This is a genomic window from Sphingosinicella humi (assembly GCF_003129465.1).
Classification (GTDB): Bacteria; Pseudomonadota; Alphaproteobacteria; order Sphingomonadales; family Sphingomonadaceae; genus Allosphingosinicella; species Allosphingosinicella humi.
Genome location: NZ_QFFF01000001.1, coordinates 1368028 through 1421570, shown reverse-complemented (window position 1 = coordinate 1421570; position 53543 = coordinate 1368028). Strand labels below are relative to the sequence as shown.

General features: G+C 65.9%; 61 protein-coding genes, 1 other RNA gene and 1 pseudogene (2 of these 63 only partly in view). 27 read left to right on the top strand and 36 right to left on the bottom strand.

Annotation, left to right across the window (positions count from 1 at the left end; all coding sequences use genetic code 11):
• The 5 genes from infB to pnp form a co-directional block, all read left to right on the top strand.
• Window positions 1-2178, top strand: partial view of a translation initiation factor IF-2 gene (gene infB / locus DF286_RS07025; RefSeq protein WP_109270783.1) — the 3' portion only. Its footprint begins 339 nt before the window's first position; only the last 2178 of its 2517 coding nucleotides appear in the window; its start codon lies off the left edge, out of view; the stop codon is at window positions 2176-2178.
• Between the two features lie 102 nt (window positions 2179-2280).
• Window positions 2281-2682 (top strand): 30S ribosome-binding factor RbfA, encoded by a 402-nt coding sequence (gene rbfA / locus DF286_RS07020; protein WP_109270782.1) that lies wholly within the window; start codon window positions 2281-2283, stop codon window positions 2680-2682.
• A gap of 43 nt (window positions 2683-2725) precedes the next feature.
• Window positions 2726-3733, top strand: a complete 1008-nt coding sequence (truB, locus tag DF286_RS07015) for a tRNA pseudouridine(55) synthase TruB (RefSeq protein ID WP_109270781.1) — start codon at window positions 2726-2728, stop codon at window positions 3731-3733.
• Window positions 3734-3751: 18 nt separating this feature from the next.
• Window positions 3752-4021 (top strand): 30S ribosomal protein S15, encoded by a 270-nt coding sequence (rpsO, locus tag DF286_RS07010; RefSeq protein ID WP_109270780.1) that lies wholly within the window; start codon window positions 3752-3754, stop codon window positions 4019-4021.
• A 149-nt stretch (window positions 4022-4170) separates the two neighbouring features.
• On the top strand, window positions 4171-6492 hold the full coding sequence (gene pnp / locus DF286_RS07005) for a polyribonucleotide nucleotidyltransferase (protein ID WP_109270779.1): 2322 nt from the start codon (window positions 4171-4173) through the stop codon (window positions 6490-6492).
• A 335-nt stretch (window positions 6493-6827) separates the two neighbouring features.
• Here the strand turns inward: pnp and DF286_RS07000 are convergent, their stop codons facing one another.
• From DF286_RS07000 to ssrA, 6 genes are all read right to left on the bottom strand, one after another.
• Window positions 6828-7727 carry an OmpA family protein gene (locus DF286_RS07000; RefSeq protein WP_109270778.1) on the bottom strand — a complete coding sequence of 300 codons (900 nt, stop codon included), beginning with the start codon at window positions 7725-7727 and terminating at the stop codon, window positions 6828-6830.
• A 572-nt stretch (window positions 7728-8299) separates the two neighbouring features.
• Window positions 8300-8509 (bottom strand): hypothetical protein, encoded by a 210-nt coding sequence (locus tag DF286_RS06995; protein ID WP_109270777.1) that lies wholly within the window; start codon window positions 8507-8509, stop codon window positions 8300-8302.
• Between the two features lie 59 nt (window positions 8510-8568).
• Window positions 8569-8712 (bottom strand): hypothetical protein, encoded by a 144-nt coding sequence (locus DF286_RS15115; RefSeq protein ID WP_158274638.1) that lies wholly within the window; start codon window positions 8710-8712, stop codon window positions 8569-8571.
• Between the two features lie 65 nt (window positions 8713-8777).
• A complete protein-coding gene (gene infA / locus DF286_RS06990; protein WP_109270776.1) occupies window positions 8778-9041 on the bottom strand; it encodes a translation initiation factor IF-1 in 264 nt (87 codons plus the stop codon).
• A 334-nt stretch (window positions 9042-9375) separates the two neighbouring features.
• Window positions 9376-9654 (bottom strand): hypothetical protein, encoded by a 279-nt coding sequence (locus DF286_RS06985; protein ID WP_109270775.1) that lies wholly within the window; start codon window positions 9652-9654, stop codon window positions 9376-9378.
• Between the two features lie 172 nt (window positions 9655-9826).
• Window positions 9827-10203, bottom strand: a transfer-messenger RNA (tmRNA) gene (ssrA, locus tag DF286_RS06980).
• Between the two features lie 160 nt (window positions 10204-10363).
• Between ssrA and DF286_RS06975 the strand changes: the two genes are divergently transcribed.
• Window positions 10364-11038: a cistern family PEP-CTERM protein gene (locus DF286_RS06975; RefSeq protein WP_109270774.1), complete on the top strand. Its 675-nt coding sequence runs from the start codon at window positions 10364-10366 to the stop codon at window positions 11036-11038.
• On the opposite strand, the gene mscL is transcribed toward DF286_RS06975, so the two are convergent.
• Window positions 11035-11493, bottom strand: coding sequence for a large conductance mechanosensitive channel protein MscL (gene mscL / locus DF286_RS06970; RefSeq protein WP_109270773.1), 459 nt, complete (start codon window positions 11491-11493; stop codon window positions 11035-11037). The genes DF286_RS06975 and mscL overlap by 4 nt on opposite strands.
• A gap of 73 nt (window positions 11494-11566) precedes the next feature.
• Here mscL and DF286_RS06965 point away from each other — a divergent pair, with 73 nt between their 5' ends.
• The 4 genes from DF286_RS06965 to DF286_RS06950 all read left to right on the top strand — a co-directional run bounded on the left by DF286_RS06965 (window position 11567) and on the right by DF286_RS06950 (window position 14309).
• Window positions 11567-12172, top strand: coding sequence for a LemA family protein (locus tag DF286_RS06965; protein WP_109270772.1), 606 nt, complete (start codon window positions 11567-11569; stop codon window positions 12170-12172).
• 100 nt (window positions 12173-12272) lie between these two features.
• Window positions 12273-13037: a TPM domain-containing protein gene (locus tag DF286_RS06960; protein ID WP_243444753.1), complete on the top strand. Its 765-nt coding sequence runs from the start codon at window positions 12273-12275 to the stop codon at window positions 13035-13037.
• Window positions 13031-13711, top strand: a complete 681-nt coding sequence (locus DF286_RS06955) for a TPM domain-containing protein (RefSeq protein ID WP_109270770.1) — start codon at window positions 13031-13033, stop codon at window positions 13709-13711. Before DF286_RS06960 ends, DF286_RS06955 begins: the two co-directional genes overlap by 7 nt.
• 82 nt (window positions 13712-13793) lie before the next feature.
• Entirely contained in the window at window positions 13794-14309 is a 516-nt protein-coding gene (locus DF286_RS06950; protein ID WP_109270769.1) for an NUDIX hydrolase, read from the top strand.
• 204 nt (window positions 14310-14513) lie between these two features.
• Here DF286_RS06950 and DF286_RS06945 read toward each other — a convergent pair whose 3' ends face one another.
• The 4 genes from DF286_RS06945 to DF286_RS06930 form a co-directional block, all read right to left on the bottom strand.
• A complete protein-coding gene (locus tag DF286_RS06945; protein WP_109270768.1) occupies window positions 14514-14885 on the bottom strand; it encodes a hypothetical protein in 372 nt (123 codons plus the stop codon).
• Window positions 14886-14951: 66 nt separating this feature from the next.
• Window positions 14952-15230 (bottom strand): ETC complex I subunit, encoded by a 279-nt coding sequence (locus DF286_RS06940; RefSeq protein ID WP_109270767.1) that lies wholly within the window; start codon window positions 15228-15230, stop codon window positions 14952-14954.
• Between the two features lie 155 nt (window positions 15231-15385).
• A complete protein-coding gene (locus tag DF286_RS06935) occupies window positions 15386-16039 on the bottom strand; it encodes a glutathione S-transferase family protein (protein ID WP_109270766.1) in 654 nt (217 codons plus the stop codon).
• Window positions 16036-16686, bottom strand: a complete 651-nt coding sequence (locus DF286_RS06930; protein ID WP_109270765.1) for a dihydrofolate reductase family protein — start codon at window positions 16684-16686, stop codon at window positions 16036-16038. The genes DF286_RS06935 and DF286_RS06930 overlap by 4 nt, the downstream gene beginning before the upstream one ends.
• A 90-nt stretch (window positions 16687-16776) precedes the next feature.
• On the opposite strand from DF286_RS06930, the gene DF286_RS06925 reads away from it, so the two are divergent.
• The 7 genes from DF286_RS06925 (at window position 16777) to DF286_RS06895 (ending at window position 23541) form a co-directional block, all read left to right on the top strand.
• Complete coding sequence (locus tag DF286_RS06925) at window positions 16777-17274, top strand: winged helix-turn-helix transcriptional regulator (RefSeq protein ID WP_243444752.1); 498 nt, start codon at window positions 16777-16779, stop codon at window positions 17272-17274.
• A 292-nt stretch (window positions 17275-17566) separates the two neighbouring features.
• A complete protein-coding gene (locus DF286_RS06920) occupies window positions 17567-19474 on the top strand; it encodes a ribonucleoside-diphosphate reductase subunit alpha (RefSeq protein ID WP_109270764.1) in 1908 nt (635 codons plus the stop codon).
• Between the two features lie 59 nt (window positions 19475-19533).
• Window positions 19534-19923, top strand: coding sequence for a hypothetical protein (locus DF286_RS06915; RefSeq protein WP_243444751.1), 390 nt, complete (start codon window positions 19534-19536; stop codon window positions 19921-19923).
• Between the two features lie 98 nt (window positions 19924-20021).
• A complete protein-coding gene (locus DF286_RS06910) occupies window positions 20022-21074 on the top strand; it encodes a ribonucleotide-diphosphate reductase subunit beta (RefSeq protein ID WP_109270763.1) in 1053 nt (350 codons plus the stop codon).
• A gap of 125 nt (window positions 21075-21199) precedes the next feature.
• Complete coding sequence (locus DF286_RS06905) at window positions 21200-21616, top strand: Panacea domain-containing protein (protein ID WP_109270762.1); 417 nt, start codon at window positions 21200-21202, stop codon at window positions 21614-21616.
• A complete protein-coding gene (locus DF286_RS06900; RefSeq protein WP_109270761.1) occupies window positions 21613-22395 on the top strand; it encodes a hypothetical protein in 783 nt (260 codons plus the stop codon). Before DF286_RS06905 ends, DF286_RS06900 begins: the two co-directional genes overlap by 4 nt.
• An 18-nt stretch (window positions 22396-22413) precedes the next feature.
• A complete protein-coding gene (locus DF286_RS06895) occupies window positions 22414-23541 on the top strand; it encodes a DUF4917 family protein (protein ID WP_207790008.1) in 1128 nt (375 codons plus the stop codon).
• 127 nt (window positions 23542-23668) lie between these two features.
• Here DF286_RS06895 and DF286_RS06890 read toward each other — a convergent pair whose 3' ends face one another.
• Window positions 23669-24211 carry a hypothetical protein gene (locus tag DF286_RS06890; protein WP_109270760.1) on the bottom strand — a complete coding sequence of 181 codons (543 nt, stop codon included), beginning with the start codon at window positions 24209-24211 and terminating at the stop codon, window positions 23669-23671.
• Window positions 24212-24477: 266 nt separating this feature from the next.
• Between DF286_RS06890 and DF286_RS06885 the strand changes: the two genes are divergently transcribed.
• Entirely contained in the window at window positions 24478-25248 is a 771-nt protein-coding gene (locus DF286_RS06885; RefSeq protein ID WP_146193579.1) for a hypothetical protein, read from the top strand.
• A 64-nt stretch (window positions 25249-25312) separates the two neighbouring features.
• Here the strand turns inward: DF286_RS06885 and DF286_RS06880 are convergent, their stop codons facing one another.
• A complete protein-coding gene (locus DF286_RS06880; protein ID WP_170303943.1) occupies window positions 25313-25834 on the bottom strand; it encodes a thermonuclease family protein in 522 nt (173 codons plus the stop codon).
• Window positions 25835-26172: 338 nt separating this feature from the next.
• Here DF286_RS06880 and DF286_RS06875 point away from each other — a divergent pair, with 338 nt between their 5' ends.
• Window positions 26173-26460 carry a hypothetical protein gene (locus DF286_RS06875; protein ID WP_109270758.1) on the top strand — a complete coding sequence of 96 codons (288 nt, stop codon included), beginning with the start codon at window positions 26173-26175 and terminating at the stop codon, window positions 26458-26460.
• A gap of 63 nt (window positions 26461-26523) precedes the next feature.
• Here the strand turns inward: DF286_RS06875 and DF286_RS06870 are convergent, their stop codons facing one another.
• Window positions 26524-26850 carry a DUF167 domain-containing protein gene (locus tag DF286_RS06870; RefSeq protein ID WP_243444750.1) on the bottom strand — a complete coding sequence of 109 codons (327 nt, stop codon included), beginning with the start codon at window positions 26848-26850 and terminating at the stop codon, window positions 26524-26526.
• 58 nt (window positions 26851-26908) lie between these two features.
• On the opposite strand from DF286_RS06870, the gene DF286_RS06865 reads away from it, so the two are divergent.
• Together DF286_RS06865 and DF286_RS06860 are read left to right on the top strand one after the other, a co-directional pair.
• Window positions 26909-27280 (top strand): glycine zipper 2TM domain-containing protein, encoded by a 372-nt coding sequence (locus tag DF286_RS06865; protein WP_109270756.1) that lies wholly within the window; start codon window positions 26909-26911, stop codon window positions 27278-27280.
• Between the two features lie 68 nt (window positions 27281-27348).
• Window positions 27349-27618 carry a KTSC domain-containing protein gene (locus DF286_RS06860; protein WP_146193578.1) on the top strand — a complete coding sequence of 90 codons (270 nt, stop codon included), beginning with the start codon at window positions 27349-27351 and terminating at the stop codon, window positions 27616-27618.
• 14 nt (window positions 27619-27632) lie between these two features.
• Here DF286_RS06860 and DF286_RS06855 read toward each other — a convergent pair whose 3' ends face one another.
• From DF286_RS06855 to DF286_RS06835, 5 genes are all read right to left on the bottom strand, one after another.
• Window positions 27633-27866, bottom strand: coding sequence for a hypothetical protein (locus DF286_RS06855; RefSeq protein WP_109270755.1), 234 nt, complete (start codon window positions 27864-27866; stop codon window positions 27633-27635).
• Window positions 27867-28030: 164 nt separating this feature from the next.
• Window positions 28031-28405: an STAS/SEC14 domain-containing protein gene (locus tag DF286_RS06850; protein ID WP_109270754.1), complete on the bottom strand. Its 375-nt coding sequence runs from the start codon at window positions 28403-28405 to the stop codon at window positions 28031-28033.
• 71 nt (window positions 28406-28476) lie between these two features.
• Window positions 28477-28683, bottom strand: a complete 207-nt coding sequence (locus tag DF286_RS06845) for a hypervirulence associated TUDOR domain-containing protein (protein ID WP_109270753.1) — start codon at window positions 28681-28683, stop codon at window positions 28477-28479.
• A gap of 11 nt (window positions 28684-28694) precedes the next feature.
• Window positions 28695-29048 carry a DUF3140 domain-containing protein gene (locus DF286_RS06840; protein WP_109270752.1) on the bottom strand — a complete coding sequence of 118 codons (354 nt, stop codon included), beginning with the start codon at window positions 29046-29048 and terminating at the stop codon, window positions 28695-28697.
• Window positions 29049-29072: 24 nt separating this feature from the next.
• Complete coding sequence (locus DF286_RS06835; RefSeq protein ID WP_109270751.1) at window positions 29073-29600, bottom strand: pyridoxamine 5'-phosphate oxidase family protein; 528 nt, start codon at window positions 29598-29600, stop codon at window positions 29073-29075.
• A gap of 257 nt (window positions 29601-29857) precedes the next feature.
• Here DF286_RS06835 and DF286_RS06830 point away from each other — a divergent pair, with 257 nt between their 5' ends.
• A complete protein-coding gene (locus tag DF286_RS06830; RefSeq protein WP_109270750.1) occupies window positions 29858-30844 on the top strand; it encodes a hypothetical protein in 987 nt (328 codons plus the stop codon).
• Window positions 30845-31119: 275 nt separating this feature from the next.
• Here DF286_RS06830 and DF286_RS06825 read toward each other — a convergent pair whose 3' ends face one another.
• Together DF286_RS06825 and lepA are read right to left on the bottom strand one after the other, a co-directional pair.
• Window positions 31120-31401, bottom strand: a complete 282-nt coding sequence (locus DF286_RS06825) for a hypothetical protein (RefSeq protein WP_109270749.1) — start codon at window positions 31399-31401, stop codon at window positions 31120-31122.
• A 267-nt stretch (window positions 31402-31668) separates the two neighbouring features.
• Entirely contained in the window at window positions 31669-33486 is a 1818-nt protein-coding gene (lepA, locus tag DF286_RS06820) for a translation elongation factor 4 (RefSeq protein ID WP_109270748.1), read from the bottom strand.
• Window positions 33487-33709: 223 nt separating this feature from the next.
• Here lepA and DF286_RS06815 point away from each other — a divergent pair, with 223 nt between their 5' ends.
• Entirely contained in the window at window positions 33710-35146 is a 1437-nt protein-coding gene (locus tag DF286_RS06815) for a PAS domain S-box protein (protein ID WP_207790007.1), read from the top strand.
• A gap of 22 nt (window positions 35147-35168) precedes the next feature.
• Here DF286_RS06815 and DF286_RS06810 read toward each other — a convergent pair whose 3' ends face one another.
• Entirely contained in the window at window positions 35169-35795 is a 627-nt protein-coding gene (locus DF286_RS06810) for a D-Ala-D-Ala carboxypeptidase family metallohydrolase (protein WP_158274637.1), read from the bottom strand.
• A gap of 192 nt (window positions 35796-35987) precedes the next feature.
• On the opposite strand from DF286_RS06810, the gene DF286_RS06805 reads away from it, so the two are divergent.
• Window positions 35988-36971, top strand: a complete 984-nt coding sequence (locus tag DF286_RS06805; RefSeq protein ID WP_109270746.1) for a YncE family protein — start codon at window positions 35988-35990, stop codon at window positions 36969-36971.
• Here the strand turns inward: DF286_RS06805 and DF286_RS06800 are convergent.
• Window positions 36968-37870 carry a hypothetical protein gene (locus DF286_RS06800; protein WP_109270745.1) on the bottom strand — a complete coding sequence of 301 codons (903 nt, stop codon included), beginning with the start codon at window positions 37868-37870 and terminating at the stop codon, window positions 36968-36970. The two genes, DF286_RS06805 and DF286_RS06800, sit on opposite strands and share 4 nt — an antisense overlap.
• Before the next feature lie 67 nt (window positions 37871-37937).
• A complete protein-coding gene (locus DF286_RS06795) occupies window positions 37938-38837 on the bottom strand; it encodes a hypothetical protein (RefSeq protein WP_109270744.1) in 900 nt (299 codons plus the stop codon).
• Between the two features lie 209 nt (window positions 38838-39046).
• On the opposite strand from DF286_RS06795, the gene DF286_RS06790 reads away from it, so the two are divergent.
• On the top strand, window positions 39047-39607 hold the full coding sequence (locus tag DF286_RS06790) for a glycine zipper 2TM domain-containing protein (RefSeq protein ID WP_109270743.1): 561 nt from the start codon (window positions 39047-39049) through the stop codon (window positions 39605-39607).
• 39 nt (window positions 39608-39646) lie between these two features.
• Here DF286_RS06790 and DF286_RS06785 read toward each other — a convergent pair whose 3' ends face one another.
• From DF286_RS06785 to hslV, 7 genes are all read right to left on the bottom strand, one after another.
• Window positions 39647-40024 (bottom strand): hypothetical protein, encoded by a 378-nt coding sequence (locus DF286_RS06785; protein WP_146193577.1) that lies wholly within the window; start codon window positions 40022-40024, stop codon window positions 39647-39649.
• A 61-nt stretch (window positions 40025-40085) separates the two neighbouring features.
• Window positions 40086-40478, bottom strand: a complete 393-nt coding sequence (locus DF286_RS06780; RefSeq protein ID WP_109270741.1) for a hypothetical protein — start codon at window positions 40476-40478, stop codon at window positions 40086-40088.
• A 60-nt stretch (window positions 40479-40538) separates the two neighbouring features.
• Window positions 40539-41114 (bottom strand): hypothetical protein, encoded by a 576-nt coding sequence (locus tag DF286_RS06775; protein WP_109270740.1) that lies wholly within the window; start codon window positions 41112-41114, stop codon window positions 40539-40541.
• Window positions 41115-41336: 222 nt separating this feature from the next.
• Window positions 41337-41816, bottom strand: coding sequence for a hypothetical protein (locus DF286_RS06770; protein WP_109270739.1), 480 nt, complete (start codon window positions 41814-41816; stop codon window positions 41337-41339).
• 121 nt (window positions 41817-41937) lie between these two features.
• Complete coding sequence (gene hslU / locus DF286_RS06765) at window positions 41938-43239, bottom strand: ATP-dependent protease ATPase subunit HslU (protein ID WP_109270738.1); 1302 nt, start codon at window positions 43237-43239, stop codon at window positions 41938-41940.
• A 182-nt stretch (window positions 43240-43421) separates the two neighbouring features.
• The gene (locus DF286_RS06760; protein WP_109270737.1) at window positions 43422-44528 is read right to left on the bottom strand and encodes an FAD-dependent oxidoreductase; all 1107 of its coding nucleotides are present in this window, start codon (window positions 44526-44528) and stop codon (window positions 43422-43424) included.
• A 144-nt stretch (window positions 44529-44672) separates the two neighbouring features.
• A complete protein-coding gene (gene hslV / locus DF286_RS06755; RefSeq protein WP_109270736.1) occupies window positions 44673-45215 on the bottom strand; it encodes an ATP-dependent protease subunit HslV in 543 nt (180 codons plus the stop codon).
• Window positions 45216-45335: 120 nt separating this feature from the next.
• Here hslV and DF286_RS06750 point away from each other — a divergent pair, with 120 nt between their 5' ends.
• Both DF286_RS06750 and DF286_RS06745 read left to right on the top strand, forming a co-directional pair.
• Window positions 45336-46529: a Yip1 family protein gene (locus DF286_RS06750; protein ID WP_109270735.1), complete on the top strand. Its 1194-nt coding sequence runs from the start codon at window positions 45336-45338 to the stop codon at window positions 46527-46529.
• A gap of 94 nt (window positions 46530-46623) precedes the next feature.
• Entirely contained in the window at window positions 46624-48477 is a 1854-nt protein-coding gene (locus DF286_RS06745) for an autotransporter domain-containing protein (RefSeq protein ID WP_109270734.1), read from the top strand.
• Window positions 48478-48578: 101 nt separating this feature from the next.
• Here DF286_RS06745 and DF286_RS06740 read toward each other — a convergent pair whose 3' ends face one another.
• The 5 genes and pseudogenes from DF286_RS06740 to metH form a co-directional block, all read right to left on the bottom strand.
• The gene (locus tag DF286_RS06740) at window positions 48579-48992 is read right to left on the bottom strand and encodes a holin family protein (RefSeq protein WP_109270733.1); all 414 of its coding nucleotides are present in this window, start codon (window positions 48990-48992) and stop codon (window positions 48579-48581) included.
• A gap of 48 nt (window positions 48993-49040) precedes the next feature.
• Window positions 49041-49580 (bottom strand): glycoside hydrolase family 108 protein, encoded by a 540-nt coding sequence (locus DF286_RS06735; RefSeq protein ID WP_109270732.1) that lies wholly within the window; start codon window positions 49578-49580, stop codon window positions 49041-49043.
• Between the two features lie 69 nt (window positions 49581-49649).
• Window positions 49650-50900: an RNA polymerase sigma factor gene (locus tag DF286_RS06730; protein WP_207790006.1), complete on the bottom strand. Its 1251-nt coding sequence runs from the start codon at window positions 50898-50900 to the stop codon at window positions 49650-49652.
• Between the two features lie 184 nt (window positions 50901-51084).
• Window positions 51085-51435: pseudogene (locus tag DF286_RS06725) on the bottom strand (YciI family protein); the annotation flags it as partial.
• 207 nt (window positions 51436-51642) lie between these two features.
• Window positions 51643-53543: the 3' portion of a methionine synthase gene (metH, locus tag DF286_RS06720; protein WP_109270730.1), read on the bottom strand. The gene runs 709 nt beyond the window's last position; 1901 of the gene's 2610 nt are visible here — the last part of the coding sequence; its start codon lies beyond the right edge, outside the window; the stop codon is at window positions 51643-51645.

The window sequence follows — 53543 nt, the reverse complement described above, 5'->3', positions numbered from 1 at the left end:
CGCCGGCGCGAGGACCGCCAGGCCCAGGAAGCGTCCGAGGAAGAGAAGCGCCGCGCCGAGGAGAATCGCCGCGCCGAAGAGGAACGGCAAAAGGCCGAGGAAGAGGCTCGCATGGCCGCCGAGAAGGCCGCCACGGTGAAGCCGCGCGCCGAGCCCGACTTGTCCGCGCCCGAGGCGCCGGCGAGCGAGGAGGAGGAGCGTCGGAGCGTCCACGGCCGCGCCAAGCATCCGCCCGCCGCCAAGAAGCCCGAGCCGGCCCGCCCGAGCCGTGGCGGCCGCGATGATCGCCGCCAGTCCGGCAAGCTCACCGTCACCCGCGCGCTCACCGATGGCGACGGCGGCGCTCGCGCCCGCTCGCTGGCGGCGCTGAAGCGCGCCCGCGAGAAGGAAAAGCGGCATCATCAGCAGTCCGGACCGCGCGAAAAGCAGATCCGCGACGTCGTGGTGCCCGAGGCGATCACGGTCCAGGAACTCGCCAACCGCATGGCGGAGCGCGGCGCCGACCTGGTGAAGGCGCTGTTCAAGATGGGCATGATGGTCACCGTCAACCAGACGATCGACCAGGACACGGCCGAGCTGCTCGTCACCGAGTTCGGGCACAACATCAAGCGCGTCAGCGAAGCCGACGTCGAGATCGGCATCGGCGGCGAGGAGGATGCGCCCGAGACATTGCGGCTGCGTCCGCCCGTGGTCACCATCATGGGCCATGTCGATCACGGCAAGACGTCGCTGCTCGACGCCATCCGCGGTGCCGAAGTCGTGGCGGGCGAAGCCGGCGGCATCACCCAGCATATCGGCGCCTATCAGGTCGGCCTGCCCGACAAGTCGAAGATCACCTTCCTCGACACGCCGGGCCACGAGGCCTTCACCGAGATGCGCGCGCGCGGCGCCAACGTCACCGACATCGTCGTGCTGGTGGTCGCGGCCGATGATGGCCTGAAGCCGCAGACGGTCGAGGCGATCAACCACACCAAGGCCGCCGGCGTGCCGATGATCGTGGCGATCAACAAGATCGACAAGCACGAGGCCAATCCGCAGAAGGTCCGCGAGGAACTGCTGCAGCACGAGATCGTGGTCGAGGACATGGGCGGCGACGTCCAGGACGTCGAGGTTTCGGCGCTCAAGAAGACCAACCTCGACAAGCTGCTCGAGGCGATCCAGCTCCAGGCCGAAATCCTCGAGCTCAAGGCCAACCCCGACCGTCCGGCGGAAGCCACGGTCGTCGAAGCCAAGCTCGACAAGGGCCGCGGACCGCTGGCGACCGTGCTCGTCCAGCGCGGCACGCTTCGCGTCGGCGACATCTTCGTCGTCGGTGCGGCGAGCGGCAAGGTCCGCGCGATGATCGACGACAAGGGCCGCCAGGTGAAGGAAGCCGGGCCGTCGGTGCCGGTCGAGGTGCTCGGCCTGTCGGCGGTGCCGTCGGCGGGCGATCCCTTCTCGGTGGTCGAGAATGAGGCGCGCGCCCGCGAGGTCGCCGCCTACCGCCAGAGCGTGCTCGATCGGAAGCGCACCACCAGCGCCCCGGTCAGCCTCGAGAACATGTTCGCCTCGAAGGCGAGCACGATCATGGAGTTCCCGCTGGTCATCAAGGCCGACGTGCAGGGCTCGGCCGAGGCGATCGTCAACGCCGTCAACCGCATCTCGACCGACGAGATCAAGGTGCGCGTGCTCCATTCGGGCGTCGGCGCGATCACCGAGAGCGACGTGACCCTGGCCGGCGCGTCCGGCGCGCCGATCATCGGCTTCAACGTCCGTCCCAACGCCAAGGCGCGCGAAGTCGCCGAGCGCACGGGCGTCGAGTTCCGCTACTATGATGTCATCTACCACCTCACCGATTGGGTGAAGTCGGCGATGGCGGGCGAGCTCGGGCCGGAGATGGTCGAGACGGTGCTTGGTCGTGCCGAGGTCAAGGAGGTCTTCCCGGCCGGCAAGAAGGACAAGGCGGCCGGCCTGCTGGTCCTCGAAGGCGTCATCCGCAAGGGCCTCCATGCGCGGCTCACTCGCGAGGACGTCATCGTGTCCAAGACCACGATCTCGTCGCTGCGTCGTTTCAAGGACGACGTCGCCGAAGTCCGGGCGGGCCTCGAGTGCGGCGTGCTCCTGGCCGACACCAACGACATCAAGCCGGGCGATCACCTCGAAGTCTTCGAGGTCGAGGAACGCGAGCGGACTTTGTAGGCAAAGGCGTCACCCCGGCGACAGGCCGGGGTCTCGTCGTGAAGGGTCGCGACCTTTCCCAACGAGAATCCGGCATGCGCCGGAATGACGGTGAGGAAAGCGATGCGCCACAACGAAACTCCTGAAGGCCGCTCGGTGCGCCTGCTCCGCGTCGGCGAGCAGGTGCGCCATGCGCTGTCCGAGATCCTGATGCGCGGCGACGTGCATGACGAGGTGCTGGCGAGCCATCCGGTCTCCGTCACCGAGGTGCGCATGTCGCCGGACCTCCGGCACGCCACCGTGTTCGTGAAGCCGCTGCTGGGCGCCGACGAGGCGGAGGTGATCGCCGCCTTGAAGCGCAACGTCCGCTACCTGCGCGGCGAAGTGTCGCGGCGGGTGAACACCAAATATGCCGCGATGCTGAAGTTCCTCCCCGACGAGAGCTTCGACGAGGGCAGCCACATCGACCGGCTGCTACGCGACCCGAAGGTCGCCCGCGACCTCAGCGGAGACGAGGAGGAGTGACGCTGGGGGCGGCCCGCGCCGTGGGCGCGGCACGTTCGGACGAATGGCCATCCACGGCTGGCTGATCATCGACAAGCCGGTCGGGCCGGGGTCGACGCCGATCGTCTCGGCGGTGAAGCGGGCGCTGCGCGAGGGCGACTATCCCAAGGTGAAGGTCGGCCATGGCGGCACGCTCGACCCGCTGGCGAGCGGCGTCCTGCCGGTGGCCCTGGGCGAGGCGACGAAGCTCGCCGGGCGGATGCTCGACAGCGACAAGGTTTATGAGTTCGCGATCGGCTTCGGCACGGAGACCAGCACGCTCGATGCCGAAGGGGAGGCGGTGGCGACCTCCGACGTCCGGCCGACACTGGAGCAGGTGGAGGCCGTGCTGCCGCGCTTCACAGGGGAAATCGAGCAGGTGCCGCCGGCTTATTCCGCGCTGATGGTAGAGGGCAAGCGGGCCTATGATCGCGCTAGGGCCGGCGAACACGTCGAGATGAAGACGCGGCGGGTGACCGTGCATTCCCTTCAAATCCTCCCCGGAACGGGGAGGGGAACCGCGGCGCGAAGCGACGTGGTGGAGGGGTCGCGAGCGCCAGCGAGCCTGGAGAGGCCCCGCCCCCTCCACCATGCTGCGCATGGTCCCCCTCCCCGTTCCGGGGAGGAACTGGACGCCGTCACCCTCGTCGCCCATGTCTCCAAGGGCACCTATATCCGCTCGCTGGCGCGGGACATCGCCCGGGCGCTTGGCACCGTCGGCTCGGTCACCCTGCTGCGGCGGAGCAAGGCGGGGCCGTTCACCCTCGAACAGGCGATTTCGCTGGACAAATTGGGCGAACTCGCTAAGGCCCGCGACCTTGAACAGGCACTCTTGCCGTTGACGGCGGGGCTGGACGACATCCCGGCTCTCTCCGTCACCCCCGATCAGGCAAGGCTGCTCCGCCAGGGGCAGAAAGCGATCGGGATCGCCGCACAGCCAGGGCTCTACCTAGCGACCGACCAGTCTGTTCCGGTTGCGCTGGTGGAGCTTTCCGAGGGGCAGCTTCGGGTGGTGCGCGGCTTCAACCTCTAGTTTTCGAAAGGATGGACGATGTCGGTTACGGCTGAACGCAAGCAGGAAATCATCAAGGACAACGCCCGGGGCGGCACCGATACGGGTTCCCCGGAAGTCCAGGTCGCGATCCTCACGGAGCGCATCGCCAACCTCACCGAGCATTTCAAGACGCACGCCAAGGACAATCACTCCCGCCGCGGCCTTCTGATGCTCGTCAACAAGCGCCGCTCGCTTCTGGATTATCTCCGCAAGAAGGACGAGCAGCGTTATCTCGATCTCATCACGAAGCTCGGTCTTCGTAAGTAAAGCCGGAGCGGCCCTGCGGGGCCGCTTCGCATATCTGGCGACCGCAATCCGGCGGCGCCGGACTGGGCCATTTGGGTCCAACTCACCGGGCAGAGGCCCGGTTCATAGGCCGCCCGCCGCATAGGGCTGCGGGCGAGAAGGAAAAACAGATGTTCAACATGAAGAAAGTGGAAATCGAGTGGGGCGGAAAGACCCTGATACTCGAAACGGGCCGCGTTGCCCGTCAGGCCGACGGCGCGGTGCTCGCGACCCTCGGCGAAACCGTCGTCCTGTGCGCCGTCACCGCGGCGAAGAATGTGAAGCCGGGGCAGGATTTCTTCCCGCTGACCGTCCACTATCAGGAAAAATTCTCGGCCGCCGGGCGCATCCCGGGCGGCTTCTTCAAGCGCGAGCGCGGCGCCACCGAAAAGGAAACGCTGACCAGCCGCCTCATCGACCGTCCCATTCGCCCGCTCTTCCCGGAAGGCTTCTACAACGAAGTCCTCGTGATCGCGCAGGTGCTCTCCTATGACGGCGAGAACGAGCCGGACATCGTCGCGATGATCGCGGCGTCGGCGGCGCTGACCCTGTCGGGCATCCCGTTCATGGGCCCGATCTCGGCCGCCCGCGTCGGCTACAAGGACGGCGGATATATCCTCAACCCGACCCAGGAGCAGGTGAAGGACGGCGAGCTCGATCTCGTCGCCGCCGGCACCTACGACGCCGTGCTGATGGTGGAATCGGAAGCCAAGGAGCTGTCCGAGGACGTCATGCTGGGCGCCGTCATGTTCGCCCACAAGGAAGGCCAGAAGGTCATCGAGGCGATCATCAAGCTCGCCGAGCAGGCCGCCAAGGAGCCTTGGGAGCTCGCGCAGGCCGACAACATGGCGGACGTCAGGCAGAAGCTCACGGACCTCGTCGGCAACGACATCGCCGAGGCCTATCGCACGACCAGCAAGTCGGAGCGTTCGGCCCTGCTCAACGCCGCCCGCGACAAGGCGAAGGAAGCCTTCGCCGAGGCCGATCCGCAGGCCCAGCTGGCCGCGGCGAAGCTGGTCAAGAAGCTCGAGGCGGAAATCGTCCGCACGGCGATCCTGAAGGAAGGCCGCCGCATCGACGGCCGCGACACCAAGACCGTCCGTCCGATCGAAGCGATGGTCGGCTTCCTGCCGCGCACCCACGGCTCGGCCCTGTTCACCCGCGGCGAGACGCAGGCGATCTGCACCACCACCTTGGGCACCAAGGACTCGGAGCAGATGATCGACGGGCTGGAGGGCCTTTCCTACCAGCGCTTCATGCTGCACTATAACTTCCCGCCTTATTCGGTCGGCGAAGTGGGCCGCTTCGGCGCCCCGGGCCGCCGCGAAGTCGGCCACGGCAAGCTCGCCTGGCGCGCGCTTCATCCGGTGCTGCCGACGGCGGAGGAGTTCCCGTACACGATCCGCGTCCTCTCCGACATCACCGAGTCCAACGGCTCGTCGTCGATGGCGACGGTGTGCGGCGGCAGCCTCGCCATGATGGACGCCGGCGTTCCGCTGAAGCGTCCGGTCTCCGGCATCGCCATGGGCCTGATCCTCGAGGGTGACGACTATGCCGTCATCTCCGACATCCTGGGCGACGAGGATCATCTCGGCGACATGGACTTCAAGGTCGCCGGCACGTCCGAGGGCATCACGTCCCTCCAGATGGACATCAAGATCGCCGGCATCACCGAGGAGATCATGAAGACCGCGCTGCACCAGGCCAATGAGGGCCGGGCGCACATCCTCGGCGAGATGGCCAAGGCGCTCGACCACACCCGCGGCGAGCTTTCGGCCCATGCCCCGCGCATCGAGACGATGCAGATCGACAAATCGAAGATCCGCGACGTCATCGGCACCGGCGGCAAGGTCATCCGCGAGATCGTCGCCGAGACCGGCGCCAAGGTCGACATCGACGACGACGGCGTCATCAAGATCAGCTCTTCGGACCTCAGCCAGATCGAGGCCGCGAAGAAGTGGATCCAGGGCATCGTCGAGGAGCCGGAGGTCGGCAAGATCTACACCGGCAAGGTCGTGAACCTCGTCGATTTCGGCGCCTTCGTGAACTTCATGGGCGGCAAGGACGGCCTCGTCCACGTCTCGGAGATCAAGAACGAGCGTGTCGAGAAGGTCGGCGACGTCCTCTCCGAAGGCCAGGAAGTGAAGGTCAAGGTGCTGGAAGTCGACCAGCGCGGCAAGGTCCGCCTGTCGATGCGGGTCGTCGACCAGGAAACCGGCGAGGAGCTGGAGGACACCCGTCCGCCGCGCGAGGAGCGTCCCCGCGGCGAGCGCGGCGACCGTGGCCCCCGCCGCGACGGCGAAGGCCGCCGTGATCGTGGCCGTGGCCGGGATCGTGGCGATCGTGATCGCGGCCCCCGCCGCGAGCGCGGCGAACGCTCCGATCGCCCGGAGAAGGATGACGGGAGCGAGCCCGAATTCGCCCCGGCCTTCCTGACCCGCGACGACGACTAAGCTAGCGGGGGCGCCAGTCCCCACGAGCGAGCAAGAAGGCCCCGCAGAGATGCGGGGCCTTTTAGTTTGGAATGTCCCGGATTGGCCCGACGCGAACGATCGGCTTCGGACCTGCCGACGGGAGGGCTGCCATCAGCGCATGATCGCCGGACAAGCTGCCGTGGAGCGCCGATTCATCAATGGTCATCGTGAGCGTCGTCCCGGATCGAGTGCACGGTTGGGTGTGCAGCACTCCAGCAGCAAGCGAAGGGACCGATGAAGCTCTAGTTGCGAGCTCGGGCGCAAAGCTGATCCAGCCGGGAATGGCGGGGTGGGCTTAGCCCACCCCGCGCGTCTTACAGGCCGTCGACGGCCTTGCTGACCAGGATGTTCACCGCGACGCGGCGGTTCTGCGCCTTGCCTTCGGCGGTGTCGTTGCTCGCCGCCGGATCGGCTTCGGCCATGCCGGTGGGGGTCAGCATCCGGTAGGGCTTCCAGCCGCAGGCCTGCTGGAGATGATTGACGACGCGGCCCGCCCGCTTCTCGCTGAGCTGCTGGTTATAATCCAGCTCGCCCGTCGAATCGGTGTAGCCGACAACGAGCAGCAGGGCGTTGTCCATCGCCTCGGCTTCGGTGGCCGTGGCGCAGAGCTCGGCCTGGGCCTCGGCGGACAGCACCGCCTTGTTGGTATCGAAATGCACGTTGGTCGTGCGCTTGATGTTGTACTGGTCGAGATCGCCCATGCGGCCGCGCAGCGCTTCCGTTGCGGCGGCATTCTGCTGGATGGCCGCACCATGCTCGTTGAAGCGCTGGTCGGTGCCGTTATGGATCATCGAGGCAGTCTTGAGGTCCTTGTTCTTGAGATCGACCTCGCTCGCGACCAGGCCGCCCTCCCACTGCAATGTGTCGACGCTGACCGGCAGACCGTTGAGCAGCGAAGTGACCTCGAGCTCGGAGCGATTGAGGCCCAGAAAACCTCCGCTCGATTTGACCCTCGTGTCATCGGTCAGGGTGAGGACCGTGCTGGTGCCGTCGGCGGTCGTGACCTGCATCTGGTTGCCGCTGCGGGCGGAGATGATGCCCTCGACCTTGGGACCTTCGGTCATCTGGGACGCGTCGGGCGGGGCCGGGGCATAGACCGTCGCCAGGACTTCGCTTTCCGACGGGTCCTGGGCCTGCGCAGCCAAGCCGACCGGCGCTGTGCCGGCCAGCATGGCCAGTAAGAGAACTTTTGGGCTTCTGGAAATGACTCTCATTGCTATTCCTTCAAACTCGACCAGTCAGGCCTGCATGATCGCAGCTTCTCGTCCGACCGCCGCCCCCATGGCGGTGTATCCGGCTGTCAGAACCCTCTCCATCTAGCTTCATCCAAAGGTGCGGCATGTGGCTGCACCTGAACACACCATGGCCGAGCACCATGGATGCTCCTGCCCGTGTCAGGCCAACCTTTCGCCCAGATGAACACGCCCGGGGCTACCCGCAGTTGTGCGGATACCAGGAGCGGATGGTGAGACGAGCCGATGGGGACGCCGCCGCACGAACGAGGCGCGGGCGTCGCACTCGATCGCGCTTCTCGGCAGTCCCACGGCACCAGTTCGATGCGGATTTGATGCCAATTGACGGCCGGCAAACGGCTGGGCCGGCGCTGGCATCGGCCGCCCTGCAAGAGGTCCGCGAAGGCATGGGCGCAACGGCGCCGCGATCGAGCGGCGGCGGAGCGTCACCGAAGAGGGGAAGGCGCGTGGTCGGCGGGCGTGGGCAGGTCGACGCCCGCCGACGCGCTTGGGATGAACGGCTCGGGGAAGCCGCAGGCGGGCTTCAGCCGCGGCTATTTGAGGGCGAACTGGCCCGCCTCGGCCGCGAAATGCTCCTTGGCGTGGTTGCGGGCCGCGGTCGCGGTCTTGAAGTGCTCATCCTGCAGATGTGAGGTGACGATGGGGTAGCCCTGACTGTTGTAGCGAGTCTCCCGAACCGTCAGCCTGAAATTGCCCTCCTCGTCCTTGGCTATGAGGAAAGGGCGGACGGGAATTCGCGACATGACAGGGTCTCCATAGGTTGAAATCGGCCCCTTCCGGTCGGAAGGGGCTGGGGTCGAGGTCAGCCGATCAGGTCGGCGACGATCCGGCGCAGTTCGCGGCCGGAAAGAGTGGGGGAGCGGCGCTCGGCAGCCGGCCGGCTCCCTGCCCCCGCAAAGACGGGGGAGAGCTTGATGCGGTTAGCCCGCGTTGTTCCAATGTTCATTTCATTCCTTCGGCGGCTTCTGGCCGCCTTGTTGTCGTCAATGTCCGCGTTTCGCGCGGGCTATATTATCGCCTGAAGCCGCTCCGCCGCGGGCCGGGGCCCTGGCCGGGCGTCTTCTCGCGGAAGATGATCCGTCCCTTCGAGAGATCATAAGGAGTCATCTCGACATGGACGCGATCGCCCACCACCGATCTGATCCGGAACCGGCGCATCCGTCCGGCCGTGTAGGCTATGATCCGATGCTCGTTGTCGAGCATCACGCCGAAGCGTCCATCGGGCAGGATCTCGTCGATCTGCCCTTCCATCGTCAGCAATTCTTCCTTCGCCATTCCGTTCCTTTCGCGTCAAAATGCGGATGATCCCGCACTCGAGGCGGGGCGCAGGCGACGGTGAAAAGGAAGATAGGCCGGAAAAGGCGTCAAATTCCGTCGCAGGCGACGTCAGCCCCATTGATATGGGCCTCAAGCGGCCGGATTGCAAATAAAGGGTCGGCGGCGGCCATGGCCGAGCCGAACACCGCACCAGGCGGACCGTACTGCCGGGCAATCCTTCCGCGCCGGCGGAATGACCGCCGCACAGGTGAACTCCAAGACGACAGGGCCCAAACGACTGAAGGGGTTGCCGGGTCGCCGGCAACCCCTTCATCGTCTGGCCCAAAGCGCCTTATCGCGCGTCGTCGACGGCTTCCGCCTGATTCTCGCCCGCTTCCTCGACGGCGTCGGCCTGGTTCTCCAGGGCCGCGGCCTGATTTTCGAGCGTCATCTCGGCGGCGCCGGTGGTGTTCTCCGCCTGATCCATCAGGTTTTCCGCTTCCATCTCGAGCATGTCGGCCTGGTTGTCGGCCGACGCCTCGATATTCTCGGCGGCGTCGTCGCCCCCGCCGCCGCAGGCCGCGAGCGCGGCGAAGGCGGAAAGAGCGATGGCTTTGGACACGAATTTCATGAGCACTCCCCTCAGTCAGAGAGCGCTATAATCCTTACGGCGCCGCTATGGTTCCGAAATAATGCGACGAACCGAGAGGCAAGGTGCGCGATTCCATCGACGAAAGGAGGAAGATCCTGGCTAAATAGCTGGAAGTGGGGAGCTTCTGTTGCTCGGCGCTCCCCGTGCCGCCGGTTTCCCTTTCTGTTGCCCGGTAGGGTCCGAACCGCGCTTTTGTCTGATATAACTCAGTCCGTGAGGACCGGGTTACGCAGCAATCGCAAGAGCCTCGTTATCGTTGGCACTTATGGTTCTGAGCCTTTAACGGGTTACTCAGCCCGGGCGAAAACAGCGCCTTTCAACACACGTCGATCCTGGTTCGGCCCCATCAGCAACTGGGTTGCTCATTGGCCCGCATGAAGCGTGCCGCCGACACTCACCCAGCTCCTGGTGGAGCCGCCGGGTACTGCCCCCGGGTCCGCTGCGCCTATTATACGCCGCAGTTTATCGCCATAGCCGGGCGAACCCGGCACGGCCCATATAGGCCCTATTCGCGCGCATTTAAAGGTTTGCCGAACCAACCCCGGTGAGCCTCCAAGGCGGCCGCGAAATGGTTAGGCCGTCGTTATTCTTTACAGTTGCGGAGACGTTAAGCATCGAGTCCCGCGGACGAGCGCGGTTGGCACGGCCGTTGCTTCTGTCGGCCCGAGGAACCTTCAAGGGGGTCGTTATGTCCTTTACCAAGATCTCGCTGGCCGTGACGGCCCTGCTCGCATCGGCGTCGGCGGCCCATGCCAACGTCATCACCGTCTCCGCCGCAGACATCGGCAATTCCTATACGATCGACTATGACGGCTTCACCGACGGCCAGACGATCGACGGCCTCACCGGCCAGACGACGTTCACGCTCACCGGCGTTACCGGCACGACCTACAGCTTCGACTATTCGGTCGCCAACACGTCGAGCGATCCGATCGACGCGTCGCGCATCTCGATCTTCGGTTTCAACACCGATCCCAACATCTCCGGCGCCACCTCCACCGGCGAGTTCGATCAGACCGCCAGCGGCAACGTGCCGAGCGGCTTCGGCCACGTCGAGGTCTGCTTCAAGGGCGCCACCGGGCCCAATTGCTCGGGCGGCGGCTCCGCCGGCGTCGAGCTTGGCGACAGCACCACCGGTTCGCTGACGCTGAGCTTCGCGGACATGCTCGACGAGCTGACGCTCAGCGACTTCTTCGTCCGCTACCAGTCGATTGACGGCCCCGGCATGACCGGCGGGTCGGCGATCGGCCGCGGCACGGTCAGCTCCTCGGGCGGAACGCCGGTCCCGGCTCCGGCCGCGCTGGGCCTGTTCGCCATCGCGGCGGGCGGCCTCCTCACCCGCCGCACGCGCAAGGCAGCCTAAGCCGGATCGTCCGGCGGCTCCCGCCGGCCGCCCTGGCTCCTGAGTTCGTCGCGTATCTCCCGCAACAGGGCGACGTCCGCCGGTTCGGCGGGCGTCGGCACGTCCTTGTCGGGGATCGCCTTCTTCATGGCGCGCACGAGCAGGAAGATGATGAAGGCGACGATCAGGAAATTGACGGCGGCCGTCACGAACTGGCCGTAGCCGATCATCGGCACGCCGGCGGCCTTGAGCGCGGCGTAATTGTCCGGGTCGCCGGTATAGCTCGCAGGCGGCGGGCCGAGGCGGATGAAATAATTGGAGAAGTCGAGGTCCCCAACCAGCCAGCCGAGCACCGGCATCAGTAGGTCGTCGGTCAGCGAGTTGACGATGCCCGTGAAGGCGGCGCCGATGATGACCGCCACCGCCAGGTCGATGACGTTGCCGCGGTTGATGAAATCCCGGAAACCCTTCAGCATGACAGCCCCCGTTGCGGTTGCGCATCTAAAAGCCTAATTCGCGAGACACGATATGCAAGGGAGGGACCAGTCAATGACCCGCATTCGCCTCAAAGCCGCGTTGCTCGCACCCGCCGCGTTCCTCTTGCTCACCGCCTGCGGCATCAACTCCATCCCGACCGCGGAAGAGGACGTGAAGGCGCGCTGGGCGGACGTCGAGAACCAGTATCAGCGCCGCGCCGACCTCATCCCGAATCTGGTGGCGACGGTGAAGGGCTTCGCCGCCCAGGAGAGCGATGTGCTGACGCAGGTCACCGAGGCGCGGGCGCGGGCCTCGTCGATCCAGGTCGATCCCGACGATCTCGACAACCCGGAGGCGATGCGGCAGTTCGGCGCCGCCCAGGGAGAGCTGGATTCGGCGCTGGGCCGGCTGCTGGTGACGGTCGAGGCCTATCCGCAGCTCACATCCAACCAGAATTTCCTCGCCCTCCAGTCGCAGCTCGAAGGCACGGAGAACCGCATTTCGATCGCCCGGCGCGACTACAACCAGTCGGTGCAGGAATATAACACCCTCATCCGCACTTTCCCGGCGGTGATCGGCGCCAACATCTTCTACGGCGCCGAGCCGATGCAGCCTTTCGAGGCGACCACCGCCAATGCCGAAGTGGCGCCGACGGTGGATTTCGGCAACTCGCAGTAAGGTGGTCTCCCGCGCACCGTTCGCCCTGAGCCTGTCGAAGGGGCGTTTTTCCCTTCCGCGGAAACGAAGGGGCGGGCTCCGACAGTCTCAGACCGAAGGGTTGTGGGTGTTCCTCGCGCTTCTGCTGGGGCTGTTGCTGGCGGGACCGGCCGGTGCGCAGGAGTTCCCGAAACTCACCGGTCGGGTGATCGATGCCGCAAATATCCTGTCGCCGGCGGACGAGGCTGCGCTCACCCAGAAGCTGGCGGCGCTGGAGCAGGCGTCGACGCGGCAGCTGGTGGTCGCCACCATCCCGGATCTCCAGGATTATCCGATCGAGGAATATGGCTACCGGCTGGGGCGCAGCTGGGGCATCGGCCAGGCGGAGGCGAACAACGGCGCCATCCTGATCGTCGCGCCCAACGAGCGACGGGTCCGGATCGAGGTCGGCTACGGCCTGGAGCCGATCCTGACCGATGCGCTTTCCAGCGTCATCATCCAGACGCAGATCCTGCCGCGCTTCCGGGAGAATGATTATCCCGGCGGCATCATCGCCGGCGCCGACGCCATCGTCGCCCAGCTCCAGGCGCCGCCGGAGGTCGCCGAGCAGCGGGTGATGGAAGCGGCGGCGCAGCAGCGGGAGAGCCAGGAAGGCGGCTCCATCTTCCCGCTCATCTTCTGGGGCATGGTGCTGGTCTTCATCATCATCCCGATGTTCCGCGGCGGCCGGCGCGGGCGCCGCTATCGCCGCGGCGGTTTGCCGGTCGTGATCTGGGGCCCGGGAACGGGCGGCTGGGGCGGCGGCTCGAGCGGCGGCGGCGGCTTCGGCGGATTTTCGGGCGGCGGCGGGTCGTTCGGCGGCGGCGGAGCCTCGGGGGGATGGTGACGGCGAGGTTCAGCGAGGCCGATCACGCGCTGGTCACGGCCGCAGTCGCCAAGGCGGAGCTGGCGAGCGACGGCGAGATCGTCACCATCGTCGCCGACAAGTCCGACAGCTACCACGATGTCGGCCTCCATTATGCGGTGCTGGCGATGCTGCTGGTGCCGGCCGTGCTCGCCTTCGTGTCGCGAAGTTGTATCGAGTGGATGCTGCAGCCCTTCCTGGGCTGGAATGCCGGCCTCAGCCAGGGCGCGCTGATGATCTTCCTGTTCGTCTTGCTGGCGCTGGCATTCCTAATCGTCCGCTTCGCCCTTGCCTGGATGCCGCTGCGCATGGCGCTGACGCCGGGATCCACCAAATCGCGCCGCGTCCTTCGCCGCGCGCTCCAGCTGTTCAAGGTCGGGGCCGAGCGCCGCACCGTCGGCCGCACCGGGGTCCTCATCTATCTGTCGCTGCTGGAGCACCGCGCCGAAATCGTCGCCGACGAAGCGATTCACAGCCGGGTCGAGCCCGAGGTCTGGGGCGATGCCATGGCGGCGCTGATCGAGGGCGTGAAGGCGGGGCACCCCGGGAAGGGCATGGCCAATGCGGTCGAGAAGGTCGGCGCGGTGCTGGCCGAGCATCTGCCGCGCAGCTCGACCGACATCAACGAGCTTCCGGACCGCCTCATCGAGCTATGACTTCACGCATGTATCAACAGACAGCCAGCTCCACCTGCCGCTGGCCCCGAACCTTTACCGGCGTCACGGGAGGGCGGTCGAAATGACCGAACCCGTGGAAGTGATGTGGCAAGGCAAGTTCATTGCCGCCAAGCGCCAGGGCAAATGGGAGTTCGTCTCGCGCACTCGCGGCGTCAGCGCGGCCGTGATCCTGGCGGTGGACGACGGTCATGTCCTGCTCGTCGAGCAGCCGCGTGCCCCGCTCGGCCGAAACTGCCTCGAACTTCCCGCCGGCCTCGTCGGCGACGAGGAGGAAGGCGAAGAGGTTGAAGTCGCCGCGATCCGCGAGTTGGAGGAGGAAACCGGCTATCGCGCCGAGCATATGGTCGACCTCGGCCGCTTCCATGCGTCGCCGGGCATGTCCTCCGAAGGCTTCACCCTGCTCCGCGCCGAGGGCCTGACGAAGGTCGGCGAAGGCGGCGGCACCGAAGGCGAGGAGATCACCGTCTATCGCGTGAAGCTGGAGGAGGTACCCGCCTTCGTCGAGGCCAAGCGCCAGGCGGGAGTGGCGATGGACGTGAAGCTGTTGTTGCTGCTGGCGTCATCCCTCCTCTCGTAGGGGAGGTCGATAGAGGAAGGCGGTCCACCCCACTCAGGCGGTCCACCCCACTCCGCGTCATCCCGGCGAAAGCCGGGATCCAAGAACAATCGCGATCAATAACAAGGGCGACGAGCGCGTCGCTGTACCTTCCAAACGCCAGTGTTCTTGGGCCCCGGCTTCCGCCGGGGTGACGGAAATGCCCGAGCGTTTGACGGACGCGCGCTATTCCTCCTTGCCGCTTCCCTTCTTCAGCCATTCGGCCTTGCGCGCGACGGATTCGATGGTGAAGGGCTCGTCGGCCTTGGCGCGGCTTATGGTGTGGCGCCAGCTGCGGGCGCTGAGCTCGGCCCCCAGGCAACGATGTTCGTCGATCCGGTGGCCCTCGGCTTCGGCGCGCACCATGTGGATGCGCACGTCGCCGGCGGCGATGCTGTAGGGGCCCTCGACCGCGTCGAAATCCTGCTGCCGTGCCTGCTCGACCAGTCCCTCCAGATGAGTCCGGCAGGCGGCCGCATCCGCAAAGCGCTGGGCGGGCTCGAACTCGGCCGGTTCCGCGGCGGCGATGAGCAGGAGAGGAAGAAGCGCGCGGATCATGCCGCCTTTTCAGCCTTGGCCACTGAACCGATGCTGAAGGCCGCCGATCTCGCCATGCCCGCTAGGTCAGCGGAAATTGTCCGCATAGGATTGGATCTTCAGCTTGCGCTCGGCCGGCGGCACGAGGTGGTAGGCGATGCCGTAGCGGTCGGCATAGCCCTTGGCGGCCTCGAAGCTGTCGAAGGTGAGGATCACCTGGGACTGGGTGTCGGTGCCGCCGGACCAGCCCATCAGCGGGTCGGCGCGGCGCGGCGCGTGCGATTCGAACTCCAGCACCCATTCGCCCTCGCGGGCCGTGCCCGACTGCATCGCGTTCTTGGACCGCCGGAAAATGCGCGCCGCCATATCTGCTTCAATCCCTGAATCTGAACCCTGGTTCCCGCGTCCTATACCGGCAGTTGGGGCCTGTCGAATGTGGTTTGTACCTGGTCCGGATCGAATCATCGCTTGCCTGGTGCAGAGCGTCCGATGGCGCTCAGGCTTCGTGCAGCTGGCCGCGTCTAGTCCCGGTCCGGCGCGCCGCCGGGGAAGAAGGCGCGATAGGGCCGGGCCTCGTCGATGCAGCGCTTGAAGGCGGGGCGGGCCATCAGCCGCTCGCGATAGGCGGCGACATTGGGAAAGCGGCCGTCCATCGGATGGCTCCAATCGGCATAGAAGAGCTGCGGCCCGGCCGAGCAGTCGGCGAGGCTGAAGGCGCCCGCCGCCCATTCGCGGCCGGCCATGCGCGCATCGAGCCAGGCATAGGCCTTGTCGAGCGCTGCCCGCGCATCGGCGACGCCGCGCGGGTCGCGCTCCGCCTCCGGCCGCAGCAGGTCGGCGACCAGCTTCTGCTGCGGCGTCGCGACATAATTGTCGAAGAAGCGGTCGAGCATCCTGACCTCGATCGCCGCGTCCGGATCGTCCGGGATCAGCGGTACCGGCCCCGGGTGATGGAGGTGGAGATATTCGATGATCGTCGTCGCCTCGGGCACCACCCGCTCGCCCTCGCGCAGCACCGGGAACTTGCCGATCGGCCAGATCCGCGCCAGCTCCTCCCAGGCCTCATTGCCGGGCTCCAGCATCCTCAGCGCGAAGGGATGGCCGTTCTCGTAGAAGGCGGTGATCGCTTTCTGGCAGTAGGAGGAGAAGGGGTGGGCGAAGAGCTCGATGTTCATGACGCCTTCTCCTTGTTCAGGACGATATGAGTCGCCTTGTCGGTCGCTACTCGCTCCGCGACGCGAAAACCCTGCGCCGGCAGGTCGATCCCGGCAAGGAGATGTTCGCCATCGCCGAGCAGTATCGGCGCGATCGCCAGGTGCATCTCGTCGATCAGGCCCGCCTCCAAATATTGTCTGACCGTGGACACGCCGCCACCGACTCGTATGTCCTTGCCCGCGGCCGCCTTCCGCGCATGTTCGAGCGCTTCCCCGGGACCACCGGTGACGAAGTGGAACACGGTGCCGCCCTCCATCTCAAGCGGCGCGCGCGGATGATGGGTGAGGACGAAGACCGGGACATGGTAGGGCGGGTTCTCGCCCCACCAGCCGCGCCAGGATTCATCAGGCCAGGGGCCGCGCACCGGGCCGAACATGTTGCGGCCCATGATCCAGGCGCCGACATTCTCGAAGCTGCGCTTGGCGAAATCGTCGTCGATGCCGGTCGTCCCGCTCTTGCCGGAAAGCTCTTTAAAGGCCTCGGTCGGAAACATCCATTCATGGAGGGCTTCGCCGCCCCGACCCAGCGGCTCGTCCGCGGTCTGCTCCGGCCCCGCGCCATAGCCGTCGATTGAGATAGTGAAAGCGGCCACCTTGAGCTTCGACATGATTCGCTTCCTTCACCGCTTGTGAAATGCAACTGGTTGCGAACTACGCCTACCGATTGTATATTGCAAGCGGTTTTCGACAGGAGATTCGTGAGCGTGGCGGAGATGCGGTCGGGATGTCCGATCAACCTGACATTGGAGGTGCTGGGCGATCGCTGGAGCCTCATCGTCCTTCGCGACATGATGTTCGGCAATCGCCGCCACTTCCGCGAGCTGTTGAACCGGTCGGAGGAGGGCATCGCTTCCAACATTCTCACCGACCGGCTGAAGCGGCTGGTGAGGGAGGGGCTCGTCACCAGGGCCGACGACCCCAGCCACAAGCAGAAGGCGATCTACAGCCTCACCGAAAAGGCGATCCAGCTCCTCCCCCTGTTCGTCGTGATGGGCGCCTGGGGCCGCCGCCACCTGGCCGTGACTCACGAGCTCTCGGTTCGGGCCAAGCTGCTCGAAGAGGGCGGGCCGGACATGTGGAACGATTTCATGGACGAGCTTCGCGCAGCCCATCTCGGAGCACCTCTGGAGCGGGAAGGGCCGAGCGTTGCCGAGCGCCTCCAGGCCGCCTATGAGGCCGCGCGATCGGCTCCCTGAAAACCGTCAGCGCAAAGTCGCGGAAATCCGCCAATGCGACGAAGCGAGTGGTTAAAATTGGGCGAACGGCCTTGCATCCAATTTTAGTTCGGGCACAATGGGTAGTGGCGCAACCTAGGGGGTGACGCTAGACGTTGTAGGCGCTGCCCGCGAACACCATATTCGCGGATAAAGGCTTTTCGTGCCCTGTGGATATCGGGGACAAGCCCAAAATAGCGCCCCGCCCCCATGGAAAAGCGCCTAAGCTGGCGATAATTCGCTGGCGAACGGAACAAGAACAGAGGATAATGAAATGGATCTTTCAGGCGGCAGCGAAGTGGGAACGAACGACATGGCGACAACCCTCGATGCGGCGCCCAAGGCCAAGGCTTCCAAGAAGGCGACGGAGGACTCCAAGAGCGTGAAGCCGCTTCCCTATCCGGTCGAGGTCGATCACGGTCGCGACGAGCTTTTGACCGAGTTCGGCAAGGAGACGCTGCGCGACCGCTATCTGCTGCCGGGCGAATCCTATCAGGACCTGTTCGTCCGAGTCGCCTCGGCCTATGCCGACGATGCCGAGCATGCCCAGCGGCTCTACGACTATATCTCGAAGCTCTGGTTCATGCCGGCGACGCCGGTTCTGTCGAACGGCGGCACCGGCCGCGGCCTTCCCATCTCCTGTTATCTGAACTCCGTCTCCGACAGCCTGGAGGGCATTGTCGGCACGTGGAACGAGAATGTCTGGCTGGCCTCGCGCGGCGGCGGCATCGGCACCTATTGGGGCGCGGTGCGCGGCATCGGCGAGCCGGTGGGCCTCAACGGCAAGACCAGCGGCATCATCCCCTTCGTCCGCGTCATGGATTCGCTGACCCTCGCCATCAGCCAGGGTTCGCTGCGCCGCGGTTCGGCCGCCTGCTATCTCGACATCTCGCACCCGGAGATCGAGGAGTTCCTCGAAATCCGTAAGCCCAGCGGCGACTTCAACCGCAAGGCTTTGAACCTCCACCACGGCGTCCTCATCACCGACGCCTTCATGGAGGCGGTGCGCGACGGCGCCGAATGGGAGCTGAAATCGCCCAAGGACGACAGCGTCCGCGGCTCGGTCGACGCCCGCGCCCTCTTCCAGAAGCTGGTCGAGACCCGCCTCGCGACCGGCGAGCCCTACATCATCTTCATCGACCAGGTGAACCGGTCGATGCCGAAGCATCACCGCGACCTCGGCCTCAAGGTCTCGACCTCGAACCTCTGCTCCGAGATCACCCTGCCCACCGGCAAGGACCATCTCGGCGCCGACCGCACGGCGGTCTGTTGCCTCTCCAGCCTCAATCTCGAAACCTGGGACGAGTGGAACGGCGACAAGCGCTTCATCGAGGACGTGATGCGCTTCCTCGACAATGTGCTCACCGACTATATCGAGCGCGCGCCGGACGAGATGGCCCGCGCCAAATATTCGGCCTCGCGCGAGCGTTCGGTCGGCCTTGGCGTCATGGGCTTCCACTCCTTCCTCCAGGCCCGCGGCCTCGCTTTCGAGGGCGCCATGGCGAAGAGCTGGAACCTCAAGATCTTCAAGCACATCAGCGCCCAGGTGAACGAGGCGTCGATGATGCTCGCCAACGAGCGCGGCCCCTGCCCCGACGCCGCCGACCAGGGCGTGATGGAGCGCTTCAGCTGCAAGATGGCGATCGCGCCGACCGCGTCGATCAGCATCATCTGCGGCGGCACTTCGGCCTGCATCGAGCCGATCCCGGCCAACATCTACACCCACAAGACGCTCAGCGGCTCCTTCATCGTCAAGAACCCGCATTTGGAGAAGCTCCTCCGCGAGAAGTCCAAGGACAGCACCGCGGTGTGGAACTCGATCCTGGAGAAGGGCGGCTCCGTCCAGCATCTCGATTTCCTCTCGAGCGAGGAGAAGGACACCTTCAAGACCAGCTTCGAGATCGACCAGCGCTGGCTCCTGGAACTCGCCGCCGACCGCACCCCCTTCATCGACCAGGCGCAGTCGCTCAATCTCTTCATCCCGGCCGACGTCGACAAATGGGACCTCTTGATGCTCCACTTCCGCGCCTGGGAGCTCGGCATCAAGTCGCTCTATTATCTGCGCTCGAAGTCGGTCCAACGCGCCGGCTTCGCGGGCGGGGTCGAGGCCGACAACACGCCCGACCTGAAGCAGATCGAGCTACAGTCGACGGACTATGACGAATGCCTGGCGTGCCAGTGAACCACCCCTGTTCCCCGGCGAAATTGGGAGGTGCGGATGTCTCCCAGACATCCGCAGCCATGTCCGGGGGACATGGCGACCTCCTCAATGGGGCCCAGCGGCAGGCTGTGGCGGACCCGGGCGCGTCCGGCTGGGCCACGGCATCCGCCGGGGAACGGTTACACCGCCTCGCCCCGATCGCCGCCCTCACCCTCCTCGCCGCCTGCGCGACCCAGGCCTCGGCGGGGGTGGAGGCGGAGGCGCCCGGCTTCCTCCTCGGCGTCTGGCACGGCTTCATCTTCCCGGTGGCGTGGCTGCTGTCGCTCTTCATGCCGGACGTCGCCGTCTACGCAGTGCCGAACAATGGCGGCTGGTATGATTTTGGCTATTTCATCGGAATCGTCTTTTTGGGCGTCGGCGCGCGGAAGAGCCGCGTCGTCTACCGCAGCCGCATCGTGAGAGTGCGGTGAGTATCCCCCGTCCCGTCGCGCCGGCGGCAGGGACGCAAGAACAGCTTCAATGCCAGCCTCGGCTGGCCTGACGAATTTAGAACGCAAGGAGTTCGAACATGCCCCTTCTCGAAGCCCGCAAGCAGTACAAGCCCTTCGAATATCCCTGGGCGTTCGATTTCTGGAAGCGCCAGCAGCAGATCCACTGGATGCCGGAGGAAGTGCCCTTGGGCGAGGATTGCCGCGATTGGGCGCAGAAGCTCACCGATCATGAGCGCAACCTCCTCACCCAGATCTTCCGCTTCTTCACCCAGGCCGACGTCGAGGTGCAGGATTGCTACCACGACAAATATGGCCGCGTGTTCAAGCCGACCGAGATCAAGATGATGCTGACCGCCTTCTCCAACATGGAGACGGTCCACATCGCCGCCTACTCTCACCTGCTCGACACCATCGGCATGCCCGAGAGCGAGTACGGCATGTTCCTCGAATATGAGGAGATGAAGGCCAAGCACGACTATCTGCAGGAATTCGGCGTCGACAGCGACGAGGACATCGCCCGCACGCTGGCGATGTTCGGCGGCTTCACCGAGGGGCTTCAGCTCTTCGCCAGCTTCGCCATGCTGATGAACTTCCCGCGCTTCAACAAGATGAAGGGCATGGGCCAGATCATCTCCTGGTCGATCCGCGACGAGAGCCTCCACTGCGAGGGCATCACCCGCCTGTTCCACGCCTTCTGCGCCGAGCGCGGCTGCCTCACCAAGGCGGTCAAGGAAGACATTATGGACATGTGCCAGAAGACCGTTCGGCTCGAGGACGCGTTCATCGACCTCGCCTTCGAGCAGGGCCCCGTCCCCGGCATGACCGCCAAGGAGATCAAGCGCTACATCCGCTACATCGCCGACTGGCGTCTCGGCCAGCTCGGCCTGCCGGCGATCTACATGGTCGACGACCACCCGCTCCCCTGGCTCGCCCCGCTGATCAACGGCGTCGAGCACGCCAACTTCTTCGAAACCCGCGCGACCGAATACTCGAAGGCCGCGACCCGCGGGAACTGGAACGAGGTCTGGGAGAATTTCGACCGCCGCAAGAAGGCCAAGGCCAACGACACCGTCGAGGAAGGCGCAGCCGGCGACGACATGTTCACGCGGGCGGGCGTGGCGGCGGAATGAGGTATGCGAGAGCGCCAGAACGGAAGTAGAACAATTGAATGGATGATTGAGCCGTGTATGACGTGAGATCAATCGCCAATTGGGTGCTAGATCGAGCCGATGCTCAAGAGCGACCCCTATCGAACATGGCACTCAACAAGATCATATACTTCATTGTCGAGAAAGCACTTATAGAACGGGGTGAACTGCTAACCGCTGCCAAAATAGAAGCATGGGAACACGGGCCGGTATTTCGAGAGATTTATCACTCCTTCAAATGTCACGGTGACGGCCCGATCACATCTAGGGCGCATAAATTTGACAGTGCAACACGATCCATGGTCGAAGCGAAAGAACTTTTCGGACACGATGACGAGGAGCTTTTTGACGAAGCTTTAGATTCGTACCTTCATTTGACGGCCTCTCAACTGAGAGCGCTATCTCATCAGTCAGGTAGCCCGTGGCACAGAGTGTGGTGGCATGAGGGGCGATTTAATCCAGGCATGGAGATTTCGATAGAGACCATTCACGAGAGTTTTTCGCAGGAGGCGAAGCAATCATGAGTGACTTGGAAGAGATACTGCAGAAGCTGAAGCAACCTCCCTCAGTTCCCAATTGGACGCGCTACATCCATGATACGCAGGCAAAAACGACGACCGCCGTCGCAAAGTTCGCGCTAGGGTTTCCGAAGAGCGCCCTCTTCCAAGTTTACCGGATCATCGGTGACATGGTCAGCTTCGGGATTACAGAAGAAGAGGCGCTTAAGGCTGTAGCTCTGATCAAGAATCCTCTTGTGAGCAAGCTAGGGCGGGAAATTGTGCTCGCTTTCAGCGCCTATAACAAAGAGGAGAGCCTCGAAGGCATTCAGGTTTTCCAAGAATTGGTGGGCTACTTTCGCGTGTCGCGTGACGTCGTTGTTCCCGTCAAGCCGACGTTCGTAATTCTAGAACACGGACGGCCTACTCCCGTTTTCGTTATTGGTTGGACCACCAATCCTTTCACACGCCTTCAGAAGCGCCTTCTAACGACCGCCATCGATGACGCCATTCTATCGTTCGGCGATTTCGCAGGGTCCCATGCAAAGATCATTTGCGCGCCTCGCATATCAAAGGTGCATCGGGTAATCTGCTCTTGGTCGACGGCAGATTACCCGAGGTTAGACAGCGTCGAGTTGGCTCAGCAGCTTGAGTTCTATTCTCAGGCGCTAGTCGAGGCTGTCCCGCTGATAACTGAGGAGTTGAATCGGCGGGCGGCGCTTGCGGCCAGGAAATCCGCGCAGGAAAGTGTTGGTCCGATTAGTGATCCCACGAAGCCCGCAGAACAAGACGATTTGTTTAGATGAGAGTGAAGCTCTTTATCTTTGGCTGGCGGAGTTCAAACGATAGTTGATGTAATTTCGTTTGAAGATGCTCTTGGTAAAACCAATGGCGAGCGCCGACATCTTCTGCTCGGTAATGGCTTTAGTATCGCCCTCTTTCCTGAGCGCTTCACATATAGGAGCTTGCTCGAAGAAGCTAAGGAGGAAGGTTTTTTCGAAGCGTATCCGGAGCTTCAAAAGGCCTTCGAAATACTGAAAACCACGGATTTCGAAGTGGTCCTTCAGGCTTTGTCGAGAATGCGTCGGCTTCTCCATCTTTACGTCGATAGCCCTGATCCTGTCGCGAAAATAGCTGATCATGTGGAGCATCTCAAAGAGGGATTGGTCGGGGCCATCGCTGGAAAGCACCCGGCACGCCTCGGCGAGATCAGTGAACGACAGTTTACGGCCGCGCGAACTTTCCTCGCCAAATTCGCAGCCCGAAGTCTTAAGAATAGAGGGTGCATCTATACATTAAACTATGATCTGCTCTTGTATTGGACTCTGATGCACGACCCTCGGCCTGTATGGGATGGCACAAAGCTAATCCCACCGGAGGATGCACTATACCTCGCCAGCGACGATGGCTTTCGAGCACCCGATGACGACTACGATGCTCCCTACGTGGCCTGGGACGTGGACGGAGGATCAAACACACAAAACGTCCACTTTCTGCACGGCGGGCTCCATCTGTATGATGCGGGGAGCGAACTCCAAAAAATCTGCTGGGAAAGGTCAGGGGGAATTCCTCTGATGGACCAAATACGCGATGCCTTGGATCAAGATCGTTATCCTCTCTTTGTGTCTGAGGGGAACGCGGATTCGAAGCAAGCGCGGATCCTTCACAGCGGATATCTTACCCGGTCCTTCAAGAGCTTCGCAGCAATCTGCCAAAAGCGTACGACGAATCTTTTTGTATATGGGCATTCATTGGCTGAGAGCGACAATCACATTTTAAGACTCATCGAAGAGGGGTGCTGCCCGGCTCTCTTCGTCAGCCTTTATGGCGATCCCGCCAACTCCGATAACATGGCAATGGTCCAACGTGCCGAAGCGTTGGCTGGCGCGCGTGCGAAATATAAGCTGGACGTGTTCTTCTTCGATGCTGAATCCGCTCACGTTTGGGGTTAGCCACCGCCATGCCGAGTGGTGCGCTTTCGCGATTGCCAGCCCATGGCCGAAGCGCCCCGAGGTGGAGGCTACGAAGAAAAGGCGCGGAGTGCCAAACTCCGCGCCTGCTATTTCGGCGATCGACCTATCAGATCGTCGTGCGGCTGACCGACGGCGCGGGAGCCACGTCGGCCGCCTCGCCGCAATCGCCCGACATGCGGGTGGCGACATGCGGCTCGGCCTCTCCCGCGGCCCGCACCATCTGGACGGTGCGGGTGCAGCCGCCCTGGGTGACGCTGCGCGAGACGAAGCTGTAGCCGCCGCCCGGCACGCCGCCGTCGCTGGCGAGCCTCAGGCCCGGCGCGCCGTCGAGCGGCATCGCCGGCGCCGCCGCCATCAGCCGCATCATCGCCGCCATGCGCTGGTTCATCTCGGCCGCGATCCGACGAAAGGTGGCGAACGGCGCCATTTCGGCGCGATAGGCGCTCACCGGCACGAACCGCACCGGCGCCGGCGCCTCGGCGATCACCAGGCGCGGCGGCGTCTCGCCTCGATAATGGATATGGACCGAGCCGTCCGGCAGGGCGACGTTCAGCACGTTGACGGGGTTGGCGCCGGGCGCCGCCGCCGCGGCCCCGGCCAGCGCCAGTGAAGCCAGGCCGGCCAGAACGACCTTTCGCTTGAATGCCATCTGTCTCCTCCACTCTGAGTTACCAAAAGGGGGCAGGAGAGGCCGGAGAGATCCCCTCCGCCAGGCACGCCCGCAAAGGGCGCGACCCCACAAAATTATGCAACCCCGCCCGAGGATCAACCCGCTTGGGGCCGACTGTCTCACTAGAACGGGCCTTCCGCCGCGCCGCCTCGCCTGCGCCGCCGGTCCGGAGAAACTATTTTCCTACAGCTTACCAAATAGGATAACTGCTCTGCTCCTTTTTGCGACTCATGGGAGCGATGATCATGAAGCGTCACACGGCGAGGGATTGGAGCCTTGAGGAGTTCGACGCCTGGGCCGCGGCGTGCGACCGGGAGGAGGCCGTCGCCCGGGCGGCCGACGAGGAGGGCGGGCCGCGCCTCTCGCTCGTGCCCGCGGCCGAGCGTGAGGAGGTCTGGCCCGCCGACCTGCTGCCGCCCGCCGAAACGGGGTCCGTGGCGGAGCATCGTGCCGATGGCGAAGCGGCGCCAATGGCCGGCGACGCAGAATCCCTTCGTCCGGCTGCGGAGTCAGCGAGCGAGTCCGCAGCGGAGCCGCCGGTAGCGGCCACGCCGTTCGACGGCGTTCCCCTCGAGGACAGCCGCAAGCGCCTCGCCGGCTGGAGCGCCGAGCGGCAGCGCCTGTTCCTCGTCAATCTCGCCGAGACCGGCTCGGTCCATCTCGCCAGCGCCACGGCGCGGTTGACGGCGCGGTCGGCCTACCGGCTTCGCGCCCGCTCGCCGGCCTTCGCCTCGGCCTGGGACACCGCGCAGCAGCTGGCCGTCGGGCGGCTCTCCGCGCTCGCCTTCGATCGCGCGATCAACGGCCGCACCGAGCAGGTCTGGCATTGCGGGGAGCTGGTCGCGGAAAAGCGCGCGCCGAGCGACAAGCTGCTGATGTGGTTGCTCGCCCGGCTCGATCCCCGCCGCTTCGCCGCGCCGTGGGAGCTGCGCAAGGACGATGCCGCCGATCCCCAGGCCGAAGCGCGGGAGAGCTTCCCGGCGCTGCTCGAAGGGCTGACCGATCTCCCGTCCTAGTGACGCCATGGCCACTGCGAACATTGGTGACCATTCGCGGGCCTGGCGACCCGCGCGGGCGCTCCTAGCACCAGGGCTCCCGCCGCCCCGACCAGGTCCGCGCCAGCCCTTCGGCGACGAGCTGGTCACCGAGGCTCTGGCCATGCCGGGTGACGACGCGGAGCTTGCGGCCGTAGCGGTCCTCGTCGCGGCCGGGGATCCGCTCCAGCTCGAAGGGGCCGGCGACGAGCAGCGCCTCCATCCGCCGCGTCGCCCGCACCGCGAGATCGCGCTCATAGGCGCAGCGCCCCCTCACCTCCGGCGTGTCGATGTCGGCGATCCGGATCTTGTCGCTGCCATGCCAGAAAGTGTCGCCGTCGACGATCCGCACCGCCGCCGGCGCGGCGCGGCCTCTGCCTTGCCCCGCCGATGCTCCGGGGGACGCGCCTTCCTGCGCCTCCAATATGGTGCGGGACCGTCGCGATTCCGCATAGGGATCGGCGTTCGGCCTTTCGATGGCGGGCGGAACGACCGGCGGCGCCTCCGTCCCCGGCAGCCGCATCGCCTGATAGGCGAGAAGGCCGAGGATCAGGCCGATCCAAACCATGATGCGCAGATCCCGCGCCGACACGAGCTTGCGCGCGCGATAAGGCTGCCCGCTCGCCGGGGCTCTCCAACGCGAGCGATGGAAGGAAGAGCGCCGCGGCGGCCGCTTCCGCTTCGGGTTGAATAAGTTCAGGTCGCCCATGGCCCGCCCTTTTGAGGCGGTGCCCTGACCAGCGCGTTAACGGCTCCGCGCCTGCCGGCGCGGAAGGCCTTTCCCGTTCAGCTTTCCCGAACGGTGGATGAACATCGCGTAGCCCGCCGGTTCAGGAAAGGAGGCGTAACGAGATGGCTCCGACATTGTGCGCCCGTCGATCGCGGGCGCGAAGAAGGAGAGAGTATATGCGTATCCTTGTTCTGGCCGCCACCGCCGCCGCGGCCGTCACCGCCCTCCCCGCGACCGCGGCCAACGCCCATGGCTGGGGCGACCACCGCCACTATCAGCGCGAGATCCGCCAGGTGCAGCGCGAATGCGCGCGCGAGCTGCGCCGGGCCGACAGCCGCCGCGAATACCGCCGCGAGCGCCGCGAATGCCGCCGCGAGCTGCGCGAGGTCCGCCGCGACTTCCGCCGCGACGCTCGCGAGGATCGGCGCGACTGGTATCGCTGGGACCGCCGCCGCGGCTGGTGACCAAATTTGGGGCGACGGCCACCCGCCGCGGCCACGCCGTCGCCCCGGTCCTATCCGCGCCGACTAGAGCGGCGCGTCGATCTTGAGCAGCTTGTCCCGGCTCGTCTCGCCGCGGACCAGCTCGACCGCCGATTTCGGAATCCCGAGCGCCTTGGCGACGAGGGCGATCACCGCCTTGTTGGCCTTGCCCTTGTCCGGCGGGGCGGTGACATAGACGCGCACCGCGCCGCCCTCGACGACGATGCGCTCCGCCGAGGCCTTGGGCGTGACCCGCACCGCCAGCGTTCCCGTCGGCGACACCGCCGCTCTCACCGCTTCATCCATGCCGCCGCCATAGGGCAGGCCGCCGCCTCCGCGCCAGCAGCGGGCGGCAGCTAATGCCCGGTTCATGCAACCTCGCGCAAAGAGATATCGTTATGGAGCCGACATCATCTCCGGGAGTAATGCCATGAACCGCCTCATCCTCGCCGCCGCCGCGCTCGCCGTCGCCACGCCGGTCGCTCCGGTCTTCGCCGATCCGCCGCCTTGGGCGCCCGCCCACGGCCGCCGCGCCAAGGACCGGGCCTATGACGATTATGGCCGCTATTACGAGCCGCGCCGCCTGAGCCGCGGCGACCGCATCTGGCGCGGGCGCGACGGCCGCTATCATTGCCGCCGCGACAACGGCACCACCGGCCTCATCGTCGGCGGCGCCGTCGGCGCGCTGCTCGGCCGCGAGCTCGACGGCGGCCGCGAGCGCACCGTCGGCACCCTGCTCGGCGGCGCGGCCGGCGCCCTCATCGGCCGCGAGATCGACCGCGGCGGCCTGCGCTGCCGCTGACCCCCTGAACCCGCCCCTTCTCCCCGAGCGTTGAGACGGAGAAGGGGCCGGCTTCGGAGGGGCTCGTCGTGCCGATCGAGGACATGCCGCCGGAGGTCGAGTTCCCGGACTCGACGGCCGTGGCGCGCGCCGCGTACCGGCCCGGCGACTGCGTCCTCGACCTGTGGTGGCGCCAGGACGACGGGGATCGGACCGGCCGCCGCTACCGCTATTTCGACGTGCCCAAAGCGAAATATTGCGAGCTGCTCGCCGTCCACCGCGCCGGCGGCTCCGTGGGCGAGTTCTGCAATCGCGAGATCAAGTCCCACTTCGACTATGCGCCCGCCGAGGAGGACTGACGGCCGCCGCGGTCCTAGCCGGCGCCGATCGCCATCAGGATAAGGCCGAGGACGATGAGGCCGATGCCGGGAAGGTCGGGCTTGAAGCTCAGCCGATCGCCCTGCCCGGTCGGCTCGAGCGTGTCGCGGGGCTGGTGGGTGACCGGCGTCTCCGCCTCGCTCATCCGGCCGCCGCGCCGGGCGTTGCGCACCGTCGCCAGCACGACCCCCGCGACCACCAGCAGCGCCCCGATCCCGATCAGCAGCATATCGCGCCTCCGCGGACTGCGTGTGTGGCCAGGAATGCGCCTTCCCCGCCCGCCTGGCAAGAGCGCGCGGCCGGGCCAACGGTGACGGCGGCGTGCGGCAGAGCTTCGCTAGGCCGATCGAGGCCGTGTAGGAAAATGGTTTTTTGAGGTGGGCCTAGGCGAGGTCAGGCGTCGGGGGCGAACAGCCAGCGCTCGGCGCTCGCCACGTCCTCGAAACATTGCGCGTCGCGGCCCGACAGCGCCCGCATCAGCTGGCTCTTGGCGAGGGTCGGCCCGGCGACGAAGGCGAGCCGGCGCGAGCGATATTCCGGCGCCGCCAGCATGGCCTGGAAGGCAGCGACGACCTCCTGGTGCTGAATCTTCATGCCGCGCACGTCGTTCAAGGTGAGGTGCTGGTTGGGCAGGCAGCGCAGTTCGGCATGGGCCTTCGCCCGATCGGCGAGGAAGGCCTCGATGTCGGCCAGGGAGAAGAGACCGCTCATGGTGATCCGAACCAGCGAGCGCGGGCGGTCGATCTCGAATGTGTAGTGCGCGTCCATGGGGACGAGCGTAGCGGCGAAGGGGCTACCAGATTGCTAACGGACCGGCGATCTCCGCGGAGCCGCCGCGATCATTTCTTCGTCAGCGCCTCGGGCTTGTGGGCGGCGCGCTTGCCCTGGTCGGTCTCGACGATGAACTGAGGATCGTCCCTCGACGCCGCGACCTTGTGGCCCTTGATGCGGGTTTCGGAGGTTTGCTTGCGCACCACCGTGCCGTGCGTCTTGCCCTGGCTGGTCTGCCACTCCACCTTGTCGCCCTTGCGGAACTCCTTGGTCATGGCCTGGTCTCCTACTTTCCTCGCAGAGGATCATGCCCCCAGTTCATCAGCGAGTAGCGCCATCGGGAGTGCCGTTTGTCGCCCGCCGGACCGCCCTGCGCCTCGTGGCGACGGACATAGCCGACGACCTTGCGCATATGCGCGTAATCCTCGTCGGTGAGCTCGGCCGTCTTCTTGCGCTTGATCTCGACGATCCGCCGTCCCGACTGATGACCCACGGACTCCTGCTCGCCCTTCCGGGTCCATCCCACCGACTGGCTTTCTTCCGTATCGAGCCACTTCACCAGCTCGGCCGGCGTCATGTTCACGACCGTGTCGAACTCGCGCCGGATCTCGTCCCAGCCGAGGCTGCTGCCGGGTGCCATGGTCGCGGCCCTCCAGCCGTTCCCTCAGACCCGCGCGTCCATATCGACCTTCTCATTGTCGCCCAGGTCCGGCCGCGCGTCGGAGACGGCGGCGGCGGCCATCTTGATGTAGCTGCGCACCATCCCCGGGCTGTCCCAATATTGCGCGTCGTGGGGCGTGACCTTGAGGACGCGGATCGAGGGATCCTCGGGCGAATCCCACCAGGCCTTGGCCGGGGTGGAGAAAAGCTTCCTGATCTTCTCCCGATCGTTCGACACCGCCGCCCGGCCGGTCAGCGAGACATAGCTCTGCTTCGACGTATCGGCGAAGGCGAGATTGACCTGAGGCCGCGCCGCGATGTCCTCGTCCTTCGCACTGTCGGCATCGGTCAGGAAGTAGATGGTGTTCTCCTCCCGGCAAACATGCGCCGCCATCGGCCGCGAGCGGATTAGGAGGTCGTTCGTCCCGGCCGCCGACGCGCGCCCCTCCGGCACATCGAGGCTGGAGAGCATGCAAAAGCCGATCTTCTCCATCAACTCCCAAACCCGCGCTTCGCCCTGGCTGTCGGTCATTGCTCCTGCTCCTTCGTGCTGAGGTCGAAGGAGAAAAGCGATAGCCGCAAGAGTCAGTTCCGCGTCCAACGGACGCCGCCTCGTTGACGAGGCGATGGGTGAAAGCGAATGCCCGAGAATATCTGGAAACCAACAGCGCGAACCGAGCCAAAAGGCTGAAGAGGCTTGGTCCTGTGATTTGAGCATTGTTTCGTCGGAATTCCATTGTAGCCTTTTGAGTAGCTGACGTCAGTCGGCGAGTAACAGGGGGGAAATGCATGGTCGACGAAGAGAACGATGTGGCGCTTAGCGCCCGGGCAAGGGCTGGAAGCCTATTGAACAAGCTGGAGCGGATTTACCTCGGCGTCATCAGAGCAATCGCGCTGGTGGCAGCCACGCTTCTCGTTGTTTATGCAGCGTGGCTGGCAATCAGCGGCGTCTACAAGGCCTCGCTGGATGTGGAGACCGTCAAGGAGGTTCCCGCATCGGTGTCGCCCGAAGAGGTCACCAAAATCGATACGACACGCCCGGCCAATTCAGACGCAGCCGAGAACTCCGATCCGTTTGCGGACGAAAAGCGCTATTATGCGGACTTCACCAAACGCTATTTGGCACTGTTTAGTTCGAAGTTCGAGGCTTTCAAGCGGCCTGAAGACAAGCGCCTAGATGCAGAAGCGTTCGACGCACGCTATGTCAACAGCTCGGAAAGGTTAGAAAGCATTCGCGATGGGAGCCTTGATTACGCAGTGGACAAGGCAGACCTAGAATCTTGGCTCGACACGCTGACAACTGTTGCTTCGAGCAAATCGACTGTCGATCGCCTGAAGGCATATCAGTCCGCAAAAATGACGAAGGTTTCTCGGACGATCAAAGGGACTCGCGAACAACGCTACTGCAGCTACTACGCGTATTACTTCGACGAGTGCCTTACATATGACACCCGTACTGTTCCGTTCACCCGCACGGTCGATGAGACAAAACTTCCCGACGGCGTGATGAGCCATACCGACCTACTAGGCGCCTATCAGGACCGCTATTTCGATCTTCTTCTTGAAAGAAGACGTGCAAATGCCGGCAGCGCTAACATGCAGCGGGCCGAAATTGCCGCCGATAATCAGGACGGTTCGACTCGGTTGTGGATGGCAGTCCGAGTGGTCGGAGTATTCGTCGTCCTGATGTTCCTGTTCCTGCTGATCGCACTGGAACGACATCAACGCAGAATCTCCGCCTCGCTGCGCGCGGATTCAGCCGAGACAGCAGCATAGGCTGGCGTCGGTAGGAGCGACTCCCCTCCCGCGTGCGGGAGGGGAGGAAAAGCCGTCACCCTCTAACGCCAGTACGGGTGCTGTGATGTTAGGCGTGCGTCAGCACTTATGGTGGACGCCTCGTTATCTGCTGTCACAAGAAAACGCCCGGGGCGTGCCGAATTTCTCTCGCGATGACGTTGCCTCCGGTCGCCCAGACGGGAAACTTGAAGTGACCGAAGTTAACTCCGTCAACGGTCGCGGGTTGTGCCCCTTCGGCGAATAGTCCGTCAGGCTCAGCGTCCGATGCTCAGATCTTCGACGAAGGTGCCGTGGCGGGCGGCGAGGACTAATTCGAGCTTATCGGCGGTGCGCAACTCCATGTCGCGCGAGTCGGAGGTCAGGCGTTCAGTCGCCCTTGTCGCTTCATTTCTTGGTTTCTTGGTCTTGGCGTGCTGCTTTACGTCCTGTGACAGGGACTCGGAAACATCGTCGCTCTCGCCGAAGGTGCCGTCCTCATTGCGCCGCTGATAGCGTTTGTCGCCCTTGTGCGGCTCGATCAGTTCCCGCTCGCTCATGATCTATCTCCGTTGTGGACATATCAGGAACGATGAGGGGTCGCTTGGGTTCCGCGGGCGCGGGAGGCGAGGTTAGTGGAAGTAAGTGAGGAGGTAGCGTCGCGGCAAAGCCGCGCCGTCGGTCGGGCTCGGCTGGTTCAGGCCAGCCGCCCCGCCGGCCGGAGTGCGCCGTCTCTCGCGCCTGCTTAGGCGGCGGTTCCCGCCGGCTGCGCTGGCGCGGTGCGGCATGAGCGTTCGTTGCTCAGTGCCCCGCACTGAGCCTCACGCTCATTCTTCGCCCATCCGCAGCGCCGCAATAAACGCCTCCTGCGGAATGCTCACTGAGCCATATTCCCGCATCCGCGCCTTGCCGGCCTTCTGCTTCTCCAGCAGCTTCTTCTTTCGCGAGATGTCGCCGCCGTAGCATTTCGCCGTCACGTCCTTCCTCAGCGCGGCGATGGTCTCGCGGGCGATGACCTTGCCGCCGATCGCGGCCTGGATGGGGATCTTGAAGAGGTGGCGGGGGATGAGGTCCTTGAGGCGCTCGCACATGTGGCGGCCGCGCGCTTCGGCCTGGCTGCGGTGGACGATCATCGAGAGGGCGTCGACCGGCTCGGCGTTCACCAGGATGTTCATCTTGACGAGATCGCCCTCGCGGTGCCCGATCTGGTGATAGTCGAAGCTGGCATAGCCGCGGCTGATGCTCTTCAGGCGATCGTAGAAGTCGAACACCACCTCGTTCAGCGGCAGCTCGTAGGTGAGCTGGGCGCGGCCGGCGACGTAGGTCAGATTCTTCTGGATGCCGCGGCGGTCCTGGCAGAGCTTCAATATGGGGCCGAGATATTCGTCGGGGACGTAAATGGTCGCCTCGATCCACGGCTCCTCGATGCTGTCGATCCGGTTGGGATCGGGCATGTCGGCCGGGTTGTGGAGCTCGATCGTCTTGGCCGCCTCCTCCTTCGATTTGGAGAGGTGGATATTGTAGACGACGCTCGGCGCGGTGGTGATGAGATCGAGATCATATTCGCGGGTCAGGCGCTCCTGGATGATCTCGAGGTGGAGGAGGCCCAAAAAGCCGCAGCGGAAGCCGAAGCCCAGCGCGGCCGAGGTCTCCATCTCGAAGCTGAAGCTCGCATCGTTGAGACGGAGCTTGGAGATCGATTCGCGCAATTTCTCGAAATCGGCGGCGTCGACCGGAAAGAGGCCGCAGAAGACGACCGGCTGGACTTCCTTGAAGCCCGGCAGCGGGGCGGCGGTGGGACGCTTGGCATCGGTGATGGTGTCGCCGACGCGGGTCTCGGAAATGTCCTTGATCTGCGCGGTGATGAAGCCGATCTCGCCCGGGCCGAGCTCCGGCAGCTGCTCGATCTTCGGGCGCATGCAGCCGACGCGGTCGACCAGATGGGTGGTGCCGCCGGCCATGAACTTGACGCTCTGGCCCTTGCGGATGGTGCCGTCGATGACGCGGATGAGGATGACGACGCCGAGATAGGGGTCGTACCAGGAGTCGACGAGCATCGCCTTCAAGGGCGCGTCGCGATCGCCCTTGGGCGGGGGGATGCGGGTGACGATGGCTTCCAGCACCTCTTCGATGCCGATGCCGGACTTGGCGCTGGTCAGCACCGCGTCGTCGGCGGGGAGGCCGACAATGTCCTCGATCTCCTTCTTCACCTGCTCGGGCTCGGCGGCGGGAAGGTCGATCTTGTTGATGACGGGCACGATCTCATGGTCGTGCTCGATCGACTGGTAGACGTTGGCGAGAGTCTGCGCCTCGACCCCCTGGGCGGCGTCGACGACGAGCAAAGCGCCCTCGCAGGCGGCGAGGCTGCGGGATACTTCATAGGCGAAGTCGACATGGCCCGGCGTGTCCATGAGGTTGAGGACATAGGTCTCGCCGTCCTTGGCCTTGTAGTCGAGGCGGACGGTCTGCGCCTTGATGGTGATACCGCGCTCCTGCTCGATCTCCATATTGTCGAGCACCTGCTCGCGCATCTCGCGGTCGGTGAGGCCGCCGGTCACCTGGATGAGGCGATCGGCCAGCGTCGACTTGCCATGATCGATATGGGCGATGATCGAGAAATTGCGGATGCGGGAAAGGTCGGTCATTGCGCGCTTTTCTGAGGAGTAAGCGCGGCCCCTAGCAGAGGCGGTGGGGGAGGCAAAGGGCGGCGAGCCGGCGCGCTCCCCGGCCCCTGGCGATCGGCGGCCTCCGCCGCGGCGCCCGCGCATTCTCCTAGGCAAAACATGCGTTTGCCTTTATGGCCGTGTTTCAGCGGACCTTCTCAGGGGGCGGTCGTTCTGCTGCGGCAGACTTGTAGCGGAGAGCGACTTGACCCAATTGACCGACGTTCCACGACGCGACCAACGCGACTCGCCCCTGAGACAAGACCGCGGAGTCCAGCGGTCCGGCGAGGCCCTGGAAGACATCCTCGAGGCGCTGCCCGAAGCGATCTATCTGACCGACGGGGACGGGCGAATCACCTATTACAACGAAGCCGCGGCGGAGCTGTGGGGGGTGCGGCCGGTGCTCGGCCACAGCGAATTTTGCGGATCCTGGAAGCTCTACTGGCCCGATGGCACGCCGCTGCCGCACGCCGACTGCCCAATGGCGATGGCGCTGAAGGAAAGGCGGCCGATACGCGGCGTCGAAGCGATCGCGGAACGGCCCGACGGCACGCGCATCCCCTTCCTGGCCTGCGCGACGCCGCTGTTCGACGCGGGCGGCGCATTGACCGGCGCCGTCAACATGCTCGTCGACCTGTCGGAACGAGCGGTCGCCGACGAAACGGCCGAGCGCCTGGCCGCCATCGTCGAAAGCTCGGACGACGCCATCCTGGCCAAGGACCTCAGCGGCACCATCGTCACCTGGAACAAGGGCGCCGAACGCCTGTTCGGATATGCGCCCGAAGAAGCGATCGGCCAGCCGGTGACGATATTGATCCCGCTCGATCGCCAGGACGAGGAACCCCGGATCCTGGACCGGATCAAGAAGGGCGAGCGGACCGAACATTTTGAGACGATCCGGCGCCGCAAGGACGGCAGCCTGGTCGAGATTTCCCTGTCGGTCTCGCCGATCCGGAGCCGGGACGGCCGCATCATCGGCGCGTCGAAGATCGCCCGCGACATCACCGAGCGGCGCCTGGTGGAGCGGCAGCAGCGCCTGCTCCTGCGGGAGATGAACCACCGGGTGAAGAACCTGTTCACGCTCGCGAGCAGCGTCGTCACGCTCAGCGCGCGCTCGGCCGGGACGCCCGCCGAGCTGGCGACGGCGGTCTCCTCCCGCCTGGCGGCGCTGGCGCGGGCCCATGCGCTCACCATTCCGTCGATTCCGGAAGCGACCGGTGTGGCCGAGCAGTCGACGACGCTCCACACGCTGATCCGGACGATCGTCGCGCCTTTCGATCGCGACGAGCTCAGCCGGGCGCGGATCGAGGGTGCGGACGTCGCCGTCTCGGGCAATGCGGCGACCAGCCTCTCCCTGCTGCTGCACGAATTCGCCACCAACGCGGCCAAATATGGCGCTCTGTCCGTCCAGGAGGGCAGCATCGACATCATGTGCGAGGAGGCGGGAGAGCGGCTCGTCCTGACCTGGACCGAACGGGGCGGCCCGGCGATACGATCCGAACCCACCGTCGAGGGCTTCGGAACGCTTCTGTCCAAGGCGACGGCGCGCGGGCATCTCGGCGGCGATATCCAGCGCGAATGGCGGCCGGAGGGGCTTTTCCTGAAGCTCGAAGTGACACGCGGCCGGCTGTCCGAAGCGTAGCCACCAGTCACGCCGCCGCTGCCTAGGCGTAAATGCCCGTATTGCAGGGTGACGTCGCGCTGCTGCCGTTGCTGCCCCAGCGGCGGAAGCCCTTGGAGTCCACGTGAAACCGGACGCCGCTGTAGAAGCCGAGGCCGACGTCGAAGAGCCGGCCGCGATCATCGTGAACGCGGCAGAGATTTTCGATCATGGTCTCGCGGCCGACGGCCGCGACCGGCGTCAGGTCGAGCGCGAAGAAGTGGCGGTGCGCGCTGGCCGGGGCGCCTCCGGAGCAGCGATTGAGCTCGCCGTTGCGATAGCCGGAGACGGCCTCGACATCGCCGATCGCCGGCTCGACATGGGTGGAGACGAATTTGAGCGTGTCGGCGATATGGCTCCATTCGGCGACCGGGGCGACCTCGAAGCGGGGTCCCGAGCAGTCGCGCCAGCTGCTGGCGGTGCGCAGCAGCTGCCAGGTGGGAATGACGTCGCCGACGCCGTCCATGTCGAGGAACTGCTTGAACGACAGCACCTGGGCACGCGCGGCGGGCTCGCGGGCGAGCCAGGCATGATAGTCGGCGCGCGATTGGCCGTCGGGACCCTGGGCCAGGGCGGGGGACGCAAGGAGAGCCAGCAGCGCAAGCGCAGCGGAACGAAATAATTTAAGCATTTCATGCATATAGCAGACTTCGGACGACTTTTCCACCCCGCGCTTGTCATCGATCGTAAGCGCGGCAATCCGGTCTCGGGCGTGGATTGCCGCGTCGCTTCGCTCCTCGCTATGACATGCCCCCAGGCGGCCTCGGCGCTTTTCGGCGCTGGCCTGGCGCGGTAACATGGTCGGGACAGGAGGAGCGGCACGATGGGCCTGAAGCTGGTGATCGGGATGGCGGCGGCGATGCTGGCGGCCTGTGCGCCCGCCCAGGAGGCGGCGCCGGAGAAAGGGGCGGCCGGCACCTTGCTCGTCGGCAACAAGGGCGAGGATACGCTGAGCTTCATCGCTCTTGCGACCGGCGAGGAGCTGGGGCGGGCGAAGACCGGGCCGATGCCGCACGAGATCGCCATCTCGCCGGATGGCTCCCAGGCGGCCGTGGTCGCCTATGGCGGCAACAGCATCGACATTTTCGACGTGGCATCGCGGGCAAAGCTGCGCACCATCGATCTTGGCGAGAATGAGGGGCCGCATGGGCTCGTCTGGCTCGACGACGGACGGCTGGCGGTGACGACGGAGCGCAGCGGGACCCTGACCATCGTCGACACCGCCAAGGGCGATGCGGTGACGGCGATCCCGACGGGCCAGCGCGGCCATATGGTCGCCGTCTCGCCGGACAAGAGCCGCGCCTATACCGCGAATATCCCCGACGGGACGGTGAGCGTGATCGACCTCGCCGCCGGACGGAAGCTGCGCGACATCGAAGTAGGCGGTGAGCCGGAAGGCATAGCGTTGGCGAAGAATGGGCGCGAATTGTGGGTCGGCGACCTCAAGGGCGCGCGGGTGCAGGCGTTCGACACCGACAGCTTCGAGCGGCTGGCGGAGGTGAAGACCGGTCCGGTGCCGATCCGCGTGGCGGTAAGCCCGGACGGGCGCTGGGTCGTCACCTCTAATCTTGGCTCCGGCAGCCTCACCGTCATCGACGCGGCCACGCGGCAAAAGGTGCGCGATGTCCCGGTGAGCGGGACCGAGGAGGCGCAGCAGGTGACGATCCTGTTCTCGCGGGACGGTCGCCATCTCTATGCGGCGGAGACCGGGCGGAACCAGGTAGCGGAGCTGGACTTCGCGACGGGCAAGCTGCTGCGCCGCCTCGACGCCGGCGAGGATGGCGACGGCCTGGCGATCGCGCCCTAGTCGGCCTCTTCCGGCCCCAGCGCCTTTCCGATCAGCCGCGCCATGTTCGACTGCTGCTGCGAGGCAGCGACAGTATTGTTGGTCGCATAGAGCGCCTTCAAATAGGCGGCGTCCCACGTCGTGAGGCTGTCCGGATGCGGGCCGTCCTCGTTGAACAGCGCGAGGATGCTGGGGGCGCGGGCGTCGGCGGGTTCGGTCCTTGCCAGGGTGCGCATGGCGGCGTGATCGGCGATCTGGGTGAGCGTCAGCCCGTCCGTCGCCGCGAGGTCGAAGACGACGAAGGTGATCGACAGGTCGCGGCGGGTGCCCTTCTGGATCCGCGACGGTGTGACGCCGTCGAGCATCTGGCGCGGCGGGCTCATTGATCCGCCTACTTGAAACCGCACCCAGCGGGCGGGACGGCCGTCGGAGCCGCGAAGCTGAACCTGCCAGGCGCGAACCGGACCCTCGGCCTTCTGCACGTCCTTTATCTCGGAAAGCTCGAGGGCATGGAAAAGGGTCGGGCGATCGCGGCGGAACGCGTGGAAGAAATCGCGGCTGTCGTCCGCCACGATGACGACGAGGTTGGGATCGCAGCCGGCTTCGGCCAGCGGAACGCCGGCAGCGCTGGCGACCTCCCGGATGCGGGTGGCGACCACCTCGTTATAGTCTGCCGGCAGGCCGAAGCTCATGGGGCAGACCGGCACGCGGAAGGTCGCCATCTGGCCGTTGGCCTCTACCGTCACCGTTTCGATGAAGTCGTGGATCGCCTCCTCGCGGTCGCGCTGGCCGGTGACGACGATCTCATCATCGGCGGGGGACGCTGGCGGTTCTGCACACAGCGGGAAGGCTGGCGTCAAGGCCAGGGCGATGGCGGCGCATCGCGTGGCCAGCGTCGAACGGGTGGCTGGTCGCGTCACAAGCCCGTGTCCTCTGGATGAGCCGAATGATGCGGGACGATGGCGGGGCTGACAACCCCGCAACGATTCAGGGGCGAGCGGCCAGGAAGGCACCGGGAAGGTGGCTGGTGCAGGCCATGACGTGGGTGATGGCCTCTCGATCATAGGCGTCGCCGGAGCGGTATTCCTCGAAATAGGCGTTGAGGGCGTCGACGCGGTCGGGCCAGACACCGGCGGCCTGGAGCCCCAGCGACACGCCGTAATTGGCGAACGCGATGCGCATTTCGGGGGCGATGCTGGCGCGGGCGAAGAAGCCGGGCGGGTCGGTCCAGAGATGATCGAGCGCCATGAGGGCGCGGCGGTGCTGGACCTTCGCCCATTCCTCGTGCGGGAAGAAATGGGCGAGCCAGAGCATCATGCCGAGGCCGAGATCCTGATCGATGCGAAGATCGTCATATTGATCGTCGATCAGCCGCTTCATGTCGGCGATCTCCTCGGCCAGTTCGGCCTCGTCCAGGAGGCGATAGGAGACATAGCCGTCGAAGGCGTCCATCGCGCCAAGACCGTAGCCGGGATAGGGCTCGCTCAGATCCTCCTTCATCTTCCAGATGACGCCGAGGACGGGATGGACGAAGGCGCGATGGACGTCCCGGACGAGCTTGACGCCTTTCTCCCGATAGCCGGGCCGGTGCTCACCGAGGCGGGCGAGGGCGAACATCCACATGGCGAGATAGTGATAATATTGGCCGTCCCGCTCCGGCGCCTCGCCGATGCGCAGGCCGCGCGGCCGGCCCAGCACGCGCTCGACGTCGTCGACCAGCCGCTCCGCCTCGTCGAGCCAATGTTCCTCGCCCGTCTCGCGAAACAGGGAGACGTAGAGCACGACGCCATAGGCATCGGTCCATAGATAGCGAAGGCCGTTCGGCCAGATGCGCTCGTGCCGCATCCACCGAAGCTTGGCGAGGACATAATCGACGTCGTTCAGCATCGCGTCGCCTTCCAGGCTCCCGCGTCGGCAGTGCCGGCCTTCCGGCGGGATGGCCTCGGCCGGTCAACGAGGCGGCAAATGGTCCGTTCCACGTGAGTTGCCCGTGGCCGTTTCATGAACGCAACGTCGTGCTGCGTTCACCCGGCAGCTTCTATGAAGGCCCTGTTACCACAGGCAATGGGCCCCACCGGGGCAAGGAGTGAATGAGAATGAGGACGATGATCCTGGCCGCGACGATGGCGGCCGTTGCTATCCCTGCGGCGCCCGCGCTCGCCGATCCGCCCCGCAAGGCGGAGCGCGAGTACCGCAAGGACGTCCGCAAGGCCGAAAAGGAGTATCGCCGGAACCTTCGCAAGGCCGATAGTCGGCGCGACGTGCGGGAAGCCAAGCGCGAATATCGGCGCGACATCCGCGAGGCGAAGCGCGATCGGCGCGAGGAGATCAGGGACTGGCGGCGCTACCGCAACTACGACTGGAATCGCGTCGAGCCCGGCCACAACCGCTATTATGCCGACCGCTATTATCGCAGCGGCAATTATAAGACGCGCCGCCTGTCCTACGGCGACCGCATCTATCGGGGCGAGAATGGCCGCTTCTACTGCCGCCGTTCGGACGGGACGACCGGCCTCATCATCGGCGGAGTCGTCGGCGGCGTGCTCGGCAACCTGATCGCCCCAGGCGACAGCAAGACGATCGGCACCCTGCTGGGCGGCGGGGCCGGCGCGCTGGCGGGCCGTGCCATCGACCGCAACAACGTCACCTGCCGGTAATTGGCAAGCCCCCTCCCTGCGGCCAGGGAGGGGGGTCCTTTAAGAAGCGGCCGGCTCGTCGAAGCGGCAGGCCGGAAGCTCGAGCGAGGCGGCGTCGTCGCAATCCCTCACCTGCACATCGCCATTGGGGGCGATGAACAAGGCCCAGTCGCCCGTGTCGGAGCAGCGCGCCGTCCACATGGAGAGGTTCTGATAATCCTGCTGATAGCCTGACGCGTCGACCCGTTTGCAGCGCTCACCGCTGTCCTGGATGGCGCGGCGGAGGGCCAGGCCGCGATTGGCTTCGCCGAGCGCCTTCAACTGTTCGACATAGGGGGTCGCGCCGGTGACCGCGATGTTCCGAGTCGCCGTCGTGTCGCCGCCGCCGTCACAGGCGACCAGCGCCAGCAGCGCCGCTCCCAAAACCAGACCTCGCATCATCCTCTCCCCTCCGGTTGTCGGCGCGTTCCTGTCGCCAATTCCGCCGCCCACCGCAAGCTCAGGCGGTCGGCCGGGTGGCGCAGGAGGGAAGACCTGCCTCGGCGGCGGCCTCGCACGTTATCACCTGGGCGGTGTCGGTGGGGCCGAGGAGGATCGCCCAGTCGGTGCCGTCGTCGCAGCGCGCCGTCCACATCGGCGCATTCTGATACTCGCCGACATAGGCGGAGCTTTCGACACCCTGGCAATTGGCCTGGGCATTGGCGTCACGAATGGCGCGGATGAAGACGGCGTTTCGCTGGCCCTCGTCGAGAGAGAGGATTTCCTCCTGATAGGCGCTCGCCTTGGGCTGGGGCGCCGTCGCAGGCGCATTCGCGGTCTGATCGTCACCGTCGCCGCAAGCCGTGAGGCCCAGCAGCAGGGAAAGGGCCGCCGCCGCTAGCAATCTCGGCATGGTTCGCTCCTCCTGTCGTTCGTGACGGCGAGACAACGGCGCGGACGGGCCAAGTTTCCCTCAGCCGCTGGTATAAATGCGCCAGCTTCGCTGCTCGGCGGTTGAGCCTGGGATGTCGTTGGAACGGCGCAAGGTGACGGTGCCGGCGCTGCTGAACGGCTTGCCGTCCTTCTGCCGGCCGTAGATCTGCACCGGCACCTCCACATAGAGCGAGCCGGCCGCCCCCTCTATGTTCGAGGGGGCGCCGATTTGGGCGTGATATTCGGCGTATTGCTCGAAGCTCGCGGCGAACTCGGCCGCGCTGGGGCCGTCGGCGCTCGCCGAACGCAGGGCATAGGCCGCGTCATAATCGCCCTGCTCGATGAGCGCATAATAGCTTTGGAGCACATTGGCCGCGCCCTGGGCGCTGTCGGGCGCGAAGGGCGCCTCCGCCACGGGCGGGCGATCGTCGGGAAGCCCGCCGGCTTCGCCCGGAGCGGGCGGCTGAAGCGGCGCCTGGGCGGACGGCGCAGGAGCGGCCGGTTCCACCGCGGGCGCTTCCGCCACCCGGGTGTCGTCGGCCCTCTGCGTTTCGGTCCCGCCGCCGGAGCAGGCGGCGGCAAGGGCGAGCGCGGTCAGGACAAACGGTCGGTGCATGAATAGTCCCCGGCGATGATCTCGACGCACCAATGGCGGCACACCTTCATCGGTTCCGCCTTAGCCGCTCCGTTGCTCCGGCGCGATGGCCGCCTGAACACGGCGGCCGGAATCGGCGGAGGCGTTGCCGGCAAGGGCCTGGGGCGGACCAACCAATAACCTCGCCCATGACAAAGGGCCGCGCCCTATGGACGCGGCCCTCCATTTGCGAACGTCGGCGGCTTAGCTCGGCTCGGCGGCCGCCTTGGCGGCGGCTTCCAGCTCGGCCTTGGTCATTGCGATGACCAAGCCCTTATCGTCCTTGGCGAAGGACGAGACCGGAATCTGGACCCGCGCTTCACCGGTGGCGATGACCGCACCATTGGCGTCGACCGACTCGATAGTGCCGACCACATTGCCGTCGGTGTCGCGCACCTCGGCTCCGGCCTGCACGTCGGCGGCCGTTGCCGCCGTCGCGCCGGTGGTGGCGCCGGTTGCCTGATCGGCGACGCCGGTCGCGGTATCCGTGGCCGTATTCACCGTATCCTGTGCGGTATCCGTCGCCGTGCCGACCGTGTCCTGCACGGTATCGAGCGTGCCGCTCGCCGGCGCCTCCGCCCCGACCGAGGCGTCTGTAGTGGCGCCGACGTCAGCGCCGACCTGAGCCATGGCAGGAACCGCAAGAGCCGCAGCCGCGGCCGTCAGGATCAATTTATTACGCATTTTCAAGCATCTCCATTTGCGACGGGCGAGGGACCTCCCGTGCTTTGGGAGTGGATTAACCATTCAAGGTCGCAAACGGGCGCACGCGCGGCGACGGGCCGTGCGGAATCTCCGGCGAGGCCTAGAGAACGTATTTGCTGAGGTCGGTGTTCCGCGCGATTTCGGCGAGCTGCGTTTCCACATAGGAGCCGTCGATCGTCACCTTCTCGCCGCGGCGTTCCTCGGCATCGAAGCTGATATCCTCCAGCAGCTTTTCCATGACGGTCTGGAGACGGCGGGCGCCGATATTCTCCACCTGGCCGTTCACTTCGGCGGCGATCCGGGCGATCGCGCTGACGCCGTCGTCGGTGAAGCTCACCTCCACGCCCTCGGTGGCGATGAGCGCCGAATATTGCTCGGTGAGGCTGGCGTCGGTTTCCTTGAGGATGCGGATGAAATCCTCCTCGGTCAGCGCCTTCAGCTCCACCCGGATGGGCAGGCGTCCCTGCAGCTCGGGAAGGAGATCGCTCGGCTTGGCGACATGGAAGGCGCCGGAGGCGATGAACAGGATATGGTCCGTCTTCATCGGCCCATATTTGGTGGCGACCGTGGTGCCCTCGATCAGCGGCAGCAGGTCGCGCTGAACGCCCTCGCGGCTGACCGAGCCGCCGCGCACGTCGGACACGGCGATCTTGTCGATCTCGTCGAGGAACACGATGCCGTTCGCCTCGGCGTCCTTGAGCGCGGTGCGGTTGACGTCATCCGTGTCGAGGCGCTTGTCCGACTCCTCCTCGACGAGCTTGTCCCAGGCGTCGGCGACGCGCATCTTGCGCTTCTTCCTGGGCTGCTGGCCGAACGCCTTCCCCATCATGTCGGAGAGGTTGATCATGCCGACCTGTCCGCCCATGCCGGGAATCTCGAACGGCGTGGTCGGCTCCTGCACGAGCTCGATCTCGACTTCCTTGTCGTTCAAATGATTGTCGTGGAGGCGCTGGCGGAAGGCCTCGCGCGTCGCCTGGCTGGCGTCCTTGCCGGTGAGGGCGTCGAGAAGCCGCTCCATTGCCGCCTCGGACGCGGCCTCGCGCACCGCCTCGCGGCGGCGCTCCTTCTCCAGCCGCACCGCCTCCTCGACGAGATCGCGGGCGATCTGCTCGACGTCGCGGCCGACATAGCCGACTTCGGTGAACTTGGTGGCCTCGACCTTCACGAACGGGGCGTCGGCGAGCTTGGCGAGACGGCGGCTGATCTCCGTCTTGCCGCAGCCGGTGGGGCCGATCATCAATATGTTCTTGGGCGTCACTTCCTCGCGCAGCGCGTCGGGCAGGCGCTGCCGTCGCCAGCGGTTGCGCAGCGCCACCGCGACGGCACGCTTGGCCTCGTCCTGGCCGACGATATGGGCATCAAGTGCGGCGACGACCGCCTTGGGCGTGAGGGAATCGTTCATGGAACTCCTAGTCATTCCGGCGAAAGCCGGAACCTAAGAACACCGGCCTTCGTGGCTTGTCTGAAACTCTTAGTGTTCTTGGATCCCGGCTATCGGGCCCCCGTCAAAGTAGTACTTTGATGGGAACCCCTCGCCGGGATGACGCAAGGCGTGAAAGCAAGATGGCGCGTGGCCGGGACAAATCAAGCGCTGCAGCGGAAGCCTCCGAACAGGCGGCCGTGGGACTCAATGATCTCGGCGATATCTTCGGGCTGCGGCTCGGCCACCCATTGGTCCCGTTCGAAGGTGCCGCCGAGGATGATGCCGTCGGGGCGCGGGAACATGTAGCCGGCGTTGCCCGAGAAGGCGTAGCCCACCTCCGGCTGGGGCAGGAGGATGGCGAGCTGGCCGCGCACCGGAAGAAGCTCGGTATCGCCGAACAGGGCACGGGCGCCGAGGCCCGTGCAGTTGAAGAGGAGGCGCTCGGGGAGCTCGGCGAGTTCGGCCGGCGACGCGAAGCTCCGGATGGCGAAGCGGCCGCCGGCGATCTGGATGTCCCGCATCAGCTGGCGGAGGAAACGGCCGGTCTCGACATACATGGTGTCGAACCGCACGATATTGTCGACCGGAAAGGGATGATCTTCGAACGGCACGCGGGCGGCGGCGGGATGATAGGCATCCGCCGGCCCCGGATCGCCGCCGGACTCGGCATAGGTAGTAAGCCAGCGGACGCCATAATCCTCGCCGACCATGATCTGGAACCGCCGCCAGCTATAATCGAGCGCGGCGGCGAACTGCGCGCGCCATTCGGGCGTCACCGCGCTGTCGCGGAAATGGCCGAAGGGGCTCCACTGGCCGCCGGCGATGTTGGAGGTCGTGTCGGGCGGCAGGGCAGCCGTGTAGAGCGTCACCGGAAAGCCCGCTTCCTGGACGAGGCGGGCGGTGGTGAGGCCCATGATGCCGGCGCCGATCACCGCCACCGGCCCCTGATGACCCTCCAGCCCCAGCTCGGTCGCCAGCTTCGACGTGCCCCAGGAGAGGGTGATGCCGGCACCGCCATGGCCATAATTGTGGACCAGCCTTTTGTCCCCAAGCGCCTCCGCCCGGACGATGAACCCCGGCGCACGATAGGGGCGAAGACCCGCCACGGTGCGGATCACGCGGTCGGCCGACACCTTGACGGGCGGCAGGCATACGGCGCGCTTCGCCGACGCCGTGGGACGCGCGATGGTGGTGGCGCAGCCTGACAAGGCAAGGCCGCCAAAGGCTAGCGTGGACGAGCTGACGAAGCGGCGGCGGTCGAGGAGCATGGCGCCACCCTAACCATCTGGTCGCCCTGCGAAACGAAAAACGTCATTCCGGCGAAAGCCGGAATCCAAGAGCGGGGACGTTTCCGATTGCTCTCCTGCCTCGGTGTTCTTGGGCCCCGGCTTTCGCCGGGGTGACGACCGAGGTCAGGCCGCGTTTTCGATCGTTTCCACGGTGAGGTTTTCGTTGGTGTAGACGCAGACCTCGGCCGCGATCTTCATCGCCTTGCGGGCGACGGTCTCGGCATCTTCCTCGTAGTCGAATAGCGCCGTCGCCGCGGAGAGGGCGAAATTGCCGCCCGACCCGATCGCGGCAACCCCCGCGGCCGGCTCCAGCACATCGCCATTGCCGGTCAGGATCAAGGTCACATCCTTATCGGCGACGATCATCATCGCCTCGAGGTTCCTGAGATATTTGTCCGTGCGCCAGTCCTTGGCGAGTTCGACCGCCGCGCGCATCAGTGCCCCATGATGCTGCTCGAGCTTGCGCTCCAGCCGATCGAACAGGGTGAAGGCATCGGCCGTCGCACCGGCGAACCCGCCGATCACGGAGCCGTCGTGCAGCCGCCGGACTTTGCGCGCATTCGGCTTGATCACCGTCTGGCCGAGCGACACCTGCCCGTCGCCTGCGACCACCACTTTCCCGTTCTTGCGCACGCCGAGGATCGTCGTCCCGTGCCAGCTTTCCATGTCCGCTCCCGCTTCTGGATTGGCGGCTATGTGGGATGGCGGCGCGAAGGCTGCAACCGAAGCTTGAGCGGCGGGACCGAACATGCTTCATTCCGCTTTCGTAATGTGAGGGGGTTTTACATGACAATCGATATAAAGAATGCCGAGCCGCCGTCGAACGACCGTTCCGGCCTTGTCGATCGCGTGAAGCGTATTCTCATAGAGCCGAAAGCGGAATGGGCGCGGATCGACTCGGAGCCGTCCAGCGTCGGCGAGATCTTCAAGGGCTGGGTGCTGGTCCTCGCCGCGATCCCGGCGGTGGCGAGCGCCGTCGGGGGCCTGCTGTTCGGCTACAGCCTGCTCGGCATCACCTATCGCCCGTCGCTCGTCGAAGCGGTCGGATCGGCCATCATCCAATATGTACTGACCCTGGTCAGCGTCTTCGCGCTGGCGCTGATCATCGACTGGCTGGCGCCGCAGTTCGGCGGCACGCGCGATCGCGTCCAGGCGATGAAGGTCGCCGCCTATTCGGCGACGGCCGCGTGGGTCGCCGGTATTTTCGGGCTCGTGCCCTCGTTGGCAATGCTGAGCATCCTCGGCCTCTACAGCCTCTACCTCCTCTATCTCGGCCTGCCGCGCCTGATGAAGACGCCCGGAGAGAAGGCCCTTCCCTATACCGCGGTGACCGTTGTCGCCGCGATCCTGCTCTTCTTTCTCGTCGGCGCGGTGACGGCGCCGGTCACGGCCATGCTTGCCGGCGGAACGCCGGGGCTCGCGTCGGGCAAGGTTTCGGGAACGGTGAAGGTGCCCGGCGGCGGCTCCCTCGACCTTGGCGAACTTGAGGCGGCCTCGAAGCGGATGGAAGCGGCCGCGGCGCGGTTCGAGAACGGCGACGCCACGGCCGTCGAGCCGGCCGCGCTCCAGGCACTGCTCCCGGCGAACCTCGGCAACTATCGCCGGGTGGAGATGTCGAGCTCCAGCGCCGCCGCCGCGGGGCTGGGCGGATCGCAGGCCCAGGCGCGCTACGAGAATGGCGAGAGCGGCTTCACCCTCCAGCTCTCGGACATGGCCGCCGCCGGCGCCCTCGCCGCGATGGGAAGCGCGTTCAACGTCGAGGCGAGCCGCGAAACCGAAACCGGATATGAGAAGACCCAGACGATCGAGGGTCGGCTCGTCACCGAGGAATGGGACGGCGCGTCGAACGAAGGCCATTACGGCGTCGTCGTCGCCGACCGCTTCATGATCGAGGCGAGCGGCAATGTGCCCGATGTCGACGTGCTGAAGGGCGCGGTCGACGCGGTCGGCCTCGACCGGATCGAGGCGCTGGCGGGCTGAGCGAAGCGCTTGTTTTAGCCGGAAAAGCGCGGCATCCCACTGCCTGAGGCGGCCGCCGCCAAGCGAGCGGCGCGCCCGAATGGGAGGGGAATCAATGTCGCGTTTTTCCACAAAGCTTTTGTGTGCCGTAGCGTCATCGACGCTGGTCTGGACCGCGCCCGCCACGGCGCAGAGCGTCGACCGAATCGTCGCTTTTGGCGACAGCTATGCCGACGACGGCAACCTTTTCGAGCTGATCGGCATCGATCCGCCCTTCGTCTATCCGACCGGCCGCTTCAGCGGAGGCACCAATTTCGTCGACACGATGTCGACCCTGCTGAACGCGCCGGTCGATAATTTCGCGATCGGCGGCGCCCTCACCGGCACGACCAATTTCGGCATCGCCAACGTCAACGATAATCCCGCCGCGCCGCAGGGCATTCCGGGTTTCCCGACCCAGATCGGCGCCTTCCTCGCCGGCGGCGGTCCCGCTGCCTTTCCGCGCGTCGACGGCACCTTCGCCACCAACGACCTCGTCGTCGTCTCGATCGGCGGCAACGACGCCCGCTTCTACCAGTTCAACGGCGGCACGGTCGCCGGTGCGCCGGCGCGGGCCCAGGTCAGCGTCGCCGAGGCGAGCGCCGGGCTCAATGCGCTGGTCGATGCCGGCGCCCGCAACATCACCTTCCTCGCCGGTGACGTCGGCCGCCTGCCCGAGGTGGACGGGCTGCCCGTCGCCGAAGTCGGCAGCGCCTTCGCCACCGCCTTCAACACGGGCATCCAGGCCGAGCTGGCGGACCTCGCGGCCGAAGGGGTGATCGTCAACTACCTCGACCTCAACACGATCGGCGACGTGGTCGAGAACAATCTCGCCGCCTTCGGCCTCACCAGCGCCGGCGCCTGCCCCGCCCCCGACTGCATCGCCGATGCCTCCCTGCAGAGCCGCTATCTCTTCTATGTCGACCGGCTGCACCTGACGTCGGCTGGCTTCGCGATCTTCGGCCGCTACGCGGTGCGGCAGCTGGAAGCGCCGCTTCACTTCCAGGCGCAGACCGATGTCGGCCTCCACGCCGCCCAGACCTTCGGATCGACCCTCCTCGGCCGGCTCGATACGTCGGGTGTCCGGAGCGGCGGGGGCGAGGACGGCCTCAACCTCTATGTCACCGGCAGCTTCGCCGGCCGCGATGTCGCCGCCAGCCGCACCAACCTCGCCTACGACCTCGATGGCGCCGGCGTCACGCTCGGCGCGGAATATGGGATGGGACCGGGCGCGGTCGTGGGCGCGGCGGTCAACTATTCCATGCCCAAGGCCGATTTCGACCGCGGCCTCGGCTCGGCCAAGGCGGATGCGATCCAGCTCGGCCTCTACGGCGGCTGGGCCGGCGCCGCGGCCTTCGTCGAAGGCTATGCCGGCTATGGCTGGCTCGATTTCGAGAATGCGCGCGCCGCGCTGATCGACGAGATCGAGGGCGAGACCGACGGCACCGCCCTCACCGCCGGCGCCAAGGCGGGCTATCTCCTCGGCCTCGGCGGCTGGCGTGTGGGGCCGGTGATCGGCCTCCAATATGCCCGGACCGAGCTCGACGGCTACACCGAGACGGGCGATCCGGTGCTGACCCTCACCGTCGGCGACCAGGAGGCGGAAGCCTTGGTCGGCAGCGCCGGGATCGAGGCGCGCGGCGCCTGGGACGTGGGCGGCCTCGCCGTTCGGCCCTATGCCTCGCTCACCGCCGAGCGCGATTTCGAAGGCGACGGCCGGATCGTCCGCTATGCCGGCACCGCCTCGCCCACCATCGTCAACAGCTTCGTCCTCCCGGATCGCGGCGACGACACCTATGGCCGGATCACCGGCGGCGCCGACATCGAGCTGGTCGGCTCCCTCTCCCTCCAGCTCACCACCGCGACCTCCTTCGCCCGCAAGGGCGGCGAGGAGCTGTTCGGCATGCTGGGGCTGAAGGCTGGGTTCTAGGCGTCCGCGTCATTGCCAGGCGCGATAACGACGAAGCAATCCAGTTCTTGGCGCGGGACTGGATTGCTTCGCTCCGCTCGCAATGACGGGCGCCCTTCAGGTCACCGCTCCACGCCCTTCGCCTTGCCCCAGGCGCGGGCGGCGGTGTAGCCGAGATAGCCGGTGCCGAAGAGGGCGTAGAGCTCCTCCGGGATGCCGGCGAGATAGGCGGTCATGCCGCGGCCGATGCCATCGGCCAGGCCGGGGTTTACGGCGGCGATGAGGCCCATCGGGATCGACCAGAGCAACAGCGCGTACATGACGTAGAGAAAGCTCGGGCGGGCGCGGCTGGTCCAGGGGTCGAGGCTCTTCGCCTCGGCGACGATCGCGCTCATCCGCGCCTCGATCGCCTGCATCTCGCGGCTGCTCTCGGCCTTCAAAAGCTCGAGCTTGGCACGGTCGCGCGCCTCCGGGTCGGGTATGATCTTGTCGATGAGACTGGCCACGGGACCGATGATTCCGGCAATGAGCGACATGGCGTTTTCCTTTTGAATGTTCCCAAAGTTCGCGCTCGTGGGGATGTTTTACTCGAGGCGGTTGGCGAGCCAGCCGTAGAGAAAGGCTTCGTTGGCCGGCCGCTGTTCGGCGAGCGCGAGATAGCGTTCGCCCTGGAGCGCCTCGAGCGCCTTCAGCAGCACGGCCTCGCCGGCTGGACCCCGCCGGTCGAGGAAACCGCCCAGCGCCGCCACGGTGCGAGGGCCGATGCGGCGATCGACCGCGACATCGGCATAGTCGCGCTCGCCCCGATTGAGGGCGTTGAGCGCGCGCTGGAGGAAGCCGCTGGCGACCGGCGGGCCCATATTGACGCCGGTGTCGAACAGCTCCGCCGCGAGCGCGGGCGCCAGGTGCGCCACCTGATCGAAACCCGGCCGTAGCCAATATAACCGGCGGTAGATGGCGACGGCTTCCTCGCGGGGGAAATTGCGCATGTCGCCCCGCCAGCCCTGCGCCCGCGCGACCCGCTCGGTGATACCCCAGCGGGTCGGCCCGCCTTTGTCGGCGGGATGGTTCACATAGCCGCCTTCGCGGTCGATCACATCATCGATCAACGCACCCACATCCATCGCTCCGCTCCTTCCCGAGTCGAAAGAATGATAACCAAATGGGTAAGATGTAGGAAAGCCGTTTATCCTTCAGCGAACGGTGGCAGCCCTGCCCAGGAGCTGGTCGCGCTCCCTTTCGTTGCGGGCCAGCGCAGAGGCACGCTCGAACTCGGCGCGCGCCTCATCGCTGCGGCCGAGCTTGGCCAGCAGGTCGCCGCGCGCCGCGGGCAGGAAATGATAGTCGGCGAGCACCGGAGCATCGGCAATGGTATCGAGGTGGTCGAGGCCGGCGGCCGGCCCGAAGGCCATGCCGATGGCGACGGCGCGGTTGAGCTCGACCACCGGCGAGGGCATGACCTCGGCCAGCGCTGCATAGAGCGCGGCGATGCGGGCCCAGTCGGTCTCCTCGGCCGTCCGCGCGCGGGCGTGGCAGGCGGCGATCGCGGCCTGGAGCGTGTAGGGGCCGGCCGCGCCCGCCTTTTCGGCGCGGCCGAGGGCGGCAAGGCCCCGGTCGATCAGCATCCAGTCCCAGCGAGCCCGGTTCTGATCCATCAGCAGCACGGCCTCCCCATTGGGTCCGGTGCGGGCCCTGAGGCGCGAGGCCTGAAGCTCCATCAGCGCGACCAGGCCGTGGGCCTCCGCTTCCTCGGGCATCCGTTCCGCCAGGATGCGCCCCAAGCGCAGCGCGTCCTCGCACAAGTCCGGGCGGATCCAGTCGTCGCCGGCGCTGGCAGAATAGCCTTCGTTGAAGATGAGGTAGATGACCGACAGCACCGAGGCGAGGCGCGCCGTGCGTTCGGCCCCATGCGGCACCTCGAACGGGACCTTGGCCTCCGCCAGCGTTCGCTTCGCGCGGACGATCCGCTGCGCCACCGTCGCTTCCGGGACAAGGAAGGCGCGGGCGATCTCGGCGGTGGTGAGGCCACCCAGCAATCGCAGGGTCAGCGCAGTCCGCGACTCAGGCGACAGCAACGGATGGCAGGCGACGAAGAGCAGGGGCAGCAGATCGTCACCGAGGCCATCGTCGATCGCCTCCTCGAACCCGGGATCGAACCCTTCGCCCTCTCCGGCCAGCTCCCGATGCTTGCGCTCGATCATGCTGTCGCGACGGAAGGCGTCGATCGCCCTGCGGTTGGCGGCGGCCATCAGCCAGGCGCCGGGACGATCGGGCACGCCGTTTTCCGGCCATGTCTGGAGCGCCGCCACCAACGCGTCCTGCGCCAGTTCCTCTGCGCGGCCGACGTCGCGTGTCTGCCGGGCCAAGGCCCCGATCAGACGGGGCGCTTCGATCCGCCAGATCGCCTCGATGCTGCGATGGATGTCGGGGGTCGCCACGGCCACCGACTAGCGCGCTTCCACCCAGCGGAAAACCGTTTGCGTCGCGCCCTTCGACGTTGTCGGTGGCGGCGCGCACCAAGCGCGCCGCCGAGTCACCTTATCGAGCGAGACCGGTATGTTGCCCCTCGAGTTGGGGGCGGATGCGCGCCTCGATGTCGCGCACCTCGTCGGTCACGATCTCGTTGAAATCCTCCATCTCGAAGAATGGGCGGATTTCGATTTCGCTCGGCCCCGGCATCGGATTGGGACAGCGCTTGACCCACTCTATCGCTTCGTCGAGCGACTTCACCTGCCAGATCCAGTAGCCGGCGACCAATTCCTTGGTTTCCGCGAAGGGGCCGTCGACCACCGTGCGGTTGGGCCCGTCGAATTGGACGCGGACGCCCTCGCGGCTCGGCTTCAGGCCGTCGCCGGCGAGCATGATGCCCGCCTTCACCAGTTCCTCATTGTAGCGCATCATCGCCGTCAGCAGCTCCTCGCTCGGCATGATGCCGGCTTCGCTGTCCTCAGTCGCCTTTACGATCACCATGACTTTCATGTCTCGTCTCCTCGTTGCGGCCGCCGCCCGAATAGCGGCTCCTGCAGCTACGTCGAACGAGGTTTGGTGAAATCGACAGGCGAGGTGAAATTTTTTCGGGGGCGGGCGCATTCTTCATCGCGAGGAGCGGAGCGACTAAGCAATCCAGGCCTGCGCTGGCTGGATTGCTTCCCCGGCTTTCGCCGGGGTCGCAATGACGAGGGACGATCAGTCGAGGTTGGGCCGCAGCCAGCGTTCCGCTTCGTCGAGGCCGATGCCGCGGCGGGCGGCATAGTCTTCGAGCTGGTCGCGGCCGATGCGGGCGACCCCGAAATATTGGCTGTCCCTGTGGCCGAAATAGAAGCCGGAGACGGCCGAGGTCGGCACCATGGCGAGGCCGCTGCTGAGGGTGATCCCCGCCGGCCCTTCGCCGCCATGGCCGCCGAGCATATCGAACAGAATCGGCTTCAGGCTGTGATCCGGGCAGGCGGGATAACCAGGCGCCGGGCGAATGCCCTTGTAGCGTTCGCGAATCAGGTCTTCGTTGGAGAGTGCCTCGTCCGGCGCATAGCCCCACAAGGTCGTGCGCACATGCTGATGCAGGCGCTCGGCGAAAGCTTCGGCGAGGCGGTCGGCCAGCGCTTTGAGGAGTATGTCGGCATAGACGTCGTTCTCCGCCTTGAAGCGGGCGAGATGCGGGTCGATGCCGTGGATCGCGACGGCGAAGCCGCCGATCCAGTCCTCGCCGTCCGGCGCGATGAAATCGGCGAGGCACATATTGGCCCGGCCCTCGCGCTTCTTCACCTGCTGGCGGAGGAAGGCAAGCTTGGTTTCCTCGTTGCGGGCGGTGACGAGCACGTCGTCGCCTTCGCGGCGGCAGCGCCACAGGCCCGCGACGCCGCGTGCCGTCAGCCATTTCTCGGCGATGATCCGGTCGAGCATCGCCTCGGCGTCCTTGAACAGTCCGCGCGCGCTTTCGCCCACTATCTTGTCGTCGAGGATGGCGGGATAGGTGCCGGCGAGCTCCCAGGCGCGGAAGAAGGGCGTCCAGTCGATCGTCGCCCTGAGTTCCTCGAGCGGCCAATCGTCATAGCGGTGGATGCCAGGCTGCTTCGGCGGCGGCGCGACGCCTTCAGGATCGAAGGGGAAATGATTGGCGCGGGCAACGTCGAGCGTCGCCAGCTCGTTCTGGCCCTTGTTCGCGCGCGTCTCGCGGATGGTGCGGTATTCGTCCGCCGTCCTTGTGACCAGGCCGTCCCGCTGGGTGTCGGAGACGAGCGCGGAGGCGACGCCGACGGCGCGGCTGGCGTCGAGGACGTGGATGACCGGCCCTTCATAGGCCGGTGCGATGCGCAGCGCGGTGTGGACCTTGCTGGTGGTGGCGCCGCCGATGAGGAGCGGGAGGCTCATTTCCGTCCGCTGCATTTCGGAAGCGACCGTCACCATCTCGTCGAGCGACGGGGTGATGAGGCCGGAGAGCCCGATCATGTCGGCCTGGTTCTCGTTCGCCGCCTGGAGAATGTCCTGCCAGGGCACCATGACGCCGAGGTCCACCACTTCGAAGCCGTTGCACTGGAGGACGACGCCGACGATATTTTTGCCGATATCGTGGACGTCGCCTTTGACGGTGGCCATCACGATCCGGCCCTTGCCCTTGGCATTCTCGTCCTTCTCGGCCTCGATAAATGGGAAGAGGTGGGCGACCGCCTTCTTCATGACGCGCGCGGACTTCACTACCTGCGGCAGGAACATCTTGCCGGAGCCGAACAGGTCGCCGACGACGTTCATGCCGTCCATCAGCGGGCCCTCGATCACGTCGATCGGGCGCGCGGCCTGGAGCCGGCACTCCTCCGTATCCTCGACGACGAAGGCGTCGATGCCCTTGACCAGCGCATGTTCGAGGCGCTTTTCGACCCCCCAGCCGCGCCACTCGGCGGCTTCCTTCTCCTGGGCCGCGTCGGTGCCGCGATACTTCTCGGCGAGCGCGACCAGCCGCTCGGTCGCATCGTCGCGGCGGTCGAGGATGACGTCCTCGCAAGCCTCGCGAAGTTCCGGATCGATCGTGTCGTAAACGTCGAGCTGGCCGGCATTGACGATCGCCATGTCGAGCCCGGCGGGGATGGCGTGGT

What these genes read in the sequence shown, in the direction of transcription:
- DF286_RS06870 (WP_243444750.1), bottom strand. Translation starts at nt 26,850, where the DNA reads ATGAACCGGGCATTAGCTGCCGCCCGCTGCTGGCGCGGAGGCGGCGGC.
- DF286_RS06845 (WP_109270753.1), bottom strand. Translation starts at nt 28,683, where the DNA reads ATGACCAAGGAGTTCCGCAAGGGCGACAAGGTGGAGTGGCAGACCAGC.
- rbfA (WP_109270782.1), top strand. Translation starts at nt 2,281, where the DNA reads ATGCGCCACAACGAAACTCCTGAAGGCCGCTCGGTGCGCCTGCTCCGC.
- DF286_RS06740 (WP_109270733.1), bottom strand. Translation starts at nt 48,992, where the DNA reads ATGTCGCTCATTGCCGGAATCATCGGTCCCGTGGCCAGTCTCATCGAC.
- DF286_RS06805 (WP_109270746.1), top strand. Translation starts at nt 35,988, where the DNA reads ATGGGCCTGAAGCTGGTGATCGGGATGGCGGCGGCGATGCTGGCGGCC.
- DF286_RS06975 (WP_109270774.1), top strand. Translation starts at nt 10,364, where the DNA reads ATGTCCTTTACCAAGATCTCGCTGGCCGTGACGGCCCTGCTCGCATCG.
- DF286_RS06950 (WP_109270769.1), top strand. Translation starts at nt 13,794, where the DNA reads ATGACCGAACCCGTGGAAGTGATGTGGCAAGGCAAGTTCATTGCCGCC.
- DF286_RS06855 (WP_109270755.1), bottom strand. Translation starts at nt 27,866, where the DNA reads ATGCTGCTGATCGGGATCGGGGCGCTGCTGGTGGTCGCGGGGGTCGTG.
- DF286_RS06835 (WP_109270751.1), bottom strand. Translation starts at nt 29,600, where the DNA reads ATGACCGACAGCCAGGGCGAAGCGCGGGTTTGGGAGTTGATGGAGAAG.
- DF286_RS06830 (WP_109270750.1), top strand. Translation starts at nt 29,858, where the DNA reads ATGGTCGACGAAGAGAACGATGTGGCGCTTAGCGCCCGGGCAAGGGCT.
- pnp (WP_109270779.1), top strand. Translation starts at nt 4,171, where the DNA reads ATGTTCAACATGAAGAAAGTGGAAATCGAGTGGGGCGGAAAGACCCTG.
- DF286_RS06810 (WP_158274637.1), bottom strand. Translation starts at nt 35,795, where the DNA reads ATGCTTAAATTATTTCGTTCCGCTGCGCTTGCGCTGCTGGCTCTCCTT.
- DF286_RS06795 (WP_109270744.1), bottom strand. Translation starts at nt 38,837, where the DNA reads ATGCTGAACGACGTCGATTATGTCCTCGCCAAGCTTCGGTGGATGCGG.
- mscL (WP_109270773.1), bottom strand. Translation starts at nt 11,493, where the DNA reads ATGCTGAAGGGTTTCCGGGATTTCATCAACCGCGGCAACGTCATCGAC.
- DF286_RS06985 (WP_109270775.1), bottom strand. Translation starts at nt 9,654, where the DNA reads ATGAAATTCGTGTCCAAAGCCATCGCTCTTTCCGCCTTCGCCGCGCTC.
- DF286_RS06825 (WP_109270749.1), bottom strand. Translation starts at nt 31,401, where the DNA reads ATGAGCGAGCGGGAACTGATCGAGCCGCACAAGGGCGACAAACGCTAT.
- DF286_RS06775 (WP_109270740.1), bottom strand. Translation starts at nt 41,114, where the DNA reads ATGCACCGACCGTTTGTCCTGACCGCGCTCGCCCTTGCCGCCGCCTGC.
- DF286_RS06880 (WP_170303943.1), bottom strand. Translation starts at nt 25,834, where the DNA reads ATGGTTTGGATCGGCCTGATCCTCGGCCTTCTCGCCTATCAGGCGATG.
- DF286_RS06840 (WP_109270752.1), bottom strand. Translation starts at nt 29,048, where the DNA reads ATGGCACCCGGCAGCAGCCTCGGCTGGGACGAGATCCGGCGCGAGTTC.
- DF286_RS15115 (WP_158274638.1), bottom strand. Translation starts at nt 8,712, where the DNA reads ATGAACATTGGAACAACGCGGGCTAACCGCATCAAGCTCTCCCCCGTC.
- DF286_RS06750 (WP_109270735.1), top strand. Translation starts at nt 45,336, where the DNA reads ATGACAATCGATATAAAGAATGCCGAGCCGCCGTCGAACGACCGTTCC.
- DF286_RS07000 (WP_109270778.1), bottom strand. Translation starts at nt 7,727, where the DNA reads ATGAGAGTCATTTCCAGAAGCCCAAAAGTTCTCTTACTGGCCATGCTG.
- DF286_RS06900 (WP_109270761.1), top strand. Translation starts at nt 21,613, where the DNA reads ATGAGTGACTTGGAAGAGATACTGCAGAAGCTGAAGCAACCTCCCTCA.
- DF286_RS06945 (WP_109270768.1), bottom strand. Translation starts at nt 14,885, where the DNA reads ATGATCCGCGCGCTTCTTCCTCTCCTGCTCATCGCCGCCGCGGAACCG.
- DF286_RS06885 (WP_146193579.1), top strand. Translation starts at nt 24,478, where the DNA reads ATGAAGCGTCACACGGCGAGGGATTGGAGCCTTGAGGAGTTCGACGCC.
- DF286_RS06745 (WP_109270734.1), top strand. Translation starts at nt 46,624, where the DNA reads ATGTCGCGTTTTTCCACAAAGCTTTTGTGTGCCGTAGCGTCATCGACG.
- DF286_RS06790 (WP_109270743.1), top strand. Translation starts at nt 39,047, where the DNA reads ATGAGGACGATGATCCTGGCCGCGACGATGGCGGCCGTTGCTATCCCT.
- DF286_RS06850 (WP_109270754.1), bottom strand. Translation starts at nt 28,405, where the DNA reads ATGGACGCGCACTACACATTCGAGATCGACCGCCCGCGCTCGCTGGTT.
- DF286_RS06940 (WP_109270767.1), bottom strand. Translation starts at nt 15,230, where the DNA reads ATGGCGGCGCGCATTTTCCGGCGGTCCAAGAACGCGATGCAGTCGGGC.
- DF286_RS06915 (WP_243444751.1), top strand. Translation starts at nt 19,534, where the DNA reads ATGTCCGGGGGACATGGCGACCTCCTCAATGGGGCCCAGCGGCAGGCT.
- DF286_RS06910 (WP_109270763.1), top strand. Translation starts at nt 20,022, where the DNA reads ATGCCCCTTCTCGAAGCCCGCAAGCAGTACAAGCCCTTCGAATATCCC.
- DF286_RS06965 (WP_109270772.1), top strand. Translation starts at nt 11,567, where the DNA reads ATGACCCGCATTCGCCTCAAAGCCGCGTTGCTCGCACCCGCCGCGTTC.
- rpsO (WP_109270780.1), top strand. Translation starts at nt 3,752, where the DNA reads ATGTCGGTTACGGCTGAACGCAAGCAGGAAATCATCAAGGACAACGCC.
- DF286_RS06995 (WP_109270777.1), bottom strand. Translation starts at nt 8,509, where the DNA reads ATGTCGCGAATTCCCGTCCGCCCTTTCCTCATAGCCAAGGACGAGGAG.
- lepA (WP_109270748.1), bottom strand. Translation starts at nt 33,486, where the DNA reads ATGACCGACCTTTCCCGCATCCGCAATTTCTCGATCATCGCCCATATC.
- DF286_RS06770 (WP_109270739.1), bottom strand. Translation starts at nt 41,816, where the DNA reads ATGCGTAATAAATTGATCCTGACGGCCGCGGCTGCGGCTCTTGCGGTT.
- DF286_RS06920 (WP_109270764.1), top strand. Translation starts at nt 17,567, where the DNA reads ATGGATCTTTCAGGCGGCAGCGAAGTGGGAACGAACGACATGGCGACA.
- DF286_RS06890 (WP_109270760.1), bottom strand. Translation starts at nt 24,211, where the DNA reads ATGGCATTCAAGCGAAAGGTCGTTCTGGCCGGCCTGGCTTCACTGGCG.
- DF286_RS06865 (WP_109270756.1), top strand. Translation starts at nt 26,909, where the DNA reads ATGAACCGCCTCATCCTCGCCGCCGCCGCGCTCGCCGTCGCCACGCCG.
- DF286_RS06780 (WP_109270741.1), bottom strand. Translation starts at nt 40,478, where the DNA reads ATGCCGAGATTGCTAGCGGCGGCGGCCCTTTCCCTGCTGCTGGGCCTC.
- hslV (WP_109270736.1), bottom strand. Translation starts at nt 45,215, where the DNA reads ATGGAAAGCTGGCACGGGACGACGATCCTCGGCGTGCGCAAGAACGGG.
- DF286_RS06760 (WP_109270737.1), bottom strand. Translation starts at nt 44,528, where the DNA reads ATGCTCCTCGACCGCCGCCGCTTCGTCAGCTCGTCCACGCTAGCCTTT.
- DF286_RS06905 (WP_109270762.1), top strand. Translation starts at nt 21,200, where the DNA reads ATGGCACTCAACAAGATCATATACTTCATTGTCGAGAAAGCACTTATA.
- infA (WP_109270776.1), bottom strand. Translation starts at nt 9,041, where the DNA reads ATGGCGAAGGAAGAATTGCTGACGATGGAAGGGCAGATCGACGAGATC.
- DF286_RS06785 (WP_146193577.1), bottom strand. Translation starts at nt 40,024, where the DNA reads ATGCGAGGTCTGGTTTTGGGAGCGGCGCTGCTGGCGCTGGTCGCCTGT.
- DF286_RS06955 (WP_109270770.1), top strand. Translation starts at nt 13,031, where the DNA reads ATGGTGACGGCGAGGTTCAGCGAGGCCGATCACGCGCTGGTCACGGCC.
- DF286_RS06735 (WP_109270732.1), bottom strand. Translation starts at nt 49,580, where the DNA reads ATGGATGTGGGTGCGTTGATCGATGATGTGATCGACCGCGAAGGCGGC.
- DF286_RS06935 (WP_109270766.1), bottom strand. Translation starts at nt 16,039, where the DNA reads ATGAACATCGAGCTCTTCGCCCACCCCTTCTCCTCCTACTGCCAGAAA.
- DF286_RS06875 (WP_109270758.1), top strand. Translation starts at nt 26,173, where the DNA reads ATGCGTATCCTTGTTCTGGCCGCCACCGCCGCCGCGGCCGTCACCGCC.
- truB (WP_109270781.1), top strand. Translation starts at nt 2,726, where the DNA reads ATGGCCATCCACGGCTGGCTGATCATCGACAAGCCGGTCGGGCCGGGG.
- hslU (WP_109270738.1), bottom strand. Translation starts at nt 43,239, where the DNA reads ATGAACGATTCCCTCACGCCCAAGGCGGTCGTCGCCGCACTTGATGCC.
- DF286_RS06930 (WP_109270765.1), bottom strand. Translation starts at nt 16,686, where the DNA reads ATGTCGAAGCTCAAGGTGGCCGCTTTCACTATCTCAATCGACGGCTAT.